The following is a 53,548-nucleotide window of genomic DNA, read 5'->3' as shown; positions in this document are numbered from 1 at the left end:
AGAAGGCCGCGGCCAGCGAGGCGCTGTCGAAGGCCGCCGACGCCGAGGCCCTGACCAAGGCCGAACACGATTCCCTGCTCGCCAAGGTCGCCGAGCGCGACGAAGCCCTCGTCAAGCTCGCCGACCGCGTCGAACCGCTCGCCAAGGCCGTGGAGGGTCTGACCGCCCGCCTCGCCAAGGTCGAGGCCGAGCCCGCCCCGGCGAAGACCGCCGGGACGTTCGCCAAGGCCGACATCACGCCCGTCTCGAAGGAGCAGGACGTGATCGGCAGCCCTGCCGCTTCCGCGGCACCCAGCCTGTCCACGGAAGACGTCAGGAAGGCCCTCGACGAGATGTCGGAGGAGGACCGCACCCTGGCCCTGCTGAAGGCAGCGCACGCTCGGCCGATTTCCGTCAGCCGCTGATCGCCCCGCTACCCTGACCCGCCTCCCCGGTCACCCGGGGCCGACCGCGCAGCCGCCTTTCGGGGCGGTTTTTTTGTGCCGACAAGGATCGCACGACCCATGACCGCCAACACCGACGATCTCATCAAGGCCGCCCTGCAGGCCCCGAGCGAGGACATCGCCCGCTCCATCCTGTCCGCCGCCGGCATGTCGAACGACGAGCTCGCCAAGAGCATCACCACGCAGACCGGCCTCGTCGCCTACGACCTCCAGGCCCCGGCGAAGAACCTCTACCCGGTCAACACGCCGATCCGGAACCGCCTGCCCCGCGTCGGCGGCGGCATCGGCGTCGCCACCAACTGGAAGGCGATCGATCGCATCATCGGCTCCGGCTACGACGCCCAGGGCTGGGTGCCGGAAGGCCAGCGCTCCGGTCAGATGAGCTACGCCACGTCGAACAAGGCCGCCTCCTACGTAACGATCGGCGAGGAAGACGGCGCCAGCTTCGAGGCGATCAACGCCGGTCGCGGCTTCGAGGACGTCAAGGCGCGCATGACCATGCGCATGCTACAGAAGATGATGCTGAAGGAGGAGAACGCGCTCCTCGGCGGCAACGCGACTCTGCAGCTCGGCACGCCGTCTGCTCCGGTCGCCTCGGCCTCCGGCAGCACCGGTGCGATCGCCGCCGCGACCTACTCGGTCATCGTCGTCGCCCTCTCGTTCGAGGGTTGCCGTGGCGCGTCGATCGCCAACGGCATTCCGACCACCAAGGTGATCAACGGCGCTGACGGCAAGACCTTCACGCTCTACGGCGGCTCCTCGAACAAGTCGGCCGCCGGCAGCGTCGCGGTGACGTCGGGCCAGAGCATCCTGGCGTCCGTCGCGCCGATCATGGGTGCCATGGGCTACGCTTGGTTCGTCGGTCCGTCCGGCTCCGAGGTGCTGCAGGCGATCACCTACATCAACTCGGTCTCGCTCTCGACGCTGCGCACCGGCACCCAGCCGGCGACCGCCATCACGGCCGACAACTCGGCGAACCCGAACCTCGCCTTCGACGGCCTCCTGACCACCGCCTTCAAGGCCGGTGCGAACGGTGCCGCCTATGTGAACCAGCTCGCCACCGGCACCGCCGGCATCGGCACCAAACTGACCTCTTCGGGCCGCGGCTCGTGCAACGAGGTCGACGCCATGCTCCAGGGCATGTGGGATGCCTACCAGGTCTCCCCGTCGGTTCTGTACGTGAACAGCCAGGAGACGACCGGCCTCACCAACGCCGTCCTGACCGGCAGCTCCGCTCCGCTCCTGCACTACATGCAGGATCCGCAGAGCGGCGGTGTGAAGGCCACGGCCGGCGGCACGATCGAGTACTACTTCAACCCGTACTCGACCGAGGGCGGCAGCAAGATTCCGGTGAAGATCCACCCGGCTCTGCCCCCGGGCACGATGATCGGCTGGGCCGAGAACCTGCCGATCCAGTACCAGGCGAACGAGGTTCCCAACGTCGCCGAGGTGAAGGTCCGCCAGGACTACTACGAGATCGATTGGCCGATCACGACCCGCCAGCGCCAGGTCGGTGTCTACGCCGAGGAAGTCCTCGCCGTGTACGCCCCCTTCGCCATGGGAATCGTGACGAACATCGCAAAGGGCTGATCGCGGCTTCGCCGCCCGATCACCTGTCTCCATCAACGAGCCGGGCGGCATCCGCCGCCCGGTCTCGCAACGCGAGAATCGCATGCCCCGCCGCAATCCAAACCGCTCCGCCGCAGCCACCCAGGCCGACGTCGAGCCCGTCGTCGTTCCCGAAGGCTTCGCTGCGGTCGAGCACGACGATCCAAACGCCTCCGTGACCGTCGACGGCGTGACCTATGCCGCAAACGACGAGGGCTGGACGTTCGCGCCCATCGGCGTGCTCGTCGCCATCGCCCCGCACGGCTTCCGGTTGGTCGATCTCGGCGAAACCGCACCCACCGACGAACCGCCCGCCGCCTAAACGGACGCCGCGATGGCCGATCCCACGCCCCCGGCCATCGAGCCCGGTCCCGCCGACCTCACGACGCTTGCGGTGGCCTACGGCTATCTCGGCATCCCAGCCGGCACCGACGATGTCGGGCTGCAGCTTGCGATCTCGGCCGTTTCGGAGCGCATCGCGACATGGTGCTCACGCTCCTTCGTCCTGACCGAGCATACCGAGACGTATGACGGGTCCGGCAACCCGCGGCTGCTGATGCGAAACTTCCCGATCACGGCGATCGCCTCGCTCGAGATCGAGGGCCGTCCGGTCTCGGCACGCTCCAACCCGCATGGACCCGGCTACGTTCATGACGGCCGCCGCACCCTCGACGTCTACGGCTACACCTTCCCCCGCGGGCGCCAGAACGTCAGCGTGACCTACACGGCGGGCTATGCGCGGATCCCGGCCGACCTCGTCATGGCCTGCCTCGACTGGCTGAAGACCGGGTATCTGGCGCAGGACCGGCCGGCCGATCTCGTGGCCCGGAAGGCGGGCGACCACGAAGAACGCTTTGCCGCGCTCGGTGGCGTCGTGCGGATGGGCGGCAAGTCGATCCCGATGCCGCCGAGCGTCTACGCGGTGCTCTCCCAGTACCAAGACACCCTGCCGGCGTGAGGGCATCATGAGCTGGTGCTACCCGCGCAAGATCACCATCACCCGCCCCGAGGGCGACGCCGTCGCTGCGCCGGGTTTGCAATCTGGCTACGGCGGTCTCGATCGGGACGGCGAAATCACCGTCTTCCAGGGCCTGCCGGCCTCGGTCCAGCATGCCACCTCCTCCGGTCGCCCGGCGGCGAACGTCCCGGCCGACGCCCAGAGCGCGACCGTGTGGGACATCTTCATACCGCGCCGTGCTGCCCCGCCGATGGGCGCGATCGTCAACCGCGACGTCGTCATCGACGATCTCGGCAACCGGTACCAGGTCATCGCCAGCTACCCCCATCCCATGGGCTTCACGCTGCGCACCGAACGCCTTGAGGCCTGAGCGATGCGGATCTCGATCAATCGCGGCGACCCCGGCTTTCGCCCCGGGATTCTCTCTGGCCAGCCGCGCGAGCGCTACGACGTGTTCCTCGACGGCGTCAGACTGGGCGCCGTCGTCACGGCCGATGAAGACGAAGGCCTCGTCCGGGTTCTGATCCAGGACGACGATGGTTGGCGACACCAGGCCGGCGAACTGGTCCACGAAGAGATGCGCGGCGAGGTCGCCATCGTCACCCTCGGCGCCCGGGTCCTGCCGAACGGCTGGGTCGTCTCCGTCGTCCACGAGACCGGCGGGCACGCCTACAGCATCGCCGCTTGGCCCGCAGCCGACTCCGTGATCCAGCGCTCGGCCGAGCGGCGCTGGTTTCACGAGGGCGGTGCCATCACGGTCTACGAAGCCGTCGAGGTCCGCACCGCACTCGCTGCCATCGAAGCTGCACCGCCACCGGACGCATCCTGACATGGCGGACCTCTCCGACGTCGTCGACGCCATCGCGGCGCTGCTCGGTTCGGCGCTCTATCCGGACGGCGCGGACCGCGCCTCCGCCATCGATGCCGACGTCTACATCGTGAAGGGCTGGCCGCTGCCGGCCGATCTCGACCGCGTCGTTGCCGGCGTGAAGACGGGCGAGGCGCGCGGCGTCTACGTCTCGGTGTTTCCGCCGCCGAATCTCGAACGGGTCACCACCCGCGCGCTGCCGCAATGGCTGCGCGTCTCGCCGCCGGCCCAGACGCTGAGCGTCGCGACGACCGAGACCACACTGACGATCGGCGGCACCGTTGCCGTGCCGCAGACCGTATCGGTCTCCGTGCGGGATCGCGGATTCGCCTATGCGGTCCAGGCGGCCGACACGCCGGCCACCATTGCGACGGCACTCGCCGCGTTCATCGTAGCCGCCGACATCCCGGCCACGGCCGCTGGCGCGGTGGTTACGATCCCCACGGCCTACCGGCTGACGGCACGTGTCGGTTCGGTCCAGCGGCTGGCGAAAGAGGTCGAGCGCTCCCAGCGCGCGATCATGACGACGATCTGGGCGCCGAGCCCGGATCTTCGGAAGGCCGCCGGCCGCATCGTGCGGTCCCGGCTCGCCGACACCTCGGATCTTGCCGGCTGTCATAATCGCTTCCTGCCGCTCTGCGACGGCTCGGCGGCCTGGATCAGTTACGACCACACTACCGACGTCGACAACGAGCAGAAGGCCGGGATCTACCGGCGCGACATCAGCCATTGGTTCGAGTTCGGCGAGTACCTGACCGTCGATGCGACGGAGGTCCTGATCGCCTCGGCCGGGCGACCGGCCATCATCCCCCCTGCCCTGCCCACCGACCCGACCACCTTCGTGCTCGGGTAGAGGATACCTTCATGGACTTCGATCTCGTCGTCATCTCGCCGGTCGCCGGCTACGAGGCCGGTCAGCGGATTTCGGATCCCAACAAGGTCGCGGCGATCATGGCCGACCGCGAGCAGGCTGCGCACGTCGTGAAGGTCGCGCCCGCGAAGGCCGCCGACGCCTCCGTCGAGCCGGCGCCCGACACAAAGACCGACAAGGCGGCGAAGGCCTCCTAAGCCCCGCTCCTCCTAACCCTCCCCTGTATCCAGGCCCTGCGCGAGCGGGGCTTTTTCTTTTGGAGAAGCGCCGTGGCGATTTTCTCGGCCGGACAGCTCAACACGACCGCGCTCGTGACGCCCGGATTGTACATTTCCATAGTCGAACCGCAGCTACTCCTGCTGAACGGCGTCCCGACGAACATCGGCGGGCTCATCGGTACCGCGATCTGGGGTCCGGTCGGCCGCGCGGTGCTGGTCTCGGATCCGTCCGGCTTCAAGCCGAACTTCGGGCCGGCCCAGAACCGCAAGTACGACATGGGCACCTTCGTGTCGGTCGGCTCCAAGCAGGGTGCCGCCGGCGCCTATGCCTGTGTCCGCGTCACCGACGGCACCGACCTCGCCGCCACCGCCACCGTGCAGACGAACTGCCTGACCCTGACGGCGCGCTACACCGGCACGGGCGGGAACCAGATCAGCTTCCTGGTCACCAGCGGCTCGGCCCCGGGCACGCTCCGCGCGATCGTCGCCCTGCCCTTCCTGGGTTCGGAGGCCTTCGACAACCTGCCCGCCACCGGTGCGGCCTTCTGGCCGGCCCTCGCCTCGGCCATCAACAACGGCCAGAGCATCTCGCGCGGCGCCTCGCAGATCGTCGTCGCAGCGGCCGGCGTCGGCACCACGGCCCCGACCCAGAACACCAAGGTCACGCTGGCCGGCGGCACCGACGGCGCCTCGGGTGTCACGGCACAGACCCTCGTCGGCACCGACACGACCCCGCGCTCCGGCATGTTCGCCCTGCGCAGCGTCGGCTGCTCGGTGGCGGCGCTCTGCGACTGCACCGACGACACCACGAATGCCACGCAGATCGCCTTCGGCCTGTCCGAGGGTGTGTTGATGATCGGTGTCGGCACGCCGGGCGAGTCGCTCACCACGGCGGTCTCGGCCCGCAACGACGGTGGCATCGACTCTTACGCCTTCGAGCGCCTCGTCGGCGACTGGATCCTGTTCTACGACGAGGCCAACGGGCTCAACCGCTACGTCTCGCCCCAGGCTTTCGAACTCGGAAAGCTCGTCAACCTCGCGCCCCAGTTCACCACGCTGAACAAGCCGATGCAGGGCATCATCGGAACGCAGCGGTCCGCGACCGGCGCGACCTATTCCGACGCCGAGCTCCAGTTGCTCGGCTCGAACGGCCTCTCGCTGATCTGCAACCCGATCCCGGCCGGCAAGGTGTTCGGCAACCGCTTCGGTCGCAACACCTCCTCGAACGTCGGCATCCACCAGGTCGCTTACACCCGGCTGACGAACTACATCGCCAAGACGCTCGACGCCGGCATGGGGAAATACGTCGGTGAACTGCAGAGCCGCCAGGCCGACGACTCGACCCGCGCCCGCGCTTCGGCGACGCTGAACGCCTTCCTCGGCTCGCTGCAGGGCGAGAAGATGATCGATGACTTCCAGGTCATCTGCGATCTTTCGAACAACCCCGTGAACCGCATCGCCGCCGGCTACCTGAAGGCCGCGGTGAAGGTCGTCTACCTCGCGGTGGTCGAATACTTCCTCATCGACATCGAGGGCGGTCAGACCGTGCAGATCACCCGCACGCAGAACCAGCCGACCGGCTTCAACTTCGCCGTCATCACGACGTCGCTCGCGGCCTGATCGGCGCCGGCGCCACGGCGGCGCCGGCCCTCCCCTGCCCGACGAGCCTTCCGCCTTCTTCCGATCGACCTCCGAGTCCGGAGCCCATAATCCATGTCCTCGTTCGGCACCTTCAACACCGGGCACGACGTCGCGTTCGAGATCGTCGATCCTGCCACCGGCGTTCCGCTTTCGATCCCGATCAAGACCGGTTGGGACAAGAAGCAGCGCACCGAGCAGGTGAAGTCCCGCCCGCTCAACGGGCCACCGATCTTCGAGGAGGATCCCGACGGCTGGGAAGGCTCCTGCGACATCGACCGGTCGAACTCCGTCGTCGACGACTGGATCGCCACCCGCGAGGCCGGCTTCTATTCGGGCCAGACGATCCGGCAGGCGACGATCCTGGAGACCATCCAGGAGGTCAACGGCGGCTTCACGCAGTGGCGCTACATCGGCTGCGCGTTCAAGCTGTCCGATGCCGGCAAGGCCGAGCGCGGCAAGACCGTCGTGCTCAAGCTCGACTGGTCGGCCTCGACCCGCATCAAGGTGCAGTGATCGGCTGATCGGACCCGTCGGCTTCGCGCTTCAGAGGCTCGATCGCGGCCAACTCGTCCCCAATGGCACGCTTTGCCATCTCGACCTCGAACTTGCGCTGCAGGTTGAGCCACAGATCGGCACTGGTGTTGAAGTAGCGGCCGAGCCGCAGCGCGCTGTCGGCCGTGATGCCCATCTCCTCGCGCGCGATTCGCTCGATCCGGGTCCGCGGGACCCCGCAGGCCTTGGCCACCTTGTAGGGACTGAGGCGCAGCGGGAGCAGAAACTCCTCGCGGAGCACCTCGCCGGGGTGCATCGGCGGCAGAACGGTGTCGGTTTCGTACTCGATGGTCACGGATCGCCCCGATGAGATCCCGGGCAGATGGTATCATCCACCGATGCCGAAAGTCTACGCGCCTGGAGACACGGCGCTCACCACTCAACCGCGAGGCGGTCGCCAACCGGCCGCCTTCGCTTCGTCCTCGGAACAGAACATCCGCTCGCCCGATGACTCTGTGATCACCGTCTTCTCGTAGCTGCGCGAGCCGGGCAGGTGGTAGATCCGATCGCCGCCTCGACTGATGTTGCCCTTGATATCGCAGGCCCCGGCCGTGTGAACGGGCGGGGGCACAGTTTGCCCCTCCGGCCCGATCCGTTCGCCCTTCCGCCAGTCCCACGGCGGCGTGAACGCACCCTGCCAGATCCCACGCCGAGCGGCCTTCGCGGCCTCCTCCTGCCCGACGTAGGCTGTCGAGTACTTCCGGTAGGCCATGCCGAGCCCCTGCTCGACGAGCCATCCGTTCAGGTCGAGCGCGTTCAGCGAGCAGATCGCGACAGTACGGCCGTAGCGGTCGGTGGTAACGGGTTCGCAGGAGACGTTGCCGGCGCCGATCTTGTCGGCCAGGGCGAGCGACGCCTTCTGCCCGCAGCGGTAGTCCTTCCCGCCGGCATCCTGGCAGAGTTGTGCGCTCTCGGGCGTGTCGACGCCCTGTAGCCGGAATCGCTGCCCCCGGATTTCGATCGTGTCGCCGTCGATCACCGACGCGCGACCGACGATCGGTTCGGCGCGGGCGCTACCGGCGCCGATGACCGCGGCGACGATGCCGATGACCGCCGCCGAAGTGCCCCGCCACATAGTGTCGTCCCCTGCTGTTGGTGCTCCAGTCTGAGCGGCTGTGACAGTGCCGGGGATGCCCATGGCACCCTTGGGCATTCAGCATGCCGGGCGTCGCTTGCGCGGGCGCCGGCGCCACCAACCATAGCGCTGCGATCGCCGCCAGCGCGCCGTACATCATTCGCCGCATCGAAATTCCTTGCCCGAGACAACCGGACCCTCGGACGGTTTCACGCGCGCGTCGACACCTTTCCTCCACCGAAGCAGGCTGAGACACAGTTATGGGCGTGAAGATCATCCAGGCCGGCGAGACCGCGGCACCCGAGACCGGCCCGGTGGCGCCGGCTGTGCAGACGCCGACTCCGTCTCAGACCATCGTGGCGGCGGCGCCGTCGAAAAAGGTTGCCGAGATCGAACTGTCGAGTGGCCGAACCTTCACGGTTCGCAAGCTCGGCCCACTGGATCGGATGCTCGCCTCGAAGGCAATCGGTTCCGAGCATGTCGTGAACGCGCTGTACGCGAACTATGCGATGATCGCCTGCTCGGTGACCGCCATCGATCGGCAGCCGGTCTCCATGCCGTCCTCGCAGAGCCAGATCGAGGCTCTCGTGTTCCGCATTGGCGAGGACTGGGACGAGCTCACCGACGAGATGGGCAAGGTCTTCAAGACGGCCGAGCCCGACACCTTCGATCCGGACGCGGTAAAAAACTGACCGAGGACCCCGAGCTGCAGGAGTGCATGGCGCTCGTCAGTGCCGGGGTCCCGTTCGATGTGGCGTTCAGCCTCGACAGCACGATGCGGCAAGCTCTCGTCATCACCCACGGCAAGAACCGGGGCGGCGAATTCGACTGGGGCTCATGGTCCTGGCGCAGGCAAGACGGATGATCGATGGCGCGCACGTTCTCGTCGATCGGTGCGTTCGTCGGCTTTATGCGCGGCCGCGTCGCTACCCTGCCGGCCGCTCAACGCCGCGGGCTCGAACAAGCTTCGGAGGTCGTTCTCGATGAGGCAAAGCGGCTGCCCGGGACCTACCAACCCGGGTGGCCAGCCTTGCAGAGCGAGACCGTGGCTCGAAAAGCCACGGGCGATAGCCCACTGCTCGAAACCGGCGCCATGCGCGATGCCTACGCGCGCACCGTTGTGAGCGACCACGAAGCCGCCGTGGGGTCCGACGATCCGAAGGCGACGTGGCAGGAGTTGGGAACCTCCCGCGGGATCCCGCCTCGCCCGGTCCTGAAGACAGCTGCTGTCCGCAAGGAGGGCGAGGTTCACCGCATCCTCGGCGAAGCCGTGTTCCGGCACCTGAGCGGAGCGACAAACCGCTGATGTGGAAAAGGGCCGGCGAAAGCCGGCCCTTTTCACCCCTACCGAACCACGCCTTGCCGAGGCATGCCGCGACCCGCCTTGCCCTACCGGGCTATCACAGCGTCTCCACTGTGAACCTTCCAAACCGCGGCCTCCAATCGCCGATGCCGACGATGGTGCCTGCGGTTCTAACCATTCCCGCGACGTCCGCCCGGTTCAATTGACCCGGCAGGAAGTCAACGAAGATTTCTGACGACCACTCCCGAAAGATCGGGCGGGTCCGCATCACACGGGCCTGTCCGACACGAACGCCGGCAACGAGGCGGAAGCGGTCGTCCGCCCACAGCTCCTCTGCCCCTCTGGGGCCGTGGTACTCGACCCGGTGGTTGCCGTCCGAAAGGATGCCGGCCTTGGCCTGCATGCCGCGCTTGTTCTTTTTGGCCGCCGCGATCAGGACCGCTTCGATCAATTCGCCGGGGATGCAAGGACCATCGTCGCCGACATAGAGGCCGCCCAGGAACTCGATACGGGCCATCTCCTCGAAGTCAGCGTCCGTCTTGCCGCGCTTTCCCGAGACCGCCTTCAGCGCCTTCGCAAACGAGTCCAGCGGGTTCGCCAAGCGACCGTTGTGCATGACCAGGGGCGACACGCCGGTGAGCCGAAATCTTAAACGCTCGTAGTCCTGGGACATCGTTCTTCTCCAGATTGCCGGGGGCCAGCCGAGCGACTGCGGTCACGTCATACTGACGGGTCGCGTACAGGCGGCGGCGGATGATGGTGGTGATCGCGTGGTGGCAGCCCTCGGGGCCGCCACAGAGCGTCGTCAGGTCGTCGACCGTCTCGCTGCCCAGCGGGGTGCCGTAGCGCCGGTGGTGAACCTCAAGATTGTCGGCGGTATCGCAGCCCCGGCAGCGGAATCCGTCGAGGGCTAGCCTCAGCCGGCGCAGCTCGGCCCATCGTGGGGATGCAAGGTATTCCTCGTAGGTCACGCCGTAGCGGCCACGGCCAAGATGCCGTCGACGAGGGCAACGAGGACGTCCTCATCGTACTCGCGGCTCTTCGGCGCTTCCCAGGCCTGCCGCGATTCGAACTGGCAGACACGGGCAAGAACAGCGATTCCATCCAGAGTCTTGGGTTGGATCGCGATGATTTGCTCGCCCAGCTTGCCGCAGGCGTCGTGGAGTTCGTCGTCCCTCTCTAGCGCCGCGTTGAACGGCTCAATTAGCTGCGAGTGGAGCGCTGCGTAGGCTTCAGCGTCGAGCCCCTTGAACCGCCCAGCCGACTTAGCGGCCTGGAGCGCCTGGGTATGGGCCTCGTCAGCCGCGAAGTAGGCCCGGACGTGGGCTTTGTGCGCCGCCACGGCGGCATCGAAGCGCCTGCCGAGGTCGAGCAGGGCCGCGTCAAGATGAGGCTGACCCGCACACAACGGCCCAGTCAGCGGTACCGCAATAAGGGCCGTGAGGATTGCTCTCCGATTTTGCATAGCTCCCTCCCTCAAGCCGCAATCGCGAAGTTCAGGGCGGCCGTTAAAGCGAGCTTTTGTTGATACCGCTCCATCGCGGCCTGAGGGCCAAGCGCGTAGCTTGAGGAAAGGCCTACCGCGTGAGCCGGAGAGGAAAGTGCCTCGATAGAGCGCCTCAGGGCATCGGCCCCGAAACCGACAAGACGAACAGTCTCACGGGCTTCCGCCCACGCGGCTTTTAGAGCCGACGCGAAACATGCGCGGCCGATCGAACGGAACGGGGTGCGGGGGTAATTGTAGCGCTTGCGGAATAACTCCCAGGCCCTGGCCATGATGTTTGCGCGCAGGGGGGTGGGGATCTTTGCATTCACGGGCATCGGCGCGATCCTCTTAGTGGTAAGGTCGCTTTCATTTGCAGCGGCCATGAGCTAAATTGGCTCATGGAGGCGCCCGTGTCAACCAATTTAGCTCACGCTAGACCAAATATGGGTCATTTAGCTTTTATGGTCACCGGGGCCCAGATTCGGATGGCACGCGGCTACCTTCGGTGGTCCGTAAGGGATTTAGCGGATACCTCTGGGGTGTCCCCCGCAACAATCAAACGGATGGAGGAGAGCGAGGGGGTTCCCAAGGCTATCACCGACAATCTGGCAAAGGTTGAGAAAGCGCTTGCGGAGGCTGGGCTCGAGTTCATCGCAGAGAACGGCGGGGGGCCGGGCGTCCGGCTGAAGGCGCCCGTCCTGGGAATACAGGGCTGAGGCATGCGGTGATGCGGCTAGATTTAGGTGAAATATCAAGACTGGCGAAGGAAACATCTCGGGATGTTTTGGGTAAGTTTGTCCCAATATCGACAGCAATAGCGGGCGCTCAAACATCCGATGGGTCCGATGCGCTCAAAATAACTATTGTGTACCCAGAGGCAAACGCCGACGACTTTGGAGGAACACAACTGCTCAATATCATCAGTAGGATGAAAAGCGAGTTACACAGGGCCGGTGAGGACCGTGTGCCACTAGTTAGCTTTGCCCGAATGGAAGATTGGATAGAGCTTCAGCGTGATCGAACCCGCACATTTGGTTGAGCAGGCCGAACGCCTGCTCGCTGTGCTGCCTGGGCAGGAACGACCGCGCTTGGCTGACAGATGTAGAGCAGTATCGGCTACCTATTATGCCGTGTTCCATGCCGGTCTGAAGGCGGCCGCCGACCAGTCCGTCGGAGAGGATAAAAGAGGCAGCAGCCTTTATAGCTTGGCTTACAGATCAATAGATCACGGCAAAATGAGGTCTCTTTGTGTTGAAATAAAAAAGCAGAATCCAAGCCAGAAATACAGCAGGTATTGGCCGGCAGGCGGATTTGATGCGCAAATAACCGGGTACGCCGACGCATTTATTGACCTATATGAACAGCGTATGCTAGCCGATTATGACCCATCACACGTCTTAACTGTGTCAGAAGTCGAGCACTTTATTCTTATTGCAAAGTCGGCGTTGACCGGGCTTGAGGCCGCTAGCGAAGATAGCAAAACGGCCTTTTTGACGCTTTTGTTGTTTCCGCCTCGATAATTCATTTCCGTCCATTGCCGCAGCCAGGGCATCGGGTGATCCGCTAAGACTTTAATGTTAGTCGTCTGACTAATAAATTAGCGGAAACTCAAAGTATCGGCGATGATACCCTGCTGATATTGTACCGTGCCACCGCTACCCTGCACCGACAATCGGCACATAGGCGAGCAGCCTAGAAGCCGCCTGCGTTGATCCCGCGGCACGCGCTCGACATCAAGGAAGACCGGACTGACATCGCCCGCTTGGATCGACAGCAGCGCTCCGCCGGCAAACGGCATGGCGAGACCTTCGACCTCGACCTTTTTTCCTTGTAGCGATGCCTTGTCGGTCTTCCAATCGATCAAGGTCATTTTCTCGTAGGCACCCACCTGCGCCACCGGCGCGGGCCCAAGACCATCGAAGCATTTCAGCCGCTCCAGGCTGTCCGCAACGGTACGGCATTGCGCCCAGCCCTGCTGGGTCTGCGCGGCCGCTGGGGGCGCCAGTATGATCGCCGCAAGAACGGCGAGCCATAACCCCTTCATGACTTCTCCCCGGGGTACGCCGTGAGCGACGTGTATCGCATCCAGACGAGCATGACGCTCGCGGGCAATCTCGTGCCCGAGATGACGCGCCTGCTCAAGACCCTGAGCGATGTCGACTCTAAAACCAAATCCGTTGAGAAATCGTTCGGTCGCTGGGTCTCGCCCCTGAACCGCGCTGCGTCCGCCGCCGGCCAACTGAACCGCGAACTGTCGAAGTCCTCCTCCGCCGGCCAAAAGATCGAGCGCGAGGTCGCGCGGATCTCGCGTGCCATGTCTGGCTTGAAGGGTGGCAACGGTCTGGACCGTGAAATGCAGCGCTGGGCCAGCGCCATCGGCAAGCCCATCGCCGAGATGCGCGTCATGCGCCGCGAGACCCAAGGCGTCGCTTCAGCGGCGCGGGGTGTCACGCAGTCGATCTCGGGTTGGACGAGCCGGATCAATTCGGCGGCCGGCGCCATGCGTCGCCTGCAGTCAGCCGCGAGCAATGTGAACTTGCCAACGCCCGTCCGGGGTGGCGGCGGGGCCGGGGGCGCTGGCACCGGTGCCGGGCGCGCCACGCGTGGCAGGGGGCATGGCCGGCGCAGTCACGGAACGCATGGTCTCGTCGGCCATGAAGGCTCGGCACTTGCAAGCGTCATTGGGGTCTCCGGCGGGGTCCATACGCTCTCTGAGGTCATCGAGACCGGCGTCGATATGCGCCACATTGAACTCGGCATGCGGCAGACCGGAGCTAGCCCAGCGCAGATCGATCATGCCAAGGAACTTTCATATAAGGGTTCGCAACAATTTCCTAATCTATCCCCTGTCGAGATCTTCGAGCACATCAACGATCTCCGCGGTATTCTTGGCGACATCGACAAAGCAATTCACGAAGCGCCAGAATTGCTACCAGAGTTCTCGGCACTGAAGGCCAAAGCCGGCAATCACGGCGCTAAGAACGCTGTAAACGAGATTTACACGGCCGTGAAATCGGCTGAAACAGCTAACGAGATTACCTCGGAGGGGGTCAAGAAGCACGCCAACTCGCTGATGAGGTTGGCCTTCTGGTACGGCGACAAGCTCAACCCATCGAACTACTTTACCGCACAGAAAAACGGCGGTCAGATGCTAAATCTGACCAGCGACCACTTTCGCTACGGCGCCTTCGCGGCGCTTTCGCAGGAAATTGGACAGCGCGCCGGTACCCAGTTCGCGACCTTCGCGGCAAAGGGTGTCGGTGGCTTGCGTATGCTGGGCTCGGGGCTCACTGAAGCCTACAAATATAATCTTCTTCAAGAACCAACTGTCACTTGGAACAAGAAACACACGTTAGTCCAGCCGGGTGCTCAATTTTCAGATGTGGGCTTGGACGGAAAAACTTATGACCGGGCCAAGGACCCGGATCTATGGCTTTACAACAACGTCATTCCGAAGCTCAAAGCGGGTGGCGTCAATACTGATGACAAGACCGATCTGCTTCGTACCCTCGGTAAAATTTTTACCGACAAGAACGCCTACGGATTTTTGTTCGAATTGGCGCAGCAAAAAAGTAAGATCGAAAAAGACTTCGCCGGGTACGATAAGACTTCCGGCGATACCACGGCCTATAGGCGCGACGACCCCTATGCGGCTCTGCAGGGCACCAAATCGCAGGGCGGCGCAGTGGCGACCGCACTCTCGGAGCCAGCAATCCCAAACCTTGTCGACAACCTTAACCGCTTGAACGCAGCGCTTGGAGGCGTGGCAAACACACTAGAGAAGCATCCAGTCGCAGCCGAGACGGCGATGGGCGCCACGGCCGCTGTTGTCGGTGGTGCGGCAGCTGCGGGTATTGCAGCACTAGCTATTGCCGCCGTCGGCACGCTCAGCCTTCCAGCGCTGGCTGTCGGTGCCGGTGCGGCTGTCACCATCGCCGCCGTCACGCTTCCGTGGGATAAGATCGCAGGCGAGCCAGCTCGCAAACTTGCCGACACTCTATCCGAGCAGCGCCGAAAAAGTACCACGCCATTCGAGTTCGGCGGTCCCGACGGATTCATGACGGGCGGTGGTGAAAACCCGCGGCGTCACATCGGCACCGAAGGGCTGGGCCTTTCGACGGAGAATATCGAAGCGGCCAAGCAGCGGCTCGCGTCTACGGCAGCTGGTGCGGTCTCCACGCTCAATGAGGCTGCGTCTGGCGCTCAGAAGGCGGGGCAAGCGGCGCAAGGCGCTGGCGGCCCGCTGAACGCGCTTGCGGGTTGGATCGGCGGGGTAGCGGCTGCTGCTCGTGCCGCGATCGGAAGCGCAAGCGCCAAACCGGCGGGCGGCGCCGATCTCGGAAGCGGCGCGTCCGGCGGCGGTGGCGGTGGCGGTGCGACACCCGGCAAATCGAGCTCCCTGATCTACAAGGGGCGTTCCGCCCCGATCCAGGTTGCCAGCTCGGTGCATCTCGACGGCCGCACGGTCGGTCGGTCCGTGACGCACCATCAGGTCGCCGAAGCGAACACGAGAAACGGGACCGGTTCGTTCGACGATTCGACGCTGAAAACGCCGGTAGGGTACGGCGGTCGCGTCCTAGCCTGACGGCGGCCGTCCCTCTCGTACACCGGGAGGGACAAACACACCCTCTGTCTTGCCCAGCCGCTGGACCGATCCTAGGCTCGAGATCTAGCTAAGGCACGGCCGGCCAAGGCGGGGTACCGCGGGGCGGGGTTTGTTGAGGCGAGGCAAGGGTGAAAGGGCTGGCTCGCGCCGGCCTTTTCCATTTTCTTCATGTCCATGACTTCGTTGCACCACACATCTAAGACGATGATGTTCGACCAAATACGAAGCCGAGCGTTAAGGTGATAAAACCACCTATAAGCGAAAGTACGTCTTTCTTTGATAGACTGCTGCTATCGGTGCCCCAAATCAAAACCCCCGCAAACATGAGGCAGAAAGCTATCAGCGCAAAGCCAGCGATATTTCCGGGTTTTTCGGTGGCGAGACCAAAGATCAAACCCATTAAACCGCGCTCAAGTTTTCGCGTATTGTGCTCGGCTTCCGTTTCAATTACACGGGTTGCCAAAGTTTTGTCAGGCGGAAGATCTAGACGGACAGCCATTAATGATGACCCAGTGTATAAAAAACCTGCCTAATGTGGGTACCTTGCTGCTGAACACGGATTGAGATCATTAACGGCCTACCATTATAATCGCCGATCATTGAACTAGTACTGACCATTTTATCAGTGTTAAAGTAGGCTCGAATATGATTTGTGCCAACCTTTTCATATGGCGGCCCATCTTTATCAATCATAAGCTCAAACACATTTCCTTCAATTGTAAACTTTACATCTCGACCGGAATCGACAAGCAGTACACCGCTCGCCAGAACCTTAAGTTCGCCCACTTCAATTGTAAGCTGCACGATTGAGGTATCCTAATCTAGTATATCATCCTACCCCAAATGGGTAATGTCTCAGTCTTTTCTAATCGCCGTCTAAGGTGCGTAGAAGAATATCATCGCGGTGCCCGGCGGTGAGAGATCGGTCGGTCATGGCTATTATCTAATTTTATCAAGATTTAATTTAGCACGCCTTGTGCCAGTTACATTTCCCGAACCTACCTTAATCGTACCGCCTTTAACTATCACTTCAGGTTTCTCACCCGGTGGTACATAATAGCCTTCTATCACCCCCCCATCTTTGATAATCACGACATTACTGTCCCAGGCCGCGGTAGCTTGAGCCACGCAATCGAAGTTGTTATTCCCGTCAGTTATAACACAGTTGTGCAATCCTATCTTAGTAAGCGTGTTGCCGGCAGATAAATAATTATTTATATCATCTACTGCTTTGCGCTCTTCGATATATTTACAAGCGAGGGAGATATATCTCGGAATCTCCCGCCCTTTGGCGTAGTATGACACCTGACGACGACCGATCCCGAGCTGCCCAGCTGCGGCATCTAGTGTGAGCCTGTTGCGCTTCAGAAATGCTGCAAAATCGACATTGGTCATCGTTTCGTTGGCAAGGCGCTCCAACGTCGTCCCAGCGACCGCCAGATCATCGTTATCACCCCACTCGATGGCCTCGCCGTACTCGGCCACGCGCACGGTTGCGAAAAGACGGCGGTCATCGCGCAACGGAATGAAGACCTTGTAGGTCAGGATCACTGGGGCGAGGTCGATGAGGATTTGCTGGCCGGCTCGATGACCATCGGCCCAGGTGATAAGGACGTCGTAAGGACCGTTGCCAACCTCTACGGCCCCGATCGACGGAATAGGATCCCCGGCGCGGATCATGTCACGATCGCTCATTGAGGTTCCTCCAAGCTTCTTCGAGGGCTTCGCGATTCACGGCGGCCCAAGTCACCGCCTCCGCGAACACCTTCCGGGGGCATTCTCCGACATCAAGCGATAGCGTCTCGAACAAGATCGTTGCCTTAAACCCGCGCCCGATCACATGGAAATGCGGCGGCGGATGATCGTCAGCGAAGACGCAAATCTTGAATTGGTCGAAGCGCTTTAACGTCGGCACATTCCCGCCTCCCATCCCTAAAATAGCGCACCACGTGCGCTATTACAATGTGCGCGCCGGTGGCCTGTTATGGCTGCGCCTCCGTCTAGTCGCCAAGAGTTCCTTGACGTATAAGGGACCCTACGAACGGCCCCGCGCAGATTTCTGCCGGGGCCGTTGCCGTTTCTGCGTCCACCCCTCGCCTCGGGAGGGGCCATGGCCAGTTCCACCGTTTCGATCGGCGGCATCACGCTGCGCGGCCATGAGGTCCCGTCGAAGATCCCGTTCGGCGGCAAGCAGCGGATCGCCAAGAACGTCCTCATCGGGGGCAAGCGCGTCCCCGACGCGATGGGCTTCGAGTTCTGCGACGCGAAGTGGGAGGGCCGGTTCCGCGGTGCAGACGCCAAGGCCCGGGCGCTCGCCATCAACGCGATGGCGAAGCGCGGCTCCCAGGTCCCGCTGTCGTGGGGCGGCCTCTACTTCACGGTCATCGTCGAGGAGTTCGAGGCCGACTATCAGCGCGAATTCGATCTTCCTTATCGGATTACCTGCTACGTCGTCGACGACGGCGGTTCGGCGGCTGAGGACATCGGATCGAGCATCGGCTCCCTGATCGGCGCCGACATCGCTTCGGCCCTTCCGTTGGCCGCCCTGGCCGGCGGCCTCGTCGGCGATGCGATGTCGGGCCTGTTCTCGGCAGTTAACGCAGTCGGCAGTCTGGCCGACATCCCGCTGTCGCGGGTCGGGCCGCTGCAAGACACGGCCTCGGTCGCTGTCGCCACGCTCGACACCGCGATCGCCGCCGGGGATGCCGCGATCACCGCAGCAGCGGCGCCGGACCCGAACGCGCTCCTGGCGCCGGGCTTCGCGGCCTCCGTCACGGGCGCACTCGCGGCGATCCAGGCTCAATCGAACCTGACCACGCTGCGCGGCGGCGTCGGTCGACTCTCCGCGAACCTCTCCTTGATCGGGTAGCCCGGTGCAGATCCAGGTCGGCCGCAACGCCCGTGTCGTCACGGTCTCCGGCGGCAACCTGTACGAGATCGCCGCCCGCGAACTCGGCGACCACACCCTCTGGGCCCGCATCGCGCGCCTCAACGGCCTGCGCGACCCCTTCCTCACCGGCGTCGTCACGCTGGTGCTGCCGGATCGGCCCCCGAAGGGCCAGACGACCAGTGGCGTGATCGGGGCCTGAACCGATGTCCGACCGGCGCCCGCGGGGCTACATCCTCGCCGGGGGCGTTCCCGTCGAGTGCATCTCGATCGAGGTGCATCTCGGCCGCGAGGCAAAGTCCGATACCTTCCACGCCACGCTGGCGATGTCCGGACTGCCACCGGGCCGAGACACCGCCTACTGGTGCGACACGCCCGAAATCGAGATCAAGGTCGTCGTCGGCATCGACGGTGCCGATTTCAGCGCACCGATCTTCGAAGGCACGGTCACCGCCGTCGCCCCGAAGTGGCTGGAGCGCCGGATCGACGTCAACGGCCACGACAAGACGAAAAAGCTCATCGACAAGAAGTCGAACGAGAGCTTCAAAAACAAGAAATCCGGCGACATCGCCTCCGAGATTGCAAAGCGGTCCGGGCTGAAGCTCGATGTCGACAGCGATACGCTGAAGGCCGGCCGGCAGTACGACATCGACCACGTCCACACCACGAACGGTTACACCGACTGGGACGTGATCAACTACCTCGCCGAAGCCGAGGGCCTAGTGCCCTTCGTCAAGGGCGACACCCTGCATCTGCGCTCCGACAGCGAAGACGATCTGCCGATCCTGCAGGTGGTCTACGAAGAGCCGACGCCGGAGAGCTTCGCGCGCGGCGACTTCATCACCCTGTCAGGCCAGCGCAACCTCGACCTCGCGCAGAAGGCGACGGTGAAGGTCAAGTCGCACGACCACCGCACCGGCAAGAGCATCGAGGCGAAGAAGACCCTCGCAGCGGCCACCGGCGTCGGCAAGGACGGCGACGGCATCACCTACGAATACCGGGCGCCGGGCCTGAAACAGAATCGCGCGGATCGAATCGCAGAAAAGCGTCTGAAGCGCGCCACCAAGCAGGAGCGCCAGATCAGCCTCAACGTGCCCGGTGATCCCGGCATCACCGCCCGGATGAAGCTCGACCTGTCCGGTACCGGGTGCTCGTTCGACCAGCGCTACGACATCGAGAGCGTCGAGCACCGGATCAACGATGACGAGGGCTACCGCTGCCCGATCACGGCGAAGGCGGCGTCCAAAGACCGGAAGATGTCCTGATGTCGGATCTCTCGAACCTGATCCGTCGTGAGTCGTCCTACGCGGACGCCTCGCGAGCCCCGATACGCATCGCCGAAGTGACCTCGTACAACGAGGACAGCCATTCGGTTGTTTTGAAGTATATGCCGGAAGGCAATTCGAGCGGCTGGGTACCGCTGGGATCTGCACATATCGGGAATGGTTTTGGTATCGCCATAGGGCCCAACATCGGCGACCAATTTGTCGTCGCCCACATCGAGGGCGATCACAACACCCCCGTCATCATTTCCCGAATCTATTCTGACAAGCAAAAGCCGCCGAAGGTGAAGGCCGGCGAGATGCTGCTGATGCACGGCACCAAGGGCTCGATGCTCTTCGATAAGGATGGCGGCATCACCGTCACCCACAAGGACGGCGGTTCCTTCAAGTTCGACAAGGACGGCCACGTCAGCGTCGACACCAAGGGCAAGAACATCACCGTCGATTCCGGCGCCGGCTCGCAGAGCTTCAAGGGCAAGGGGATCAATATCAAGGGGCCGGTGACCGTGGACGGCTCCGTGACCGCCTCCGAGACCATCGCCGGTGCCGGCGGCGTCACCTCCGGCGGCCGGGGCGTCCTGACCGCTTAAGCCGCTTCCCACGACCCGGTCGGACCTATGCCTGATCTCAGCCTGATGATCGGCTCCGACCTCTCCGTCGGGCCGACCGGCGACCTGCTGCTCGTCGACGGCACCCAGCGCGGCGTCCAGCGCGTCCTGCGCCGCCTGCTGACGGTGGCCGGGACGTACATCCAGAACCTCGGATACGGCGCCGGCGTTCAGCTTCGCGTCGGTGGCCTGATCGACGCCGATGAGCTGTCAGCACTGATCCGGTCGCAAATCTTTCGCGAGGCCTCCGTTGCCCGCGACCCCGACCCCGTCATCGTGGTGACGCCGATCCTGAACGGCGTCCACGTCCGGATCATCTACGCCGACGCCGCCACCGGCCGGCAGCAGACGCTGTCCTTCGAGGTACCGTGATGGCGGCGATTCCGATCCGCAACTTCGTCACGCTGGTGGAGAACTTCGCGGCGGGCGTACAGGGCCGCGCGACTGCGCTCGTCGACTTCTCGGTCGGCGCCGTCCTGCGCGCCGTGGCCGAGGCCACCGCGGACCTGACGCTCTGGCTCGAAAGCCTGATTGTCTACGTCCTGACCCTGACCCGCGCCGCGACCTCAAGCGGCGCCGATCTCGATTCCTGGGTCAACGATTTCGGCCTGACGCGTCTCGGCGCGGCGCCGTCGAGCGGCTCGGTCGTGTTTTCGCGGTTCACAGCGACCGTCGAAGCGTTGATCCCGGTCGGCGCCACCGTTCAGACCGAGGATGGCTCGCAGACCTTCACGGTCGTCGCCGACAGCACGGTGCCGTCCTTCAGTCTAGCCCGGAACGGCTACGTGGTGCCGATCGGCGTCGCGCAGGCCGCAGTACCGGTGAAGGCCGACATCCCGTCGGCGGCGAGCAACGTCCTCAAGAACACCATCACGGTGATCACGTCGGCCACGCCCGGCATCGACACCGTGATCAACCTCGTCGCCTTCGCGAACGGCTCCGACGCCGAGACCGACGAGGCGCTGCGGGTGCGCAAGACGCTGTTCTTCGCCTCCCTGGCCAAGGCCACAAACCCCGCCATCGCCTTCGCGGTGTCGAGCCTCGAACTCGGGATCCAGTATCAGATCGTCGAGAACGAGAGTCGCGACGGCAGCCCGAACCCCGGCTTCATCTACGTCGTCGTCGACGACGGCACCGGCGCACCGGGCGACGACCTCCTCGCCGACGTCACCACGGCGATCTACGCCGTGCGAGCGTCGGGCATCATCTACGCGGTGTTCCCGCCGACGGTGCGCAACGTCCGCATCGAGATGCATGTCGAGGCCGCGTTCGGGTACCTGCTCGCCGACGTCGAGGCCGCGGTCTCGAAAGCGATCAGCACGTTCGTGAACGGCCTCGGGCTCGGCGCCGGCCTGACCTACACCCGGCTGGTCCAGGTCGCCTACGACGCCTCCCCCGGCGTGAAGAACGTCACCGGCCTGACCGTCAACGGGGCCAAGGAGGACATCGCCCCCTCCCCCCAGGTCACGATCAAGGCGCCCACCATCGTCATCGGATAAGACCATGGCCGTTGGCGATGCGGACGACATGCTGGCGCGCCTGCGCACGCTCCTGCCGCCCTGGTTTCCGGACGAGGCCCCGATCCTCGACGGTCTGCTCGGCGGCATCGCGGCGCTCCTGGCCTTCGTCCATGGCCTGATCGCATACGCCAAGGCGCAGACGCGGATCGCCACGGCCACCGGCGGCTGGCTCGACCTCATCGCCTTCGACTTCTTCGGCCTGCGCTTCCTGCGCCGTGCGGCCGAGACCGACGACGCCTTTCGTCCCCGCATCCTGCGCGAACTGCTGCGGCCGCGCGCGACGCGCGAGGCGATCCGGCGGGCGCTCGTCGATCTGACGGGCCGCGAACCGGTCCTGCAGGAACTCTGGAATCCGGGCGACTGCGGTGGCTACGGCATCGGCGCCATCGCCTATGCGGGCAGCGGGACCGGCGAGCAGCCAGTCTCAGGCTACGGTGACAACCCGAGCGCCTATGGGATCGGCACCTTCGCCTACGTCGTCCCCGCACCGAGCCAGATGGTGTCGGGCGGTGCCGGCGCCTGGGGCTCGCTCGCCTACCCCTACCAGACCTTCATCACCGCCTTCCGCCCGGCAACGGCCGGCATCCCGGAGCTCTCCGGATACGGCAGCCCGGGCGGCGGCTACGGCGTCGGCGTGATCGCCTACGCGGATCTCAGCCAGTCCGAGGCGCAGGTCACGGACGCCGAGATCTACGCGACCATTGCCGCGACTGTCGCGGCCGGCACGATCGGCTGGACCGCGATCCAATCCTAGCGCGCCGCCGCTCGCCCGACCGCTGACGGTCGGCCCCAGCGCATCCCGAACATCCTCCGACCGAAAGTCCCGCGATGGATAGGCCCTTGGTCTACGCCGGTGCGCTTCCGCGCGACACCGACATCCTGACGCTCGCCAAGAATGCCATGGTATCCGACGGCCTGCTCGCGCAGGCCTTTCTCGGGACCGGCATCGTCGTCGACGGCTTCTCGCTGAGCCCGACTGCACCGGCCTCGCTGATCGCGACGCTGTCGCCGGGCGTCGTCTTCCAGACCGCGAATATCGACGCGACGACCTTCGGCTCGATTGCGGCCGACAGCCGTTCGATCGTGAAGATCGGCAAGGCGCTCGACGCCACTGCGCTCACCTTCGCGCCCCCGAGCACGGCGGGCTACTCGCAGGCCTTCCTCGTCGAGGTCCAGTACCAGGACGTCGATGACGGCGCGAAGGTGCTGCCGTACTACAACGCCGCCAACCCGGCGCAGCCCTTCGCCGGTCCGGGCAATGCCGGCACCGCGCAGAACACCGCCCGCCGCGGCGCCGCTGCCGTCCAGGTGAAGGCCGGTATCGCCGCGACCGCCGGCACCCAGCAGCCGCCCTCCCCCGATGCGGGCTGGGCACCGCTGTTCATCGTCACGCTGAACGCCGGTCAGACCACGATCACGGCCGGCAACATCGTCCAGCACGCGTCGGCGCCCTTCATCCCGACGAAGCTGCCGGGCCTGCCGACCGCCGTTCAGTCGGGCAAGTGGGTCTACGGTGTCGCCACGGGCACCAACGACCTCACCGCCTCGGTCAGCCCGGCCCCGGCCGCGCTGATCGACGGCCTCGCGGTGCGCCTGTTCTGCCCGAACACGAACACGGGCGCCGTGACGCTGGCGCTGAACGGGAATGCGGCCGCGGCCGTCGTCACCCGTGGTGGCGCGGCGCTCAAGGCCGGCGACATCTCGGGCGAGATCATCGAGGTCGTCTTCAAGAGCGGCGCCTGGCGCTTCCGGACCGCGGCGCGATCCGAGCTCGCGCAGACAGTCCCCTCGCTGCAGCTGGTCCACACCGGCGTCGTCGCGACTGGCGGGGCCGCCACGGCCACCAACCTCGTCGTCGACGTCGCCCCGAACATCACCGCCTACGAGCAGGGGGCGCTCTACACGATCACGACGGCCCTGGCTTCGGCGAACGGCGGCACAACGGCCAATCTCGACGGCCTCGGCACGCGCCCCGTGAAGCGGTTCGACGGCACGCCAATCCAGGTCGGCGACTGGCTGGATAACGCCGAAATCATCCTCGCCGACAACGGCTCCGAGCTTCGTCTGACCAATTCCGGCAACGGTCCGACCGTCACCTACATCAACACGCTCAAGATCCCGGGCGCCTCGCCGAAGCAGTACATCACACCTGGCTCCTACTCGCTCTCGATCCCAGCGAACCGCACGTTCCTGGTCCGGGAATGCCGCGGTCCAGGCGGAGGCGGCGGCGGCGCCAACGCTTCGACCTCAGCGGGTTCCGGCGGCGGCGGCGGTGGCAATGCTCAGAAGGTGGCCACAGCGGTCGTCGACACCGTTTTGACGATCGTCGTTGGCGCTGGAGGGGCAGGCGGTGCCGGTGGTGCGTCCCCGCAGAACGGAGCGGCCGGGGGCACCACCTCGATCACGGTCGCCAGCGGATCGGTTGTCGATGCCAACAGTACCACGTTCAACGCCGGGCAGACCCTCTGCGCAGCGACGAGCGGTGGTGGTGGGTACTTCTCGACGTCCGGCGCCAACAACTCGCAGTTCGGGGCAGGCGGCATCGCGTCGGGCGGCGACATCAACGACAACGGCGATGCCGGCGGCTACGGCCTCCCCGTCGGACCATCTTATCTCGGCGGCGTCGGCGGCGCGTCCCCGGGCGCCGGCGGATCCCCGAATTTCAACTACGGCGCGGCCGGCAACACGTCGACCGCCCCCGGCGTCGGCGGCAACGGTTCGTCGGGCAACTATCCCGGCGGCAACGGCTCGCCCGGCCGCGTCACCCTTACCGTCTGAGGATTGAAGCATGGCTCTGTTCGCGCTCGTGAATAGCGGGATCGTGCACGCCCTGTCCGAAGGCGAGGACGCATGGCCGCACGACCTGTTCGACGTCCGGGACGTCTCCCACGTGGCGGACATCGCCATCGGCTGGCTTGCGACCGATGACGGCTTTGCGGCCCCACCGCCGCCGCCCGTCGTTGTCGTCGTGCCGACCTCGGCCTCGAAGCTCGGACTGAAACGCGCCCTGGCCGAGACCGGGGAGCTGGCCGTGTTTCCGGAGCCGGAATGGCCAGCGGTAAAGGCAGCGCTCGCGTCCAATCCCGACCTCCAAGAGGACTGGGATCTGGCCACCGAGATCCGTCGCGTCGACCCGCTGACGCAAGCGATGATCGCGGCGCGCAGTTACAGCCCGGCGCAGGTCGATGCGCTGCTGATCCGGGCCAACGAACTCGTCGCCTGAGGCCGGTCCGTGACGAACATCCTGGCGATCCAGCCGCGTTACCAGCCCCTGCGCGTCGCGCTCAACGACGACTGGACGGACAGCTTTCCGCTATATCAAGCCGGCACCGCGGGCGTCGTTGTCGGCAGCGGCAACACCGGCAACGGGTCCGTCAGCGTCCAGAGCGTCGAACCCCGCACGCCCTTGGGCGGCCACGCCGTCGTGGTGACCTCGACCGACAATCTCGTCGGCATCACGGTCACCGATCCCAACGGCGCCGTCACGGCTCTGGGATACGCCGGCGCACCACTCTCCGCCGGCGGTCTCGTCCTGACGGTCACACCGGGCTCGACCCCGTTCAGGGTTGGCGACGCCTTCGCGGTGCAGCCGACGCCCGCGACGATCAACGACACCGGCATCAGCTATGTGCTGCAGGTCCGGCGCGCCGACACCATCCAACGGCTGATCTTCGAGGCGTTGTCCGACCCAACGGACAATTCCGATCCCCTCATCGTGAAGGGCAACGGAACTGGCGCTCCCGGTCTGATGGTCCCCTACACAACGATGGGATCAGGACGTCTGCTTCCGGGCGACTACGTCTACGAGCTCCTCGCGTTCGGCGATGACCGACGCAAGGTTGCTTATTACGGTCCGCTGACCTTCGTCGAGGCCGTCGTCTACCTGCTCTGACCGCCCCTCGGGCGGTCCATACGGCCAGCTTCTGCCCGACCGCAAGCCGCGCGTCCCGGCCCAATCGCCCCGGGCTTTTCCACGCGCGCCTCCCCCTGTCTTCGAGAGTTCCGGCATGCCGTACGTGTTGGGCGCGTCCTCCGCGGGCGTCGTGCCTCAGGTCGTGCTCGGCGGCGGCGCCCCGGGCCTACGCGGCCTCCCTGGGGGCGCCGGTGCCCCCGGTTTGCCCGGTGGCCAGGGCGAACGCGGTCTGCAGGGCGAGCGTGGCGAGCGCGGCAACCCCGGCCAGCAGGGCAACCCTGGCCCGAAGGGCGACCCTGGCCCGAAGGGCGACCAAGGCGCGGGAACGACGATCAAAGGATCGCGGGCTACCCCCTCGGACCTTCCGTCGTCCGGCAACACGCTTGGCGACGTCTACCTGATGACGTCGAACGGGACCGGCTATTCCAGCGGCGACGGCTACGTCTACACCGCCTCCGGCAACGACGCCGGCCCCGGCGGCAACTGGCACAACGTCGGCCAAATTCGAGGGCCTGCCGGCGCGGCTGGAGCACAGGGCGCGCAAGGACCGCAAGGCGCCACTGGCGCTGCGGGCCTGCAAGGGCCTCAAGGCAATCCGACGACGGTCAATGGCAAATCCGGATCGTCAATAAATCTCATCGCCAGCGACGTTGGAGCAGCCGATGCTGCGGCGACAGCCGCGTCTCTGGCCGCCAAGGCGCCTGTTCTCAATAATCTGGTCGCTAATGGTACGGCCGACGATGCCGCAAATCTTTCGTTCGCCGATGCGCTTCAAGGCTTCGGGGAATGGCTACTTAAGCCCGGCACGATCCGGATTTCGTCCAACATCACCCTCTCGGCTCACTATCGTTTCCCGCGTGGCGTGATGCTGAAGCCGGACAACGGCGTCACGGTCACCTTCACGGCGGGTCTGACTGCAGGTGCCTATCAGATCTTCGACCTGTCGGCCGGTGGCTCCATCGCTGGGCTCGCGGTCTGCGAAGTCGATTGGTTTCACGGCTTCAAGAACACGACGACCGACTGCATCGCGGCCACTCAGAAGGCGATCGACGCCCTCGTAAACAATGGCCTCGGGCTGATGGGCGCCGGCGAGTATCGTGCGGCTGGCGGTACGCTGGTGGCCACCCGCGGGCAGAGCCTCGTCGGCCGGGGCCGAGCGATCACCCGCGTGCGCTGGTCGACGGGAACCACCAACTTCATCCGCACCACCGGCGTTCCCGGCTCCCGCATCTCCGGGATCGACATGGGGCCGGTGTCGCTCTCGGTTCGCCCGACCGCTGGCGTTGCCCTCGACATGCAGGTGTCGGGCTACTTCAACGACATCAACATCTCGACCGCCTACCGAGGCATATCAGTCAAGAACAGTGCGGGCGTCCGTGGCTATGATTTCGGCGTGTCGGACGGCCGAGAGACCGCCGTCTACATCGAGAACTCAAACGACGTGTTCCTCTCGCAGTTCGTTACTGCCTCAATCTGCGACACCATCAACTTCTCAAGCGTCAACGGCACATTCCAGGCCGGCGAGGGGCTGACGATCTCCGGCTCGCCTTACACGGGCTTGAACATCATCCAGCTCACTGGATCGCAGTACCGAATGCTGATCCCGAACCAGCTGGCCGCTGGCACGACGGTGACGGGCAACACATCAGGCGCCGTCGGCACCATCAGCTCAATTGATTACGACTTCAGCCTTGGTTCTCTGCGACAGGTCGGGGCCTGCGAGGCCATCATCCTCAGCGACGGCGATTTCATCGGCGGGCTCTATGCCAAGACGATTGGCTCGCCGAGCCTCACCCGTGGTCAGTGCTCAGGCTACAACCGCTATGCGAACGTATTCTGGGATACGTCGCACGAGGGGATGCTGCTCTCGCAGATCGCACAGAGCATGTACATCGGATGCTGGTCTTGGAACCATGGCGGCAACGCCGTGCAGATGGACAGCACTGACGGCCTCAAGTTCATAGGCTGCGACATTGGCGCAAGCCGAAACATTGGCTTTGCAGTCAACAACAACAACAAAAACTTCAACATCGAAAGTTGCAATATTTCGATTAACGGCAGCGGCGGCGTTCGCGTGGGCGGTTCTGGCAATGCCGATTTTCACATCAGCCGCAACAAGTTCAACGTCGACTTCTCTCAGCCTGGGGCCAAGCAGGGATTTGGCGTTCGCTTAGACTCTGGATGCGGTGATTACTTCTGGGTGACTGAGAATAGCGCCAGAAACCTCGTCACCGGAGGTATTATCGACAACTCAGGCGCAACGAACAAATTCGTTGACCGCAATTTTGGTTAAGATAGGTGAAAATGTCAGACGATTTGGAGAAAAAAATAGCAGCATCTGGACGGTTCAAAAGACCTCGTGGCATCCATATCCAGTTGCTTGCTTCGGCCTTGGCGCAGGGCCGTGCCTTTACTGCCAATCCCGATCAGTCACCGCCCGCCCTGCTTGATACGATCAACTATTCGAAGACTGATCGCTCGACCACATCAGAGACAGTGGGGACGCCAAGGCGCGACCCATGACCAAGCAACGCAGTCCGCGCACACGGTCGGCCGTCACCAACGGCACGCGGTCCTTCCTCGAACCCGGCGCCGGCAACACCGAGGCGTAGCGGCGCTCGGATCGAGTGCATTCGCCCGCGCGCCCGCGCAGTCGTTCATGCGAGATCCACCATGTCCAGACCCGCACAGGCCGATCAGGCCCTCTGGCAGGGCGACGACGGTCGGTAGCTCCAAAAAGCGGAAAAGGCCGGCTCACGCCGACCTCTTCACCCCTACCACGCCACGCCAGACCCGACCCAGCCTCGCCGCGCCGTGCCTCGCCATGCCACGCCGAACGGTGCCGTGCCATGCCGCGCTAGTCACGACGGTATTCCCGGTCCCTTGCGGGAGCAAGTCGATCTGAAGGTCTTCCATGCCCGCTACATGCCTCGATACCGCGGATTGGCGGGTCATTGTCCCACTCGTCGTTCCCCTGAACCTGACGGGATCGCGGCTCACGGCCACGATGACAGGCAGCTTCGGCGGTCCCGAGGCCGTGGCGCTCGATAGTGCGAACGGTGCGATCACCTGGATCGCGGACACGAACGGGCTGACGGACAGTCTCATCCTATCGGTCCCGAAGGCGGCGCGCGGGGGTTGGCTCGCTTCGACCCCGACGACGCTCGTGTTCGACGTTCACCGGACGGTGACGGGGTCGACGATCGACGAATGGCTCGGGCGGTCATCGGTCCGGGTTCTTCCGGCCACCGACAGCGCCCTGGTTCGGCAGCAGGCGGCCTTCACGCAGATCCTCGTGGCCGGCCAGCCCGGTTCGGGCGTGGTGCTGCCGGCGCTGACCACCGGTCCGCAGGGTCCGACGGACACCGCCTACACCGATCAACGCGTCGCCGAACTGCAAGCTCAGATCGACGCCGTGACGGCGCTCAACGCCGACCTGCTCGCGCCGCCGAACCTCAACTTCCACCGGTTCACCATGACCGGCTTCGCCCCTCTCATCTGCCGGATCTGACCCATGACGGGGACTGTCTACAAAAACGCGCTCGGCGCGCCGGTGATCTATGCCGACGCGGATCTCGGGCTGGATCCGTCCGGCGTACCGATCCGCGCGCCGCGCTCGGTGCCCTCGACGGAAGCCGGAGCCTCGCTGTTCACGCAGGCCACGCCGGGGCACGTCACCCTCGACGCGCAGACTGCCGGGCTCGCGACCGCGGCGGGTCAGGCTTCGGCTCTGGCCGTGCTGCAGGCGCTCGCCACCGAAGCGGGGATTGAGGCGGCCCTCGCAACGCTGCTCGCCAAGAACGAGCAGGTCCGCGCGCTCCTCGCCGGCACGCTGGCCGTCACCGCGCCGGCCGGCCAGCGCATCCCGGTCGATGTCGGCGGGGCGACGATCCACGTCGACGGCAACATTACCGTCGCCAATCAGGTCGAGATCAGCAACGACACCGGCAACCCGGTGCCGGTCTCCGGCACGCTGACGATGCAGAACGCAGACCTCGCGTCGCTCGCCAGCAAGGTCCCGGCCCAAGGTCCGGCGCCGTCCTCGAACAGCCTGCCGGTGGATTTCGCGACGAACGGCGTGTTCGTGACGAGCTTCGGCAAGGCGTCCGATGCGGCCTGGGACGGTTCGGCCGCGTCGGCCACGGCCGTCGCCGTCCTGAAGTACCTCGCGGCCCAGGATGCCACCACAGCTACCAAGGCAGAAGCGATCCGAGCGCTGCTCGCCGCGCCGCTCAGCCTGCCTCAGGGCGCTTCGACGGCGGCCAAGCAGGACGTCGCGGCCGCGACCCTCACGAGCATCCTGACGGCGCTGGGCACGCTCGCGACGACAAGCCAGCTTCCCACATCCCTCGGCACGAAACCGGCGGCACAATCCCTCCCGGTGGTACTGTCCTCGGACGGCCCCTTCGCCACGAACTTCGGTCTGCAGGCCGACACGGCCGCGACGTCGGATGGGGGCGCCTTCTCCTTCGTCGCCCTGTTCAAGCGCTCGCTCGGGTACCTTGGGACGCTGGCGGGTACTGTATCGGGTGGCCTGCTGAGCGTCCTGACGCCGCCGCGCGAAGCCTCGAGCGCGCTCTCGCTCGTCGGCGACACCGTCTCCGTCGAGATGTCCGGCCGCAACACGATCATTTTGGCCCTTCCGACAGGGACATGGACCGGCTCGATCGTCATCGAAGGCTCGGCACTCGGTGACTATTCCGACGCCACCGCGATGTCCCTGCTGCCCTACGGCGGTGGTCCTGCCGTCTCCACCTTCACGGCACCCGGCATCTATGAGGGCACGGCCACCGGCCTCAAGGCCGTGCGGGTTCGCGCCACCACGGCGATCACCAACGGCCCCGTCACGGCCCTGATGCGGGCGGCGATCGGCAACAAGTCGATCCGGGTCGGGACGCCTGCCAACAACCCGCTGCCGGTCGTTGGCCCCTCCGCGAACCTCGCCGGGTCGACGATTGCGCTCCCTGCCAACACCTCGACGAAGATCGCGAGCGCGGGCGACCGCCTCTTCGAGATTACGAACAACGGGACCACCCTGTTCACCGCGAGCTTCGGGGCCGCTGCCGTCGTCGGTTCGGGGATGCCCTTCGCGGCGGCTCCGACCGCCGGCGACCAGGGCGGGAGCCGTGGCTGGGACACCGGCCTCGTCACGCTCGTCGACATCTTCGCGATCTCGGCGAGCGGATCGTCCGTCTTCGTCCTGAAGGGCTGATCGCCCTCAACGCCTGACCTGACCCTCAACGTCTGATCCGCCCGCGCCTCGTGCCGCTGGGCTCTCTCGCCATGCCCGGAGACCGACCGATGACGACCTTCGCTTTCGCGCGGGAGGGCTGAGCTATGGGTTCAAGCCTTCCGCCGTTCGGATCTCAAACACCTTTTGTCGCCGGCAACGGCAACACTGCTCGTAGCAGTGTCGTTCGTGCATCTGACTGGTTGAACGTCAAAGACCGAGGGGCCAAGGGCGACGGCGCGACCGACGACAGCGCGGCGCTGGTCTCGGCCGATGCCTATGCCGCAGCCAACGGCTACCGTTACCTCTATTTCCCGCCGGGCTTGTACTACGCGCCCGCGATCGGTCAGGGTGGCAAAGGCTTGTCGCGCACGATCCTCGTGGGCGAAGGCCGGCTGACCGGAGCCAGCTACAGGCAAGTCACGCCGCTAACGGGCGGAACGACACCGCCGCCTAGCACCGACCTGATCCCGAGCCAGCATCTCAAGCAGTTCGCAAAGGCTCTGGCTGCCGGCTCGGCCAAAGTCGTCATCATGGGCGACTCGACGAGCACCGACACCGCCGACGAGATCGCGACGACGGAGTACATGTGGCCGACGATCATCCGCAGGATCAAGGCGGACAACCCCGGCAAGAGCATCAGTTTCGTCAACCGGGCCGTGGCGTCGCAGACCTGGACTTCCGCTGCCGGTGCGGCGACGTCCAACTTCCCGTCCTGGTACACGCCAACCTCGGCGAACTGGCTTAGCCTCGTCCAGGCTCAAAGCCCCGATCTGCTGTTCCTCAACTTCGGAATGAACCCCGACGCCACGCCGATCAATCTCGACGCCTTCCACACCGTGCTCGACACGATCGCCGGGTGGACGAAAGTTCCGGACGTCGTGCTGATCACCAACAAGCAGACCGCCTATGACCCGGTTGGCTCTTTTGGTGGCTACCCGCTTGGTCAGGAGCCCCGCTACGTCGCGGCCGGCTTCCTGCGCACCTATGCCCGCGCCAAGGGGCTCGGCCTGATCGACTTCAACCGTTGGCAGCGCCTGATGCGCGACGGTGTCGACCCGGTCGACCAGCGCATGCAGCAATCCGTGGTTGGTGTTGCTGGACTGTCCTTGCCCGTTACGCTCGGCAAGACCGATGGCGATTATGATCTCAAGGCGACATTCCCCGGTCAGGGGTCGAGCCTATGGTCGAACCTGACCAACCTCACGGTTCAGATCGGTAACAGGTCCGACAACATCCTCGTCCTGGGCAAGGACAGCGGCAGCGGCAACCTCACGCTCCAGGTCTACGAAGGCACAGGGCGCAGCTACGCCGGCTTCATCGTCGGCGGTGTGCCTGCCTCTGGCGCGGGCGATCTTGCGCTGGAGGTGCAGGTCAAAGCGGGCGTTCTGACCGTGCTGTGGAACGGGGTTCAGGTCTACAGCGAACTGGTCCCCCTGTTCGGCGGGCCATTCACCCCGTCGATTGCTGGTGTCGGCTCGAACGTGGCTGGCGTCAGCACGACGGTGGCATCTGCGACCCTCGGCGTTTCGCGAACCTACACGCCGACGGTTACGGACTTCGAGACCTATACCAACACGACGGCCGGCGGTGGCAACACCCTCAACCACATGAACGCCCTCGGGATCGCGGCGATCGAGGTGCCCGTGTTGCAGGCGACGCGCTTCTCCGGATCGGAGGCGCTGGACCCGCTTCTCGGCTCGGTAAAAGTCGGAAAGGCGACCAACGGCCTTGGGGCGCTTAGCGTCTTGCCTGTCGCGAGCATGGCCAACTTCATGACGCTGAAAGGGGCCATTGCCGGCAACGCTATCACGTTCGCGCCGAGCGACAGCACGGACATCGACGTCACGGTCGAATATGTCGGCAAAGGCGCGTGGGGACCACGGTTCGGATCGTTCCGGCTCGGATCAGACGCGACCGCCGGCTTCATCCCGGCAGGCCAGTTCTTGCTCTGGAAGAATACATCCACCGGGACGGTGAAGTTTTACTATAACGATGGCGGGACGCTGAAATCGCTTACTCTCACGGCGGGCGGCTGACGATTGTGTCCAGAGGCGGCCTATCAATGATGCGCCCAGCGCTCCCCGCCCTCCTGCTGGCCACGCCGGCGTAAGGCCAAGCGGGTCGGGATCGTCGATTTGACGATCCCGACCCGCCGTCACCCCGCAAGGCGGGCAACCGAGCGAGACGACTGGCCAAGTCTAATCCCCCTCCCTCGGTCGCGGTAGGCGGCTGAAGGACTGGGCCCCTCCAATCGTCGCCACCGTCACCCGAGGCCGTGATGCCCGATCCCCGATCGTTTGGCTTGGGTGCCGCGGTGTCCGCGCCACCCTTCGGGCAGCCGGCGTCGCCGGTGCGGCCGGTTCCGGGTGCGACCTCTGGAAACGTGCCGGCGTGGGCGCGGCGGGCGCCTCCGCCGTCTCCCGCGCGCGGCTTGAGCGAAGCTGAGCGAGCCTTGTTTCAGGGGCCACCGGGCCGGGATGGACCGCAAGGCCCGCCCGGTCCGATCGGCGGCGGTCAGGTCGGCTACAGCCGAACGGTGCGCGAACCGGGGGACCTCCTCGCGCAGCGGACCCGCACGCCGATCGCCTTCACGCCCGATCCGGCCCTGAGTTCGCTGTATCTCAACCCCCCGTTTGCGGGCCTCACGCTGTGGGACGGCGCCCGTGTCAGGGGCCGCGCCTTCGCCGACCGCTTCAAGATCCAGGTGAACCTGCTGGTCCGCTCGATGCAGGCCAACGGCACGATCCTCCTCGACGTGGATGCCGGTGTCGTTCCCGGTTCGACGCCGCCTCTGGCGACCGACACGGCCGACCTGTTCAAGGACGCCGGCGACCCCGATCCCGAACGGGTCACGCTGGTGGTCGAGTTTCAGACGCTCGACAAGGTGATGGCGAACGGGGCGGCCCTGTTCCTGACCTCGACCGTGCCGATCCACATCCTGAAACGCTCGGTCCTGGTCTATCCCGAGAGCACGTTCGTGGGATCCTCGACATGATCGCGGTCGGTTACGACGCGGCGCTCGGGGGCGTCCGGATCAGCGGCGACACCAGCATCTTTCAGGCGCGAGAGCTGATCGCGAGCCTGCGCGTCGATGGCCAGATCAGTATTGCTCGCGCGACCACCGGAGAGGTGATCGTCTGCGCGCCCTACGGGCTGATCACTGGCCTCGACGAGCAGGCCTATGCCACGGCCGCAGACTGCCTCGGCTATCTCGCGGCCACGCTCGCCCGGCGCCCCGTTGGCTCGCCGGTCGAAGCCCTGATCGCCGACGGCGATCTCGGCGGCCACCGCCTCGTGCGAAGAACCGGGTCCGGGCGCGTCGCGCTCGCGTCCTGCGACGACCCGAGACAAGCCGACAGCGTCCTCGGCCTCACGCTCGGCGCCGCCCTCGCCGATGCCACCGTCGACGTCCTGACCTGCGGCCCCGTCGAGGAGCCGTCGTGGAATTACGCGCCTGGGCCGGCCTTTCTCGGGCCGGCCGGGACGCTCGTGCAAATCCCGCCGGAGGCCGGGTTCCGGTTCCCTGTCGGCACCTTCGTGACACCGAGCCGCCTGATCCTGGCGCTCGGCCCCGCCGTCATCCTCGCATCCTGATCCGGAGCTATTCATGGCCGCTGTCCAGCGTTTCCTTGTGCAGGGCGCTACGTCACTCGCCGAGGCCGTTCCCGTCACCACCGGCGGCGCAGCCAATGCCGGTAAGATCCCCGCCCTCGATCCGACGACCGGCACCTGGGATCCGACCATGATGCCGCCCGGCGTCGCGGCGGACATCAAGGACATGCCGGCCTCCGAGGCGCTGGCCGGTCCGTGCCTCGTGAACGTCTATGCCAACAGCGGCGCCGCGACGGCACGCAACGCCGACGGCTCGACGCAGGGCAAGCCGGCTGACGGCTACGTTCTCGGACCGGTTGCGGCCAACGGCACCGCCCGCGTCTATCTCGGCAGCGGCGTCGTGCCCGGCTTCACCGGCCTGACCGTCGGCGACGCATTCCTGTCGCCCTCGACGCCCGGCGCGGTCGCCACAGCCGGGGCCGCGACAGCCGGTCAGACCTGGCAGAAGGTCGGCAAGGTGCTCGACGCCAACACGCTCCAGTTCACCCGCGGCGAGCCTGTCTCCCGGAATTGAGGTCGACGGCCATGGCACAGCGCAAGCCGGTCGCCCTCTTGGCCACCGGCCTCGCCGAGATGCCGGCCGGTGACACGATCCCAATCCCCGCCTACGGCGCCTCGGGCGTCGTTGCGGCCTGCAAGCTCTGGATTGGCGAAGCGAGCACCACGTCCACCGGCGCCTGGTCGGTGGACCTGTCGCAGGCCGGGTTCACGGCGGTTCCCAAGATCCTCGCTTCGGCGCTGTCGGCCGACACGACGATTGCAAACTCGGCCGTCGCGATCACTACCGGCCGGACCCTCGTTGCGGCATCCGGTTTCGTGAACCTGCCCAACACCATCGCGATCGGCGGCATGCCCGAGAAACGTGCCGGCGCCGGCCTGACCGTCAGCGTTCTCGCGATCGGCCCCTGAGGCCCCTCCCCTCAACTGAAATCGGAGATCCCCGATGCTCCTGCAGCGCCTCGCGCTGCGGGCCGCGATCGTCTGCGCCCTGCTCAGCGTCGCGCCCGCTCACGCCGACATCGCCTCTTGGTACGGACCCGGCTTCCACGGCCGGAAGACTGCCAACGGCGAGCGGTTCGACCAGAACGCCCTCACCGCCGCGCACAAGACACTGCCGTTCGGCACCCGGATACGCGTGACGAACGAAGCCACCGGCCGCTCGGTGCTGGTGCGGATCAACGATCGCGGTCCCTTCGTGAAGGGACGCGCGATCGATCTCTCGGCCGGGGCGGCGCGGGCGATCGGCTGCGCCGGCGTCTGTCGCGTCGGCTTAGCGCACGGCGGCTGAGCCCCAGGAATCCAAAGATCGGCGCGGGATACGTCATCTGGCGCTCCCGCAGCCGTAAGCCCCCTGAAGGAGAACCAGCATGGACCTCAAAACCATCGAGACCGAGGCCGCCGCCGGCGCAGGTACCGCCGCCAAATCTGGCCTGCGCGCGCTTGTCGCCCAGGTCGCCGCCCACCCCCGCTTCGCGACCGTAACGGCCATCGTGGCGATCGTCGCCGCCGTGATCTTGGCGAAAGTGTTTTGAGCCACCCGCACCGGGGCCCGACCATTGGGCGCCGGTGCGACAGGAGTAAGCGTATGTCGCGCCTGGCCTACTATGCCGACTTCGTCACGATGCCGGTCCTAGCCCTGCTGCTCATCGTTCTCGGTGATGCCGGTCTCGTCGGCATTGTGTCCGGCCTCTTCACCTGGACGCTCGCCGAGTACGCGATCCACCGGGTGCTGTTCCACCGCGTGCCGGGCTTCCGGGCTGCGCACGACGCGCACCACGCCAAGCCGTGCGGCCGCACCGGCGTGACGTCCTGGCACTCGCTGGCGGTCTTCGCTGGGCTCGCCCTCGTCCTCCCGGCCGGGATTTTGGCCGGCTTCGCGCTCGGCTACCTCGGCTACATCACGGTCCACCACGCCGTGCATCACTGGACCATCGCGCCGGGGCATCCGCTCTACGCGCTGAAGCTGCGCCACGCCGCGCATCACTGCGGCGTCGAGGCGAATTTCGGCGTCGTCACGACGGCCTGGGACCGGGTGTTCGGGACTTACCGGGCCAACCGATCAAAATCCCGTCAAAAATAGACCACTTCGGTCAATCGCTAAGCTTCTGATCTGAAACGTTATTTTCAGCGCATTGGATCAGATCGCCCGCCCGCGATCAAAACTGGCCCACCCGACAATCGGAGACCACCATGGCGACGTCCACCGACGCGGGCGCTTTCGCGCGCCTCGATCGCGGCAAGTTTTTCGACGGCGTCCGTCCGCTGTTCGGCGCGCTGGCCCAGTCGCAGGTCGACGGCGTGAACCGGCTGCTCGATGCCTTCTTCCTCCACGCGCTGATCCTCGACCGGCGCCACCTCGCCTACATCCTGGCGACGAGCTTCCACGAGACCGGCCGGCGCATGCTGCCGGTGCGCGAGGGTTTCGCCGTCTCAGATGCCAGCGCGCGCGCCGCCGTCGCGCGGCTGCTCGCGTCGGGACGGATCAGCCGGAACTACGCGCTGCCGAACGCCGCCGGGCGCTCCTTTTACGGCCGCGGCGACGTGCAGCTCACGCACGAGGACAACTATCGCAAGATGGGTGCGCTCCTCGGGCTCGACCTCGCCGGCAATCCCGACCTGGCGCTCCTGCCCGACGTGTCCGCGCAGATCCTGATCGAGGGCGTGACGCGCGGCCTGTCGCTGAAGGGCGACTTCACCGGCAGAGCTCTCGAGGACTTCATCGCGGGCTCACGCTGCGACTACGTCGGCGCCCGCCGCACCGTGAACGGCACGGACAAGGCCGCGCTGATCGCGGGCTACGCCGTGACGATCGAGGCCGCGCTCGTCGCCGGCGGCATGCCGCTGACCGCCGCGCGTCTTCCTGGAGCTCTCGGAAAGCCCGTGACCGTGCCGGTGGTCGCGAAGGCCGATGTCGAGCCGCCGGCCTCCAACGACAACGCGCCCGGCTTCTGGTCGCGTCTCCACGCCGCCCTGTCGCGAAAGGACGTCTGACATGAACATGGTCCAGCGCATCAACGCGCGCCTCGTCGGCGTGCGGATTTACCTGCTCGCCCTTCTGTTCTCGCTGCCGGACATCCTCAACGCGGTGGTCGGCTTCGACTGGTCGCTGATTCTGCCGCCCGAGTACGGGGTGAAGATCGGCGCGGTGTTGACCCTTGCGCGCCTGGCGCTGCCGCCGGTGCTGAAGAGCATCCGCGATGCGGCGCGGCCGGCCGGACCCGGCGAAGGACCACGCTGATGGGCTTCTTCGCGTCGCTCGTGCTTGGCCTTCCCGGCGTCATCGGGAAGCTGTTCGACTACCTCGGCAAGCGGTCCGACAACAGCGTTCTGACGAACGGCCAGAACGTCACCGGTGATACGACGGTCGCCCAGGCGCAGCTCACGGCCTACGTCGAGGAGCGGAAGGTGATCGCGGCCGAGCGGGCGGCCCAGCACCTCTCGCCGTGGACCGCATGGATGATCCCCTTCGCCTTCGCGCTGTGCATGCTGCACTTCGGCGCGATCGTGCTCGACTCGACCTTCCTGTTCCATTGGCGTGTGGCCGCTCTGCCCGAGCCCTACGACAAGATGGAATGGGCGATCGTCATGGCCGTGATCGGTGTGACGGGTATCGCCGGCACCGTCCGCAAGATCTTCACGAGATAACCGGCGCGACCGCCGTCACAACTCCCGCGAAGGTTTCGCGAGAATTCCGCACCCGCTCGACCGAAACATCGGCGCGCACCCTCCGGTCATTGGCCGGGGGGTCTTTTTGCCCGTGGGGGCTCAATGACATGACCCAGCAGTCCTTCCAGCATCCTCAGCAGATGCAGCAGCAACAGATGCAGCCGACTTCCGACTCCCGCCTCTCGGCGCTGGAAACACGGGTCGAGGGCATTGTCGGCACCCTGCAGAGCGTCGCCTCGGCCGTCACTGGCTTGAGCGACAAGCTCGATCGCCGGGGCCAGACGCCCTGGGGTGTGATCTGGTCAGCTGTCGGCGTCGGTATAACGGTCCTTACCGTCGTCGGTGGGTTGGCCTTCTGGCCGCTCACCTCCGGCATGTCCGATCTGAAGACCGCCCTTCAGGTCATGCAGGATAGGGCCGATAAGCGGACCGAGCAGGTTGCGGCGACCCAGGTCACTCGTGCCGAGCACGAACTGCATTGGCGGGCCCAAGAGCGGGACTACGACTTTCAGCGGGATCGCATCGCTCGGGTCGAGGCGCGGGCCGAGAAGCGGAACGACCAGCTCGCCGCCGATCTGAAGCGCCTCGAGGACAACGTCGTCTCCCGCTCGGAGCTGACCGGCCGCTTCGAGGCCCAGGACCGGGTCGTCGGCATGCTTCGCGGTTCCGTCGATGAGCACATCCGGGCTTTCAACGATCGCCAGCAGCACCGGATCGACGCTCTCGACACAGGACGCGGCCAGCCTCCGGGCTGATTTCGCAATGCCCTCGCGTCGAGGCTGGGAGCCGGCCGCCGCCGTAAGTCCGATCTCCGCCGTCACGATGCGATAGCGCCCGCTGCCTTTCGAGGTGGCGGGCGCTTTTGGCGTTCCTGGACCTAGCGAACGTCCATTCGCTTCCGAGCACGATCGACGTCTCGTGCGAAGACCTCCGCAGCAGCCGCGGCCTTGCCCCGGCTCGTGTAGTCTTCCTCGGCGCGCGCCAATTGTTCGCCCCGGAAGACGAAGGCCCAGCGCCAGCAGCCCGGCGCGTTTTCCCAGAACTCGAACATCGGTGGGCCTCGAACGATCAGGGTGCTCAACGTTGGATGGATGAAGTTGGGTTCACGGCACGCAGAGGTTTGCCCGCAATCCCCGCTATCCACACGCCGGCCTCAAGCAGCCGACGCCTCGGGTCGTCTCAGACCGACACATGCTTGAGGCGGCACCGTTGATCCCGGGCTAACCGGCCGCCGGCCTTATGCTCTCCGGGCCATGTTGCGTATCGGCCCAACCCGCTGGTGAGATTCAAGCGCTCCCCCGCCAGCCCGTGATCAGATCGGGCGGCGGGGCCGAGCTATCTCAGCCGCCTTGAAGCTGCTCGGCGAAGTCGTCCGGCACCTGGCCGAACTGACCGAGGATCGTCGCGCTCTCCAACTCGCCGGTTTCATCGTCGGCCATGATCCGGATCGCGGCCGTTCCCGGTATCCGCCCGGCCATGGCCTCGGCGCGTTTCAGCGCCCCGCTTTCGGTCGGCGCCAGCTGCTGGTCGCCGGGCACCAGTCGCTTCCGCTTGATCACGAAGCTCTGCACGAGGTGGGTGGTCTTGATCGCCATCGTCGTCCCCGCTTTCCACAGGCTGCCCAAAGGCCGCCTTGACCATTGAACCGCCGGCTGCTTGTTCCCGTTGTGTTCCTGTCTGCGAGGGAGAACAAGGTGCATCTCGTCACGTACGACGAACTACCCGTGGACAGCCTCGGAACGATCGAGGTGCCCCTCATGGGGCCGGCCGTGTGCGCCGGGTTTCCGTCCCCGGCCGACGACTTCATGGAGGAGGCGCTTGGGTTGCCGCGCTGGCTGGTGCCGAATCCGCCGGCGACCTTCCTATGGCGCGTATCGGGCTCGTCGGTCATCCGCGCCGGCATCCACGATGGAGACATCGTCGTGGTCGATCGCAGCGTCACCCCGGCGCACGACGACATCGTGCTCGCGATCATAGACGGGACCGCTTCGCTGAAACGCTATCGCCTGAAAGGCAACCGGGCGCTTCTGTCCTTCGACAGCCCAGATCTGCCGGCGACACCGATCGAGGACATCGCCGAAGCCGAAATCTGGGGCGTCGTCACTACGTCGCTACGGCTGCACAGGCCGCTTGTCCGGGGGAGGCGCTGAGCGCCGCGTCAGCCCAGAGGCGGCAACAGATACAGAGCCGTGTCGGCCCAATCCAGTCGGAGCTCCCGTCCGGGCGCATCCGCCAGGACGAGGCGAAGTGCGGTCTCCTTGGTGATTTCAACGTAACGGAGGCGGCCGGCATAGGCCGGATCAATCAGTACGAAGACGGCTTCGGCACGGTTAATTGCCTGCTCCGCGTCATCGCGCATTGCTGAGATTCCTATTTTGAAAACAAAGCCAGAATAATGCAAGCAGCTACAAAGCAAGTGACCGATAGCCACCCACAGACCAAGACGCGGATGTAATTATTTTGAACAGCAGCCAGATTCCCCAGCTGTAGCTTGTCAATCTCCTCCAAGTTTCTGATTGTCTGCTCTATTCGATCAAGTGCAAGGTTCGGCAGCGCATTCTCTACTTCAAGAGTCGATCTCCATGCCTGGGCATCCGCTGTGTGCGCGTGCGCGAGATAGTTCCGGTATGTAAAGTAGGAGCATAGGGTAGCGAGCAGGAGCCCAAGGGCAAAAACAGCCATCGGAAGACCAAGGTATAACAACCTTTCAGTATGATTCAGTCCGGTCAGCCCAAGAACGCTTGCCGATACGGTTGGCACCGCCAGAAGACCGCCTGCATTGATGATCTGAAGGTTGGTGATTATGAGCTTACTAAACTCAACAGAGTGTTTTAGTGCGTCTGCGGACTTGTCATACCATATTTCGCTGATGTCGTTGCGTAACTTCACGTATGCCGCGAGATATTGATACGGTCGATGGTTTTCAATCCGGTCTTCGGGTTGAGGAGCCTCCCCGTCATTCATCGTGCTTTCCTCGCTGCCCCTTCTTCCACCCCACTGCGTTCTCTCCCAACGGCCCCCGCGGGCTGGTGCGCGCATGGGTCAGCGCCAGCGCCTCATCTTTCGTCGGCGGGATCGCGCCGGCCAGCATCATCTCGACCGCGACCGAGACCGGCCCGCTGATCGGCGACCTCCCGGATTCCCACTTGGTGACGGTGTCGGACCCGTTCTCCGGCCGGAGCCGGAGGATGTGCGCCATCTCGCCGTAGGTCAGCAGACGGCCGAGCCCCCAGAGCTTGCTGAGCGCATGGCGCGCGGCCGTCATTTCTTCCGGTGTCATGCGGCCTTCGCCTGATCGAGTTCTTCCGCCCGGAGGTGTCGCCCATCCGGCGTTACCAAACTGAGGATGTGCGGGACACGACGGACCTCGCTCTCAGCCTCGTCGCGCATGTACCGGCCGGCGCCTAAGGCGTCGCTCGTGTAGCCGCTCGAATTCGGCGCGTAGTAGCAGTCGTTCTTCCGCGACCAGATCCGGTAGATCGGGGCATTACCGAACAGGATCTGCTTCAGCACCTCGGCGCGGCGGTAGTCGTCGCGCCGCAAGGCCCTCGTCAACTCGCCCTCGAGGCGGGAGCGGCGCGCGCGCGCATTGCTCTTGCCGCGAAGGTCCGCGGGTGGCGCCACGAACAGATCCCAATGCTGGACGTGGTAGACGCCCCAGCGACCCGCCGCGACGAGCCAATTCTGACCCAGGCTATAGAAGGCGCGCCCGCGCAGGACGCGGCCTTTCCGGTCGCGGAACCACACGGTGGAGTCGTGCGAGAGCTGCCGGCGGTCCCCGGACGTCTGCTCGCGCGGCTCGTTGTAGAAGCGTGCGCGCCCGAGTTCCGGCACGTAGTGGCCGGATGAGCGGATCGATCGATCAATGTAAGTGTCGGCGCTCATCTCACCAAAACCGATCCCGCATGGGACGTGACGCGGCGGCGAGATCGTGAGCGCCGCGCGCTGGCGCAGCCATGTGAGGATGCGCCGGGTTTCCAGATCAATGCGGACCCGGTCGAGGTACGGGGCACGCTTCCGTTTGTCGAAGTCGTACCGGAGGCCGTTCGGATTGCTCGGCTCGGCGAGCCCCGACCAGAAAACCAATTCAATGCAACGCCCACTGATTTGGATCGCGACCCGCAAGTCGCCACGCCATCCGAGGCGATAGTTTGGCCGCAGGGACCGGTAGCGCGTCAGACCGTCGGCTCGGACGACCCAGCCGTGATCGTGCAGCAGGCGGATGAGCGGTCCGAAGATCTCTTTCTGGAACGAAGGATCGTTCGCATCGTCCTGCCAGATGCCGATGTGCGTGTCGTACAGGTTGATGTCGAGCTTGCGGTGCATATCGGCCATGGGTCAGGTCTCCTTCAGAGCCGGGCGTTGCCCGTGACGAAAACCTACCCGCCTGCCCTGCGCGGGGCCATGCTGGGCACCCCTGACGGCCGCGGAACGCCGAACTTATCCCTCCCCGCGTGCATCGTCGCCGGATCGCGGGCTCGCAGCAGCGCCTGCAGGACCGGTCCCAGGCTGAACAGCCCTCCCCGCTTTCGTTCGACCAGAGACCGCAAGTAGCCGCCTGGGCTTCGGATGTGCTCGGCCCGCTGCAGGATCGCCGCCACCGTTACGGCCGCCGTTTCCGGTCCCATTGCGTCGCGAGCCTCGCGCCAGGCGGTTGGGCTGATCCCGAGCATGCCGCGGACGAGCTCGGCAGCATCGATCAAGTCGCCCCACGTCCTGACGCCACCCCGAGCATAGTCGACGATGTCGGGGCAGGCCTCGATCACCATGGGCAACGGGTACGTCGACCCGGCCCTGCCCTCTCGGTCCTGTGGCGCCACCGGTTCTTCTGGGCTCCCGCCGTTTGTATGTTCGATTCTAACGGTCTCTGGTTTTGAATTATGATGGTGCCGTCGTGTTTCGCTGGCATTGCCATCGTGAATCGTGGATTCCGCAACGACATCCAGATGCTTGTGGGCTTCGGTCAGGAGCGAGCCGAGCGCGGCATCCATCGTCGCCAGGGCCTCGCCGGACGGGCGGCGCGGAAAGCCGTCGATCAGATCCTCAAGCTGCCGGGACAGGGCTCCCCACGGACCAGCAGCGCCGGCCTCGGCCGCCCATTCGATCAGCTTGCGGAGATCGCGCCGCTTCAGACTCACCCGCTCCTTGGCCAGGCGCTCGGCGCGTTCGGCCGCCGCGATCCGGTCGGCAATTGCCGCGAACTCGGCGGCACGCGCCACCAGCGGCGTCAGGTCGAAGCCGAAGGCTTCAGCGATCTCGCCGCCCTGTCCTTTCCGGGCGTAGCGTTTCCCGTTCGGGCTATCGCGGCGAATGAGGATGCCGGCCTCGACGAGCGCCCCGAGGTGGTACCGCAGGGTCGTCTCAGCGATGCCGTGGGCGCGCAGCCGGATCTGCGCATTGGACGGGAAGACGACGAGTTGTGCCCCCTCCCCGGCTTGGAGGTTGGTCTCCGGATGGAAGCTCACCAGGGCCGAGAGGATCGCGATGGCGCGATCGGCCAACCCCAGTTCGCAGCGGGCCGTCGAGACGTGGCGGACCACTGCCCATTTGTCGGCGGTGGTCTCGGGCGGGCATGCGGCTGCCTTCGCCTGCGCTTGGATCTGCGCAGCCGTCAGCGATCGCCGCCCAAAGGGCGTCGTGAAATGATCGATCATGGCGTGGCCGAAGCCGGGCAAAGATCGGGCGTTCGCCGAAACGGGTCGGCGTCAAATCGCTTGACGATGTGCCGGGAGGTATGATTCTCTACGTCTGCCAGGACTAATAGAGAGGGCCTTCCGGACGCGGTTCGGGGGGCCTTTTCTTATTCCGGGGGTCGGTCTCCTTTCGGTTCGCGTTGCGGAACGGGTTCGTCCTCGCCGGCCTCAAGGGCGGCCAGGATCTCGGGAAGCCGTTCGAACAGAGCGGGCCCAAGTCTGGGCGCCAGCGTCTCATCGATCGACAGAATGAAGCGGCCGCCGCTGCGCTCGACGCGCGCGACCTTGCGACCTCTGGGGTCCTTCCAGACTTGCGGCCTCTGTGCCTTCGCTGCCGGCTTCGCGGTCAGCGCCGCGAACACGGCGGCGAACCGGTCGTCGGTCGCCTTCTCTGCGAAACCGGGCTCAGCCACGGCGGCTTCGGCAAGACCAGCGCCCACCGCCCTCAACCGATCGCTGAAAGCCACCCAGCGCGGGCGCCCGATTTTCGGGGCCGGCCCGATCGCCGCGATGAGATGCTCGGGCACGTTGGCGACGATCGCGACGTACCGGCTGATCTCCGACTCGACGGTCCCCATCGCGGACCAGATCGTCTCGCGCTTGAACCCCTGGGCTTCCATGCGGGCGGCGAACAGTGCCCGCTCGATATAGCTGAGGTCACGCCGTTCGAGGTTTTCCTTGCCTTGCGCGACGACGAGTTCATCGTCCGTCAGGGGCTTGATGAGGGCCCGAACCGGCCGGCCGAGTTCGGCTGCGGCGCGCCAGCGACGGTGCCCATAGGCGATCTGGAACCGGCCGGTGCTCTGCGGATGTCGGCGCACCAGGATCGGGACCTGCTGTCCGCCATCACGCATGCTGTCGACGAGCGCCGCGAAAGACGGATCACCGGGATCGGCAACGCGGTCGACGACCATGGACGGGTCGAGCAGGGTCGGATCCAGTTCGACGACCGACGTGCCGTCCTCGGGCCGCCCTGGTCCGTCTGCCAGCGTCCGAAGCGTCGCTTCCATGCCGCGGATCGCGCCGCTTCGAGGCCGCGCCGACCAGTCCGGCGGCGCTTTCTTGGCAGCTGCCAAGTCGGGCTTGTCAGTGGGGGCAGGGGTGATCTTGGCAGCTGCCAAGTTCCCCGCCGGCGCGTCCGTCTGCGGCCCTGGGGCAGGCGCAGTCTTGCCGGCGAGCAGGGCGCTGAGGTTCGCCTTTCTGCTCATGCCCGGCCCCAACCGCGCTGCATCTTGGCTTCAATCTCGCTGTTGACCAGATCGACCGCCTCGAGGGCACGGTCATAGGTCGAGCGCGTCACCCCGGCGCGTCCCATTTCGTAGAGGGTCTGCTTCGAGAGCCCGGCATCGGACACAGCTGACGACTTCAACATCGGGCTCGTCAGGACGCGATCGCCGAACAGGTCGCGGAGCATGCCGACGACCTGCGTCTGCGGGCCGTCCTGGGGCTCGTAGCGCGTGATCAGGTAGCTGATCCAATCGTAGCTCAGTGTGGCGCCCTGCTCCGAGATGACGGACAGCAGGTCCTCGACCATCGCCAGGAACTGGCTCATCGAGGCGACGTCCAGCATCTGCGGGTGGACCGTGACCAGGAGTGCGGTCGCGGCGCTGAGCGCGGAGAGCGTCAGGTAGCCGAGCTGCGGCGGGCAATCGACGACCACGACGTCGTACTCGGCCTCGACCTCGTCCAGCACCCGCGCCATCCGCTCGAAGAACAGCGGTTCGCCCGGCTGCCGGCTGGTCAAAGCCCGCGGCGTGTCGAATTCGAAGTCCTGCAGTTCGAGGTTGGCCGGGACCAGATCCAGACCGGCGAAGTAGGTCCTGCGGATCACCTCGCTCAACGCCCGGCGGTCGTCGTCGTAGCGGATGGCGGCGTAGAGCGTCTGGTTCGGCGCGACGTCGATCTCGGGCTGCACGCCAAGCAGCGCGGACAGGCTGGCCTGCGGGTCGAGATCGATCGCCAGCACCCGGTAGCCGCGCAGCGCCAGCGACTGCGCGAGATGCGCCGCCGTGGTGGTCTTGCCGGACCCGCCCTTGAAGTTGACGACCGAGATGACCTGAAGGTGCTCGCCGTCCTCGCGGCGGGGATCGTACCGCCGGTCGGTCTTCGTCACCTTGTCTAGGTGCAGCCGGATCGCATGGATGTCATCGAGGCTGTAGGAGCGCCGACCCGTGTTCGAAACCTCCGGGTCCGGAACGGCCTCGTCGCCCTCCAGCTGGCTGAGCCGCTGAACCGTCACCCCGAGGATCTTGGCCGCCTCGCTTGCCGCGAACCGCCGAAGCGTCTTCGCGGCGTCCGGTGGAAACAGGCCGGAGCTGATCGACTGCAGCCGATTACGCAGAGTCGCAGCGTCGTGGCCGATGAGGGCGCCTGGCGCCTCGATCGCCCGTTCCGTGGGTGGTACTACGACCGCACGTTGGTTCATTGCCCCGAACACGTTTTCAGAAAATCGGCCAATCGGACCGAGAAACTTTAAGCGTTAAGCAAGAACGCCGATTCGGGGAAGGGTGTCGAGTCAAAAGCAAGAGCCGCTCGTCCGGCGTCCTCGCCGGTCAGAACATGATGTCCGGCAAGAGCACGCTCGACTCATGCTCGACGCCATCGATGCCGAGCACCTTGTACCAGTGATCTTCCCCGACCATCGGATGGGGGACCTTCGTCGCGTACGCGATGAGCGGTTGCGGTTGTCCCGGGAGAGGATCACGCTGCAGAACCGTGAAAAGACCAGTCGATGTCTCGAACACCATTCTGCCGAGACGGTCCGTGGCGACCATGTCGCCATACCCATCCAGATAGCCTTCGACGTGGGCATGGGATTGGTGATGCCGGACGATGATCCACCCGGTCTCGTACTCGGGCGAGGGATGCTCGATGGGATCCCACTCGGGATTGGCGACGGTGCCATCATCCTCGGTGGTCAGGGTGTAATTGATATCAGGATGAATGCCCGGAATGAGCTCTTCGAAATTGCTATCGTCCTTGCCGGGCGGATAGGTCCAGTTCACCCCACGCCGGCGGTACAATTGCGGGAACACGAGCCCGATCGCCGGGCACCGGACGCTACCGCGGCGGAATTGCTTCAGTTCGATGATCTTCGCCATTCGATGATCCTACAGCGCCACGGCGGAGCCAGTCTCGCCGAGGATGTTCAGCGCAGCCGCTCGGCCGGGCCATGCTCGGAATAGGAATCGGCCGGCAGCCTCGGCGGGCATGCGCACGACCTCCGTCACCGCGGGCTCCTGGGCGAACCAGGAGCCGGCTTCGTTGACTGGCCCCGCGCCGATCACCTCGCCGTCGGCGATCGCGAGCACACAATCCCGTCGCGAGGGCGCTAGCCCACCCTCCGGCACGGCTGACGCCTCCCGCGTCTCGCCTGTCCGTGCCGGGATCACGCCCTCGCCGCCGCACGCCTTGCAGACGTCGTGATTGGTCTCAGCGTGCCGGTCCTCGAACGTGTCGTACCCGGTGCCGGAGCAGCGAGGGCAGGGGACCGTAATGTTCATGGCCGTAACTCCGGCATGCCGTTGTACTCGACGCCGTCCAAGAGCCGGCCAGAGAGCTTCTTGCCGACGCGGTAGATGTTGGTCAGGTGCGCCTTGTCGTGGTTCGCGCGAATGGCCTCGCCGTATCGAGGACCGTCAGGGTAGGCGAGGTCCTCGGGCCGGTAGAGCGTACCGTCGTTCGCCATGACGGTCGGGTGGGCGCGCGGCCAATTCGGATGCGTGGTGGACCATTCGCCGTTCTGCTTATGGTGGTAGGGGACGCCAGCGGCAGTGCACTGTTCCTGGATCAATCGAAACCAATCCGGATGGGACGGTCTAGCTTTGTGCTGGCCCTGACCCGTTTCTCCACCCGTGATTACCCAATCGATACGTTCGATGTCGGATGCCTTCAGGGCATCGCGAATGACCGTGTGGCCGCGAATGGTGCCGTAGTCGATCCGGGTGAAGTCAATCGGCCCGAGCAGCGGCTCGGCCGAGACGAAGGTGAAGGCCGGGTAGAGTTCGCGTGCGGCGTCGAGCAGGTGGCGTACGTTCCGGTTCGCTACCTCCTGATTTTCACAAGTCGCGCCAAGCGCTGCGTTCTTCGGCAATCCGCCGGCAGCCCGCGCCATGGCGACCGCGTTCTGCGGTCGCTTCGAAAGCAGCAGGTGCATCAGGCTCGGCGTCTCGCGCATGACGGCGAACCACTCGCGCCGGATACCTGGGTCGGCCGCGTTGTCCCATGGGTCGCAGAGCGACGGGAACACGGTGATGATCCTGCCGGCAGCCTTCGCCTCCCGATCCCACTTTCCAAGGTTGCGCCAGTAGGTCTCGCTGGTCCGCTGCCGGACACCATGCGGGCCCCACTCGACGCGACCCATCCGGGTGTCCATCAGGTGCGCGGCATAGCAGCCGTCGCACGCCGGGCTGATCTTGGTGCAACCGATCCAAGGCGACCACGTCCGGTCGCACCACGAGATGCCTGTAGTCTCAGCCACGGCCGCCTCCCTTGATCCGAGCCCGGATCGCTTCGGCGCGCTTTGCCAGCGTGCGTCCCGTGACGCGGCCGGGCCGCGTGGTGCGCAACTCAGACGGCCGGCGCGCCAGCACCGCGCGGGCGGAGTTCGCGTAGACCTCGATTTCGGCTCGCGTGAACCCGGCGACCTCGAGGTGATGGTCGGTGCAGCCGCCCTCGGGGCCGAAACGGTGCTCCTGCATCAGGACCGCCATTTCGAGGATGCGGTCACGGGCGTCAGGCGCGTTGCGGGCAGCGGTGATCAGCGACGGGGCCGTCATCGAAGGTGCTCCGGGTGACAAGGCAGGGCAGGGCGCACTTCAGCCACGGAAGCCTCCGCTGCTGGCCCCGAAGTCGAGGGCGTTGACGCGATCGATCTCGGTCAGGAGGCTTTCGACGCGCGCGCGCCGGATCTCGCCAGCACGACGCCAGGCGCTGGCCCGATGGCGATGCCAGGTGACGCCGAAGCCGCCGAGCAAGAAGCCGTCGCTCCGACGGATCACCTCGGCGCTGACGATCTCCACCTCGATCTCGACGATGCCGGTTTCGAGAACGTCGGGCAGCGTGAGGAACACGCGGGTGAGGGCAGGGGTCTCGCTCATGCCGCGCTCCTCAAGGCCGGCCGCCATTCGATCAGCGGCGCGTCGTTCGGGATCCGGTGGTGACCGCGCGCCAGCGGATGCTTCGGTGCCCCACTGTCGGTCAGACCGAAGGCGAACAGGGGGTGTCGGCCGTCGAGACTGAGGGCGGCCAGTACGCGGTCGCGGTGGAGACCGGGCGTCAGCAGGTTGCCGAAGGCAACGATGCGAACGGCCGCCGTGGTCGACACATCGCGGATGCGCTGCAGGTTCTGCCCCCGCACGAACTTCAGCGCCGTGATGTCGAGGCCGTCGCGCCAGCGGACATGATCGGCCGGGTCGGTCGCGATGAAGTCGTCGGCGTTCATCATCGTGAACCCGCCGATGTCGGTCCGCCAGGACAGCAGCGCGATCAGCCGGCAGATCGTCGGGTCGTTATCGTCGGCGCCGGCGCGGCTCGGGTTCGCGCCGATCACAAGGGCGCGCGGGGCCTCGCCCCACCACCGGTCGAGCCGATGACGGTAGAAGCCGCAGTCGGAGAATTCCGCGGATCCTTGGATCACAGGACGGGCGGTCGTGTTGCCTTTTAAGTCAACCACGAGGGTCCCCCCCTCTGATGTGCGGGAGGAGCGGCGTCAGTTCGCGGGTCTCGTGGGCGATCCGCATGCTCTCGCGCACGGTTTCGCCGAAGGTGACCGAGGCCCCTGGGGGGACAGTGTTCGCTAAAAACTCATCTTCAAACACCACGATTCCGACTTCGACCGCCTCCAGCTTTGCTTTGATGACGAGCGCGAGAGCCCGCCACCGAGATCGGCAGGCTTGCTCCCAGGCGGCCTCGGCGGCCGTGGCACTGCGCGCCTGGCGCTTTGCCTCGGTGTGCGTGAACTCGCGGCTCTTGCGGTCCGGCATGGCCAGCCGGAATAGTATGCGCCGGCCCTTCATCGTGAAGGTGATCGCAGCCTGGTCGTCGCTCTCCATGTGCGCGAACTCAGTCGCCCCGTAGCGGCGCACCGTCGTGCGGATCTCCGAAATGCTGCGGTCCATCGGGACTGACGTGTCGGCGGCGTAGCAGCGCGTCATGCCGCCCTCGCTGCCGGAAGCGCATCGATGTTCGCGCGGACCACTTCGAACGAAACGCCCACGATCCATGGGTTCGCGTTCCAGGATTCGGCACCGTGGATGTCGAGCCAGATCGCGTTGAAGCCGTTGCGGTGGCTACCCCAGGTCGGCATGCCCACCGCGCCCTCGGCTTGGGCGTCCGCCTCGCTGATGTCCTGAAGCCGCTCGACCTTCACGTCGGTGACGAGAAGCGTGAGGCGCGAGGCCCAGCGCGGCATGTGGATTGAAGGGACCGGATTACCGATCCCGGCTTTGCCTCGCCCGCGATAGTAGAAGAGCGCGAGCCAGGCGTCGGCCGCGTCACGGTTCGCTGCGATGTTGACGAAGGTGTCGTCAGCCCGAAACCGGACACCGTCTTGGCCTTCCGGCAATTCTTCAGCCCGGCAGTTCTCGCGGACCCAGAGCCGGTCGCCCGGCTTGTAGGCCACCCGGAAGTCCCGCCCCATCCGGTCGTCGCGCGTCCACCAGCACCATAGGGTCGACATGCCCCGCGGGTTCGCGACGGACTTGCGCTCGCTGCAATAGGCGTCGAGGTACGGTGCCGGGCGATTGGCAACGTGGCTCGGGTGGACGCCCATCCCCGGCGCCTCGGGCACGCCACCCTTCAGCAGCCGCCGCGTCTGCGACTTCCGCCCTTCGAGCAAAGCGCGCACCATCGGTGCGGAGAAGATCATGGGTCGGTCGGTCATCAGGCGGCGAGCTCCAATTGGTCGGCCTGGGCCGGGTGCCGATTGCGAGCGGAGCGACGGTACGTGTCGAAGTCGCCGGACTTCCACCCGCGTCGGTTCACCCAGCGGGCCACGTCGCTCAGCAGGCGCGGTGTCCAGTCGTGCCGGACGTGCGGACGCTTCTCGAGCGCGTTGAGCTTCATGAACGGCTGGGCGTACGGCTCCCCGCCCCATGCGATCACGCGCCGGATCCGCTCCATGCACACGGCAAACGGCTCATGGCCGATCATCGTGTAGACTTGCTTCCGACGCGACGAGACATCTCTCAGCAGACGGAAAGCCCGCTCGACATCGGCACCCTCGGTCGCCTCATCGAAGCCGAACCGCCATGGGCCGCGCAGGATCGGCTGCCAGCGCCGGTAGACCTCGTCGTCGAAGGTGCGCGGCTCGAAACCGCTGTTCGCATCGAGGAGAGGCACGCCCGTTGCGCGGTACCGGGACACGATGTGCTCCTGGTACTCGCGTGACAGGTCGGAGAGATTGTTGTCGCAGAGCACCGGCCGCACCGGAAAATCCGGGAGTTCGGTGTAGGTGCGCCCCTCCATCTTTGGGACGATGCAGAACCAGCAGCCGACCGAGCAACCCCGGCTGGCGACCGTCGCCATCGGGTTGTGACGGATCACGGCATCAGGGGCGCTTCCGCCGATCTCGGCGACGTCGGCGAGGTAGTGCTTGCGCGTGAAGATCCCCGGTCCGCCCGCGCGAACCCTGTAGCCTTGCGCCTTCCAGAAGATCGCCCGCTGGTAGGCGTCATCGAGCTTCCATGTGAAGGCGACCGACAGGAAGACGGTGTCGCCATCGATCCATTCCGCGAGCCCACCGGCCCAAGATCCGCGCGTGAAGTCGGACATCGCCTTACTCAGCCGCGATCAGAATGACGGGCGCATCGTCGCGCCGGACTGGGGCCGCGTCGGCCATGATGGCGCTGACGCAGGCCTTCATCTTCGCGACCGAGACAGCGTTTCCGATCTGCTTGATCTGCTCCGTCTTCGTCCCGGTGAACTCGTAGCGGGCCTCGCCCTCGTTGAAGCCCATGGCAGCCGCCAGTTCGTGCGGCTCCAGCATCCGGAAGAGGATGTCGTAGCGGTCGGTGCCCCGGACGAGGTTCACGCGGCCAGTGGCGCAGAGTGTCGGCGCAGGCTCCTCGATGTCGTGGGTGCGCGGCGCCTGACCATCGCGCTCGCCGAAATGCGCGGCGATGAAGGCGAGCTCGCCCCGGTTCGCGCCGGTGACCGTCGGCAAAGGGTCGATCGCGGCGTCGCGTACACGGTAGCTGCTGTCGTGATGTGTGATGGGCATGACGACAGCGAATTCGCCGCCCTTGGCCGTAGTCATCGTCGGCACCGGCTCGGCGACGTCTCTCGCGAGCGCGCCACCGTTCGACTGGGTCACCGGCACGACCATGCCGAACCGGCCCTTTGAAGTAACTGTCGGCAGCGGAACTTCTGCCTCGGTGCAGGTCTCGCCCGAGCCGGAGCCGTAATAGGGCGAGATCAGGACGTGCGAGTGCTTGGCGACCTGGGTCGGCGTCGGTTCGTCGATCGATCGCGGCGCGCCCTCGGCGTGGCGCGAGAAAACGAAGGGTTCGACGACACCGAAGTTGCCCCCGCCGGCGTGCACGGTGCCAATCGGCTCGTCGACGCTCTTCGTGCGACGGCTGTGCGGGTCCGCCTCGGACGCATCGACGCCGTGGGCGGCCGAGACGACGAACGGCTCGACCGGCATGGGCCGTGCGCACCCCGGGTCTTCGGACTCAGCACCCCCGGTGGTGATCGTTGGAAGGGGGGACTCGGTAGCGCGCGGCGCGCCGGTGCTTCCCGGGGCCATCACGAACGGCTCTGCGAGGTAGATATGCGCGGCATGAGCCGTCTGCGTCGGGAGCGGTAGGCCAACGCCATCCGCCAGCGACTGCCCCTTCATATTCACGATGACGGGCTCGGCGACACCTATCCGCGCCTGCGTCATGACCGTTGGTGCCGGCTCATCCACGCCCTGCACGTCACGCCGGAAGTTCTGCTTGATCAGCATCGGCTGCGCGAGGCCGATATGCGTCCCGCCAGCGGTGATCGCCGGCAGCGGCCCATCCATGCCCTGCGCCGCCATGTGATTGCGCAGGATTACCAAGAACGGCTCCGGCCAGCGGAACTTCACGGCGCCAGCGTAGATGCGTGCGAGCGTCTTCGGGGCTAGGGCCTTCTTCCGATCGAAGATCGATCGGCCGGTGATCGACCAGTCGATGATCTCGCGGGCCGGGCGCCACGGCTTCGCGCCTGAGAACAGGTCGATGGTGCCGTCACGGCGGCGGTGCGTCGCGACCGGCCAGACCAGTCGCTTGCGGTCCGAGCGCGCCATCAGGATGAAGCGCGATCGCGTCGTGGCGTCGCCGAAGTCGGCCGCGTTGAGCTTGCGCCACTCTGGCTGGAAGCCAAGCCGCTTGATTGTGTCGATCCAGGCGCGGAAGTATTCGCCCTTGCGCGAGGCGACGGGCTTGCCGGTGCGGTGGTCGATCGGGCCCCAGCCGACGAACTCCCACACGTTCTCGATGATGAGGCGCTTCACCCGCAGCTCGGTGAGCCAGGTGA

General features: G+C 65.6%; 72 protein-coding genes (2 of these 72 cut by a window edge). 43 read left to right on the top strand and 29 right to left on the bottom strand.

Annotated elements, in window-relative coordinates; genetic code table 11:
- The 10 genes from MHA02_RS15240 to MHA02_RS15195 form a co-directional block, all read left to right on the top strand.
- Positions 1-404: the 3' end of a hypothetical protein gene (locus tag MHA02_RS15240; RefSeq protein ID WP_147080119.1), read on the top strand. 1,054 nt of this gene lie to the left of the window's left edge; 404 of the gene's 1,458 nt are visible here — the last part of the coding sequence; its start codon lies beyond the left edge, outside the window; its stop codon occupies positions 402-404.
- Positions 405-503: 99 nt separating this feature from the next.
- A complete protein-coding gene (locus tag MHA02_RS15235; protein WP_147080117.1) occupies positions 504-2,033 on the top strand; it encodes a hypothetical protein in 1,530 nt (509 codons plus the stop codon).
- An 82-nt stretch (positions 2,034-2,115) separates the two neighbouring features.
- Positions 2,116-2,373 (top strand): hypothetical protein, encoded by a 258-nt coding sequence (locus tag MHA02_RS15230; RefSeq protein ID WP_147080115.1) that lies wholly within the window; start codon positions 2,116-2,118, stop codon positions 2,371-2,373.
- A 12-nt stretch (positions 2,374-2,385) separates the two neighbouring features.
- Positions 2,386-3,009 carry a head-tail connector protein gene (locus tag MHA02_RS15225; RefSeq protein ID WP_147080113.1) on the top strand — a complete coding sequence of 208 codons (624 nt, stop codon included), beginning with the start codon at positions 2,386-2,388 and terminating at the stop codon, positions 3,007-3,009.
- A gap of 7 nt (positions 3,010-3,016) precedes the next feature.
- Positions 3,017-3,379, top strand: a complete 363-nt coding sequence (locus MHA02_RS15220) for a hypothetical protein (RefSeq protein WP_147080111.1) — start codon at positions 3,017-3,019, stop codon at positions 3,377-3,379.
- A 3-nt stretch (positions 3,380-3,382) separates the two neighbouring features.
- Positions 3,383-3,838 (top strand): hypothetical protein, encoded by a 456-nt coding sequence (locus MHA02_RS15215; RefSeq protein ID WP_147080109.1) that lies wholly within the window; start codon positions 3,383-3,385, stop codon positions 3,836-3,838.
- Between the two features lies 1 nt (position 3,839).
- Complete coding sequence (locus tag MHA02_RS15210) at positions 3,840-4,730, top strand: hypothetical protein (RefSeq protein ID WP_147080108.1); 891 nt, start codon at positions 3,840-3,842, stop codon at positions 4,728-4,730.
- Positions 4,731-4,741: 11 nt separating this feature from the next.
- On the top strand, positions 4,742-4,945 hold the full coding sequence (locus MHA02_RS15205; protein ID WP_147080105.1) for a hypothetical protein: 204 nt from the start codon (positions 4,742-4,744) through the stop codon (positions 4,943-4,945).
- A gap of 72 nt (positions 4,946-5,017) precedes the next feature.
- The gene (locus tag MHA02_RS15200) at positions 5,018-6,586 is read left to right on the top strand and encodes a phage tail sheath C-terminal domain-containing protein (protein ID WP_147080104.1); all 1,569 of its coding nucleotides are present in this window, start codon (positions 5,018-5,020) and stop codon (positions 6,584-6,586) included.
- Between the two features lie 93 nt (positions 6,587-6,679).
- Positions 6,680-7,120 (top strand): hypothetical protein, encoded by a 441-nt coding sequence (locus MHA02_RS15195; RefSeq protein ID WP_147080102.1) that lies wholly within the window; start codon positions 6,680-6,682, stop codon positions 7,118-7,120.
- Here MHA02_RS15195 and MHA02_RS15190 read toward each other — a convergent pair.
- Together MHA02_RS15190 and MHA02_RS15185 are read right to left on the bottom strand one after the other, a co-directional pair.
- A complete protein-coding gene (locus MHA02_RS15190; protein WP_373318396.1) occupies positions 7,107-7,454 on the bottom strand; it encodes a HigA family addiction module antitoxin in 348 nt (115 codons plus the stop codon). The two genes, MHA02_RS15195 and MHA02_RS15190, sit on opposite strands and share 14 nt — an antisense overlap.
- Positions 7,455-7,538: 84 nt before the next feature.
- Positions 7,539-8,297: a thermonuclease family protein gene (locus MHA02_RS15185; protein WP_244612425.1), complete on the bottom strand. Its 759-nt coding sequence runs from the start codon at positions 8,295-8,297 to the stop codon at positions 7,539-7,541.
- Between the two features lie 203 nt (positions 8,298-8,500).
- Here MHA02_RS15185 and MHA02_RS15180 point away from each other — a divergent pair, with 203 nt between their 5' ends.
- The 3 genes from MHA02_RS15180 to MHA02_RS15175 are packed head-to-tail and all read left to right on the top strand — an operon-like array spanning position 8,501 to position 9,540.
- A complete protein-coding gene (locus MHA02_RS15180) occupies positions 8,501-8,926 on the top strand; it encodes a hypothetical protein (RefSeq protein WP_210245075.1) in 426 nt (141 codons plus the stop codon).
- Positions 8,927-8,952: 26 nt separating this feature from the next.
- Positions 8,953-9,099, top strand: coding sequence for a hypothetical protein (locus tag MHA02_RS22240; RefSeq protein WP_170249291.1), 147 nt, complete (start codon positions 8,953-8,955; stop codon positions 9,097-9,099).
- A 3-nt stretch (positions 9,100-9,102) separates the two neighbouring features.
- On the top strand, positions 9,103-9,540 hold the full coding sequence (locus MHA02_RS15175; protein WP_147080096.1) for a hypothetical protein: 438 nt from the start codon (positions 9,103-9,105) through the stop codon (positions 9,538-9,540).
- 94 nt (positions 9,541-9,634) lie between these two features.
- On the opposite strand, the gene MHA02_RS15170 is transcribed toward MHA02_RS15175, so the two are convergent.
- On the bottom strand, positions 9,635-10,210 hold the full coding sequence (locus MHA02_RS15170; RefSeq protein WP_147080094.1) for a hypothetical protein: 576 nt from the start codon (positions 10,208-10,210) through the stop codon (positions 9,635-9,637).
- Between the two features lie 97 nt (positions 10,211-10,307).
- Here MHA02_RS15170 and MHA02_RS22235 point away from each other — a divergent pair, with 97 nt between their 5' ends.
- Complete coding sequence (locus tag MHA02_RS22235) at positions 10,308-10,451, top strand: hypothetical protein (protein WP_210245074.1); 144 nt, start codon at positions 10,308-10,310, stop codon at positions 10,449-10,451.
- A gap of 53 nt (positions 10,452-10,504) precedes the next feature.
- On the opposite strand, the gene MHA02_RS15165 is transcribed toward MHA02_RS22235, so the two are convergent.
- Complete coding sequence (locus MHA02_RS15165) at positions 10,505-11,002, bottom strand: hypothetical protein (RefSeq protein ID WP_170249287.1); 498 nt, start codon at positions 11,000-11,002, stop codon at positions 10,505-10,507.
- A gap of 11 nt (positions 11,003-11,013) precedes the next feature.
- Complete coding sequence (locus MHA02_RS15160) at positions 11,014-11,406, bottom strand: hypothetical protein (RefSeq protein ID WP_147080090.1); 393 nt, start codon at positions 11,404-11,406, stop codon at positions 11,014-11,016.
- 180 nt (positions 11,407-11,586) lie between these two features.
- Here MHA02_RS15160 and MHA02_RS22900 point away from each other — a divergent pair, with 180 nt between their 5' ends.
- Together MHA02_RS22900 and MHA02_RS15150 are read left to right on the top strand one after the other, a co-directional pair.
- Entirely contained in the window at positions 11,587-11,739 is a 153-nt protein-coding gene (locus MHA02_RS22900; RefSeq protein WP_308620018.1) for a hypothetical protein, read from the top strand.
- A gap of 297 nt (positions 11,740-12,036) precedes the next feature.
- Positions 12,037-12,543 carry a hypothetical protein gene (locus MHA02_RS15150; protein ID WP_147080086.1) on the top strand — a complete coding sequence of 169 codons (507 nt, stop codon included), beginning with the start codon at positions 12,037-12,039 and terminating at the stop codon, positions 12,541-12,543.
- Between the two features lie 77 nt (positions 12,544-12,620).
- On the opposite strand, the gene MHA02_RS15145 is transcribed toward MHA02_RS15150, so the two are convergent.
- Entirely contained in the window at positions 12,621-13,067 is a 447-nt protein-coding gene (locus tag MHA02_RS15145; protein ID WP_147080084.1) for a hypothetical protein, read from the bottom strand.
- Positions 13,068-13,088: 21 nt separating this feature from the next.
- Here MHA02_RS15145 and MHA02_RS15140 point away from each other — a divergent pair, with 21 nt between their 5' ends.
- Positions 13,089-15,608, top strand: a complete 2,520-nt coding sequence (locus MHA02_RS15140; RefSeq protein ID WP_147080082.1) for a hypothetical protein — start codon at positions 13,089-13,091, stop codon at positions 15,606-15,608.
- Positions 15,609-15,825: 217 nt separating this feature from the next.
- Here MHA02_RS15140 and MHA02_RS15135 read toward each other — a convergent pair whose 3' ends face one another.
- The 4 genes from MHA02_RS15135 to MHA02_RS22995 form a co-directional block, all read right to left on the bottom strand.
- Positions 15,826-16,128, bottom strand: a complete 303-nt coding sequence (locus MHA02_RS15135) for a hypothetical protein (RefSeq protein ID WP_147080080.1) — start codon at positions 16,126-16,128, stop codon at positions 15,826-15,828.
- Complete coding sequence (locus tag MHA02_RS15130) at positions 16,128-16,433, bottom strand: hypothetical protein (protein ID WP_147080078.1); 306 nt, start codon at positions 16,431-16,433, stop codon at positions 16,128-16,130. The genes MHA02_RS15135 and MHA02_RS15130 overlap by 1 nt, the downstream gene beginning before the upstream one ends.
- A 135-nt stretch (positions 16,434-16,568) precedes the next feature.
- Positions 16,569-17,324 (bottom strand): hypothetical protein, encoded by a 756-nt coding sequence (locus MHA02_RS22380; RefSeq protein WP_174804677.1) that lies wholly within the window; start codon positions 17,322-17,324, stop codon positions 16,569-16,571.
- Positions 17,311-17,559, bottom strand: coding sequence for a DUF4160 domain-containing protein (locus MHA02_RS22995; protein ID WP_147080076.1), 249 nt, complete (start codon positions 17,557-17,559; stop codon positions 17,311-17,313). The genes MHA02_RS22380 and MHA02_RS22995 overlap by 14 nt, the downstream gene beginning before the upstream one ends.
- A gap of 180 nt (positions 17,560-17,739) precedes the next feature.
- Between MHA02_RS22995 and MHA02_RS15115 the strand changes: the two genes are divergently transcribed.
- The 25 genes from MHA02_RS15115 to MHA02_RS15000 all read left to right on the top strand — a co-directional run bounded on the left by MHA02_RS15115 (position 17,740) and on the right by MHA02_RS15000 (position 39,106).
- The gene (locus MHA02_RS15115; protein WP_147080074.1) at positions 17,740-18,498 is read left to right on the top strand and encodes a hypothetical protein; all 759 of its coding nucleotides are present in this window, start codon (positions 17,740-17,742) and stop codon (positions 18,496-18,498) included.
- 4 nt (positions 18,499-18,502) lie between these two features.
- Entirely contained in the window at positions 18,503-18,718 is a 216-nt protein-coding gene (locus tag MHA02_RS15110; protein ID WP_210245073.1) for a hypothetical protein, read from the top strand.
- A 4-nt stretch (positions 18,719-18,722) separates the two neighbouring features.
- The gene (locus tag MHA02_RS15105; protein WP_147080072.1) at positions 18,723-19,781 is read left to right on the top strand and encodes a phage late control D family protein; all 1,059 of its coding nucleotides are present in this window, start codon (positions 18,723-18,725) and stop codon (positions 19,779-19,781) included.
- Positions 19,781-20,389, top strand: coding sequence for a phage baseplate assembly protein V (locus tag MHA02_RS15100; RefSeq protein WP_147080070.1), 609 nt, complete (start codon positions 19,781-19,783; stop codon positions 20,387-20,389). The genes MHA02_RS15105 and MHA02_RS15100 overlap by 1 nt, the downstream gene beginning before the upstream one ends.
- 27 nt (positions 20,390-20,416) lie before the next feature.
- Positions 20,417-20,779: a phage tail protein gene (locus MHA02_RS15095; protein ID WP_147080068.1), complete on the top strand. Its 363-nt coding sequence runs from the start codon at positions 20,417-20,419 to the stop codon at positions 20,777-20,779.
- Positions 20,779-21,906 carry a baseplate J/gp47 family protein gene (locus MHA02_RS15090; RefSeq protein ID WP_147080066.1) on the top strand — a complete coding sequence of 376 codons (1,128 nt, stop codon included), beginning with the start codon at positions 20,779-20,781 and terminating at the stop codon, positions 21,904-21,906. The genes MHA02_RS15095 and MHA02_RS15090 overlap by 1 nt, the downstream gene beginning before the upstream one ends.
- A gap of 4 nt (positions 21,907-21,910) precedes the next feature.
- Positions 21,911-22,681 carry a UCP028438 family phage-derived protein gene (locus MHA02_RS15085; protein WP_147080064.1) on the top strand — a complete coding sequence of 257 codons (771 nt, stop codon included), beginning with the start codon at positions 21,911-21,913 and terminating at the stop codon, positions 22,679-22,681.
- A gap of 74 nt (positions 22,682-22,755) precedes the next feature.
- Positions 22,756-24,705, top strand: coding sequence for a glycine-rich domain-containing protein (locus MHA02_RS15080; protein ID WP_147080062.1), 1,950 nt, complete (start codon positions 22,756-22,758; stop codon positions 24,703-24,705).
- Between the two features lie 10 nt (positions 24,706-24,715).
- A complete protein-coding gene (locus MHA02_RS15075; RefSeq protein ID WP_147080060.1) occupies positions 24,716-25,150 on the top strand; it encodes a hypothetical protein in 435 nt (144 codons plus the stop codon).
- A 9-nt stretch (positions 25,151-25,159) separates the two neighbouring features.
- The gene (locus MHA02_RS15070) at positions 25,160-25,819 is read left to right on the top strand and encodes a hypothetical protein (RefSeq protein ID WP_147080057.1); all 660 of its coding nucleotides are present in this window, start codon (positions 25,160-25,162) and stop codon (positions 25,817-25,819) included.
- 115 nt (positions 25,820-25,934) lie between these two features.
- Positions 25,935-28,133, top strand: coding sequence for a collagen-like protein (locus MHA02_RS15065; RefSeq protein ID WP_147080055.1), 2,199 nt, complete (start codon positions 25,935-25,937; stop codon positions 28,131-28,133).
- A 714-nt stretch (positions 28,134-28,847) separates the two neighbouring features.
- Positions 28,848-29,351 carry a hypothetical protein gene (locus MHA02_RS15060; protein WP_170249283.1) on the top strand — a complete coding sequence of 168 codons (504 nt, stop codon included), beginning with the start codon at positions 28,848-28,850 and terminating at the stop codon, positions 29,349-29,351.
- Between the two features lie 3 nt (positions 29,352-29,354).
- A complete protein-coding gene (locus MHA02_RS15055) occupies positions 29,355-31,052 on the top strand; it encodes a hypothetical protein (RefSeq protein ID WP_147080051.1) in 1,698 nt (565 codons plus the stop codon).
- Positions 31,053-31,177: 125 nt separating this feature from the next.
- Positions 31,178-33,109, top strand: a complete 1,932-nt coding sequence (locus MHA02_RS15050) for an SGNH/GDSL hydrolase family protein (protein ID WP_147080049.1) — start codon at positions 31,178-31,180, stop codon at positions 33,107-33,109.
- A 416-nt stretch (positions 33,110-33,525) separates the two neighbouring features.
- A complete protein-coding gene (locus MHA02_RS15045; RefSeq protein ID WP_147080047.1) occupies positions 33,526-34,068 on the top strand; it encodes a hypothetical protein in 543 nt (180 codons plus the stop codon).
- The gene (locus MHA02_RS15040; protein WP_147080045.1) at positions 34,065-34,667 is read left to right on the top strand and encodes a hypothetical protein; all 603 of its coding nucleotides are present in this window, start codon (positions 34,065-34,067) and stop codon (positions 34,665-34,667) included. The genes MHA02_RS15045 and MHA02_RS15040 overlap by 4 nt, the downstream gene beginning before the upstream one ends.
- Before the next feature lie 13 nt (positions 34,668-34,680).
- The gene (locus MHA02_RS15035; protein ID WP_147080043.1) at positions 34,681-35,199 is read left to right on the top strand and encodes a hypothetical protein; all 519 of its coding nucleotides are present in this window, start codon (positions 34,681-34,683) and stop codon (positions 35,197-35,199) included.
- Positions 35,200-35,210: 11 nt separating this feature from the next.
- The gene (locus MHA02_RS15030; protein ID WP_147080041.1) at positions 35,211-35,594 is read left to right on the top strand and encodes a hypothetical protein; all 384 of its coding nucleotides are present in this window, start codon (positions 35,211-35,213) and stop codon (positions 35,592-35,594) included.
- Positions 35,595-35,628: 34 nt separating this feature from the next.
- Positions 35,629-35,973: a septal ring lytic transglycosylase RlpA family protein gene (locus MHA02_RS15025; protein ID WP_147080039.1), complete on the top strand. Its 345-nt coding sequence runs from the start codon at positions 35,629-35,631 to the stop codon at positions 35,971-35,973.
- A 79-nt stretch (positions 35,974-36,052) separates the two neighbouring features.
- Positions 36,053-36,217, top strand: a complete 165-nt coding sequence (locus MHA02_RS22230) for a hypothetical protein (RefSeq protein ID WP_170249279.1) — start codon at positions 36,053-36,055, stop codon at positions 36,215-36,217.
- 53 nt (positions 36,218-36,270) lie between these two features.
- Entirely contained in the window at positions 36,271-36,765 is a 495-nt protein-coding gene (locus MHA02_RS15020; protein ID WP_147080037.1) for a sterol desaturase family protein, read from the top strand.
- 110 nt (positions 36,766-36,875) lie between these two features.
- Entirely contained in the window at positions 36,876-37,676 is an 801-nt protein-coding gene (locus MHA02_RS15015) for a glycoside hydrolase family 19 protein (RefSeq protein ID WP_147080035.1), read from the top strand.
- Between the two features lies 1 nt (position 37,677).
- A complete protein-coding gene (locus MHA02_RS15010) occupies positions 37,678-37,923 on the top strand; it encodes a hypothetical protein (protein WP_147080033.1) in 246 nt (81 codons plus the stop codon).
- Positions 37,923-38,330 carry a hypothetical protein gene (locus tag MHA02_RS15005; protein ID WP_147080031.1) on the top strand — a complete coding sequence of 136 codons (408 nt, stop codon included), beginning with the start codon at positions 37,923-37,925 and terminating at the stop codon, positions 38,328-38,330. Before MHA02_RS15010 ends, MHA02_RS15005 begins: the two co-directional genes overlap by 1 nt.
- Positions 38,258-39,106, top strand: a complete 849-nt coding sequence (locus MHA02_RS15000; protein ID WP_238180449.1) for a hypothetical protein — start codon at positions 38,258-38,260, stop codon at positions 39,104-39,106. Before MHA02_RS15005 ends, MHA02_RS15000 begins: the two co-directional genes overlap by 73 nt.
- A 122-nt stretch (positions 39,107-39,228) precedes the next feature.
- Here MHA02_RS15000 and MHA02_RS22225 read toward each other — a convergent pair whose 3' ends face one another.
- A complete protein-coding gene (locus tag MHA02_RS22225; protein ID WP_170249277.1) occupies positions 39,229-39,402 on the bottom strand; it encodes a hypothetical protein in 174 nt (57 codons plus the stop codon).
- Positions 39,403-39,691: 289 nt separating this feature from the next.
- On the bottom strand, positions 39,692-39,946 hold the full coding sequence (locus MHA02_RS14995; RefSeq protein WP_147080027.1) for a hypothetical protein: 255 nt from the start codon (positions 39,944-39,946) through the stop codon (positions 39,692-39,694).
- Positions 39,947-40,045: 99 nt separating this feature from the next.
- Here MHA02_RS14995 and MHA02_RS14990 point away from each other — a divergent pair, with 99 nt between their 5' ends.
- Positions 40,046-40,501 (top strand): LexA family protein, encoded by a 456-nt coding sequence (locus MHA02_RS14990; RefSeq protein ID WP_373318397.1) that lies wholly within the window; start codon positions 40,046-40,048, stop codon positions 40,499-40,501.
- Between the two features lie 8 nt (positions 40,502-40,509).
- On the opposite strand, the gene MHA02_RS14985 is transcribed toward MHA02_RS14990, so the two are convergent.
- From MHA02_RS14985 to MHA02_RS14905, 17 genes are all read right to left on the bottom strand, one after another.
- Positions 40,510-40,710, bottom strand: a complete 201-nt coding sequence (locus MHA02_RS14985) for a hypothetical protein (protein ID WP_147080025.1) — start codon at positions 40,708-40,710, stop codon at positions 40,510-40,512.
- An 11-nt stretch (positions 40,711-40,721) separates the two neighbouring features.
- The gene (locus tag MHA02_RS14980) at positions 40,722-41,315 is read right to left on the bottom strand and encodes a hypothetical protein (protein WP_147080023.1); all 594 of its coding nucleotides are present in this window, start codon (positions 41,313-41,315) and stop codon (positions 40,722-40,724) included.
- A complete protein-coding gene (locus MHA02_RS14975) occupies positions 41,308-41,631 on the bottom strand; it encodes a hypothetical protein (RefSeq protein WP_147080021.1) in 324 nt (107 codons plus the stop codon). Before MHA02_RS14975 ends, MHA02_RS14980 begins: the two co-directional genes overlap by 8 nt.
- On the bottom strand, positions 41,628-42,677 hold the full coding sequence (locus tag MHA02_RS14970; protein WP_147080019.1) for a hypothetical protein: 1,050 nt from the start codon (positions 42,675-42,677) through the stop codon (positions 41,628-41,630). The genes MHA02_RS14975 and MHA02_RS14970 overlap by 4 nt, the downstream gene beginning before the upstream one ends.
- 53 nt (positions 42,678-42,730) lie before the next feature.
- Positions 42,731-44,005, bottom strand: a complete 1,275-nt coding sequence (gene repC, locus MHA02_RS14965) for a plasmid replication protein RepC (RefSeq protein WP_147080017.1) — start codon at positions 44,003-44,005, stop codon at positions 42,731-42,733.
- A gap of 146 nt (positions 44,006-44,151) precedes the next feature.
- A complete protein-coding gene (gene repB, locus MHA02_RS14960) occupies positions 44,152-45,252 on the bottom strand; it encodes a plasmid partitioning protein RepB (RefSeq protein WP_147080015.1) in 1,101 nt (366 codons plus the stop codon).
- Entirely contained in the window at positions 45,249-46,469 is a 1,221-nt protein-coding gene (gene repA, locus MHA02_RS14955; protein ID WP_147080013.1) for a plasmid partitioning protein RepA, read from the bottom strand. The genes repB and repA overlap by 4 nt, the downstream gene beginning before the upstream one ends.
- A gap of 127 nt (positions 46,470-46,596) precedes the next feature.
- Complete coding sequence (locus MHA02_RS14950; RefSeq protein ID WP_147080011.1) at positions 46,597-47,145, bottom strand: hypothetical protein; 549 nt, start codon at positions 47,143-47,145, stop codon at positions 46,597-46,599.
- Positions 47,146-47,154: 9 nt separating this feature from the next.
- Entirely contained in the window at positions 47,155-47,547 is a 393-nt protein-coding gene (locus tag MHA02_RS14945; RefSeq protein ID WP_147080009.1) for a hypothetical protein, read from the bottom strand.
- Positions 47,544-48,524, bottom strand: a complete 981-nt coding sequence (locus MHA02_RS14940) for a DUF5131 family protein (protein WP_147080007.1) — start codon at positions 48,522-48,524, stop codon at positions 47,544-47,546. Before MHA02_RS14940 ends, MHA02_RS14945 begins: the two co-directional genes overlap by 4 nt.
- Positions 48,517-48,822 (bottom strand): hypothetical protein, encoded by a 306-nt coding sequence (locus MHA02_RS14935; RefSeq protein ID WP_147080005.1) that lies wholly within the window; start codon positions 48,820-48,822, stop codon positions 48,517-48,519. The genes MHA02_RS14940 and MHA02_RS14935 overlap by 8 nt, the downstream gene beginning before the upstream one ends.
- A 39-nt stretch (positions 48,823-48,861) precedes the next feature.
- Positions 48,862-49,143, bottom strand: a complete 282-nt coding sequence (locus MHA02_RS14930; protein WP_147080003.1) for a hypothetical protein — start codon at positions 49,141-49,143, stop codon at positions 48,862-48,864.
- Positions 49,140-49,682 carry a DUF1643 domain-containing protein gene (locus tag MHA02_RS14925; RefSeq protein WP_147080001.1) on the bottom strand — a complete coding sequence of 181 codons (543 nt, stop codon included), beginning with the start codon at positions 49,680-49,682 and terminating at the stop codon, positions 49,140-49,142. Before MHA02_RS14925 ends, MHA02_RS14930 begins: the two co-directional genes overlap by 4 nt.
- Before the next feature lie 28 nt (positions 49,683-49,710).
- Positions 49,711-50,199: a hypothetical protein gene (locus MHA02_RS14920; protein ID WP_170249275.1), complete on the bottom strand. Its 489-nt coding sequence runs from the start codon at positions 50,197-50,199 to the stop codon at positions 49,711-49,713.
- Positions 50,196-50,927 carry a hypothetical protein gene (locus MHA02_RS14915; protein ID WP_147079998.1) on the bottom strand — a complete coding sequence of 244 codons (732 nt, stop codon included), beginning with the start codon at positions 50,925-50,927 and terminating at the stop codon, positions 50,196-50,198. The genes MHA02_RS14920 and MHA02_RS14915 overlap by 4 nt, the downstream gene beginning before the upstream one ends.
- Complete coding sequence (locus MHA02_RS14910; RefSeq protein ID WP_147079996.1) at positions 50,927-51,817, bottom strand: hypothetical protein; 891 nt, start codon at positions 51,815-51,817, stop codon at positions 50,927-50,929. Before MHA02_RS14910 ends, MHA02_RS14915 begins: the two co-directional genes overlap by 1 nt.
- A 4-nt stretch (positions 51,818-51,821) precedes the next feature.
- Positions 51,822-53,548 carry the 3' portion of a DNA cytosine methyltransferase gene (locus MHA02_RS14905; RefSeq protein WP_238180453.1) on the bottom strand. It continues 376 nt past the right edge of the window, so only the last 1,727 of its 2,103 coding nucleotides appear in the window; its start codon lies off the right edge, out of view; the stop codon is at positions 51,822-51,824.

This window comes from Methylobacterium haplocladii (genome assembly GCF_007992175.1).
Taxonomy (GTDB): domain Bacteria; phylum Pseudomonadota; class Alphaproteobacteria; order Rhizobiales; family Beijerinckiaceae; genus Methylobacterium; species Methylobacterium haplocladii.
This window is presented reverse-complemented; position numbering and strand designations above follow the sequence as displayed.

Bases quoted from the DNA above. Each gene is read 5' to 3' on its own strand.
- MHA02_RS15235 (WP_147080117.1), top strand. From the start codon at position 504: ATGACCGCCAACACCGACGATCTCATCAAGGCCGCCCTGCAGGCCCCG.
- MHA02_RS15230 (WP_147080115.1), top strand. From the start codon at position 2,116: ATGCCCCGCCGCAATCCAAACCGCTCCGCCGCAGCCACCCAGGCCGAC.
- MHA02_RS15225 (WP_147080113.1), top strand. From the start codon at position 2,386: ATGGCCGATCCCACGCCCCCGGCCATCGAGCCCGGTCCCGCCGACCTC.
- MHA02_RS15220 (WP_147080111.1), top strand. From the start codon at position 3,017: ATGAGCTGGTGCTACCCGCGCAAGATCACCATCACCCGCCCCGAGGGC.
- MHA02_RS15215 (WP_147080109.1), top strand. From the start codon at position 3,383: ATGCGGATCTCGATCAATCGCGGCGACCCCGGCTTTCGCCCCGGGATT.
- MHA02_RS15210 (WP_147080108.1), top strand. From the start codon at position 3,840: ATGGCGGACCTCTCCGACGTCGTCGACGCCATCGCGGCGCTGCTCGGT.
- MHA02_RS15205 (WP_147080105.1), top strand. From the start codon at position 4,742: ATGGACTTCGATCTCGTCGTCATCTCGCCGGTCGCCGGCTACGAGGCC.
- MHA02_RS15195 (WP_147080102.1), top strand. From the start codon at position 6,680: ATGTCCTCGTTCGGCACCTTCAACACCGGGCACGACGTCGCGTTCGAG.
- MHA02_RS15185 (WP_244612425.1), bottom strand. From the start codon at position 8,297: ATGGGCATCCCCGGCACTGTCACAGCCGCTCAGACTGGAGCACCAACA.
- MHA02_RS22240 (WP_170249291.1), top strand. From the start codon at position 8,953: ATGGCGCTCGTCAGTGCCGGGGTCCCGTTCGATGTGGCGTTCAGCCTC.
- MHA02_RS15175 (WP_147080096.1), top strand. From the start codon at position 9,103: ATGGCGCGCACGTTCTCGTCGATCGGTGCGTTCGTCGGCTTTATGCGC.
- MHA02_RS15170 (WP_147080094.1), bottom strand. From the start codon at position 10,210: ATGTCCCAGGACTACGAGCGTTTAAGATTTCGGCTCACCGGCGTGTCG.
- MHA02_RS15165 (WP_170249287.1), bottom strand. From the start codon at position 11,002: ATGCAAAATCGGAGAGCAATCCTCACGGCCCTTATTGCGGTACCGCTG.
- MHA02_RS15160 (WP_147080090.1), bottom strand. From the start codon at position 11,406: ATGGCCGCTGCAAATGAAAGCGACCTTACCACTAAGAGGATCGCGCCG.
- MHA02_RS22900 (WP_308620018.1), top strand. From the start codon at position 11,587: ATGGAGGAGAGCGAGGGGGTTCCCAAGGCTATCACCGACAATCTGGCA.
- MHA02_RS15145 (WP_147080084.1), bottom strand. From the start codon at position 13,067: ATGAAGGGGTTATGGCTCGCCGTTCTTGCGGCGATCATACTGGCGCCC.
- MHA02_RS15135 (WP_147080080.1), bottom strand. From the start codon at position 16,128: ATGGCTGTCCGTCTAGATCTTCCGCCTGACAAAACTTTGGCAACCCGT.
- MHA02_RS22380 (WP_174804677.1), bottom strand. From the start codon at position 17,324: ATGAGCGATCGTGACATGATCCGCGCCGGGGATCCTATTCCGTCGATC.
- MHA02_RS22995 (WP_147080076.1), bottom strand. From the start codon at position 17,559: ATGGGAGGCGGGAATGTGCCGACGTTAAAGCGCTTCGACCAATTCAAG.
- MHA02_RS15115 (WP_147080074.1), top strand. From the start codon at position 17,740: ATGGCCAGTTCCACCGTTTCGATCGGCGGCATCACGCTGCGCGGCCAT.
- MHA02_RS15105 (WP_147080072.1), top strand. From the start codon at position 18,723: ATGTCCGACCGGCGCCCGCGGGGCTACATCCTCGCCGGGGGCGTTCCC.
- MHA02_RS15100 (WP_147080070.1), top strand. From the start codon at position 19,781: ATGTCGGATCTCTCGAACCTGATCCGTCGTGAGTCGTCCTACGCGGAC.
- MHA02_RS15095 (WP_147080068.1), top strand. From the start codon at position 20,417: ATGCCTGATCTCAGCCTGATGATCGGCTCCGACCTCTCCGTCGGGCCG.
- MHA02_RS15090 (WP_147080066.1), top strand. From the start codon at position 20,779: ATGGCGGCGATTCCGATCCGCAACTTCGTCACGCTGGTGGAGAACTTC.
- MHA02_RS15085 (WP_147080064.1), top strand. From the start codon at position 21,911: ATGGCCGTTGGCGATGCGGACGACATGCTGGCGCGCCTGCGCACGCTC.
- MHA02_RS15080 (WP_147080062.1), top strand. From the start codon at position 22,756: ATGGATAGGCCCTTGGTCTACGCCGGTGCGCTTCCGCGCGACACCGAC.
- MHA02_RS15075 (WP_147080060.1), top strand. From the start codon at position 24,716: ATGGCTCTGTTCGCGCTCGTGAATAGCGGGATCGTGCACGCCCTGTCC.
- MHA02_RS15065 (WP_147080055.1), top strand. From the start codon at position 25,935: ATGCCGTACGTGTTGGGCGCGTCCTCCGCGGGCGTCGTGCCTCAGGTC.
- MHA02_RS15060 (WP_170249283.1), top strand. From the start codon at position 28,848: ATGACAGGCAGCTTCGGCGGTCCCGAGGCCGTGGCGCTCGATAGTGCG.
- MHA02_RS15055 (WP_147080051.1), top strand. From the start codon at position 29,355: ATGACGGGGACTGTCTACAAAAACGCGCTCGGCGCGCCGGTGATCTAT.
- MHA02_RS15050 (WP_147080049.1), top strand. From the start codon at position 31,178: ATGGGTTCAAGCCTTCCGCCGTTCGGATCTCAAACACCTTTTGTCGCC.
- MHA02_RS15040 (WP_147080045.1), top strand. From the start codon at position 34,065: ATGATCGCGGTCGGTTACGACGCGGCGCTCGGGGGCGTCCGGATCAGC.
- MHA02_RS15035 (WP_147080043.1), top strand. From the start codon at position 34,681: ATGGCCGCTGTCCAGCGTTTCCTTGTGCAGGGCGCTACGTCACTCGCC.
- MHA02_RS15030 (WP_147080041.1), top strand. From the start codon at position 35,211: ATGGCACAGCGCAAGCCGGTCGCCCTCTTGGCCACCGGCCTCGCCGAG.
- MHA02_RS15025 (WP_147080039.1), top strand. From the start codon at position 35,629: ATGCTCCTGCAGCGCCTCGCGCTGCGGGCCGCGATCGTCTGCGCCCTG.
- MHA02_RS22230 (WP_170249279.1), top strand. From the start codon at position 36,053: ATGGACCTCAAAACCATCGAGACCGAGGCCGCCGCCGGCGCAGGTACC.
- MHA02_RS15020 (WP_147080037.1), top strand. From the start codon at position 36,271: ATGTCGCGCCTGGCCTACTATGCCGACTTCGTCACGATGCCGGTCCTA.
- MHA02_RS15015 (WP_147080035.1), top strand. From the start codon at position 36,876: ATGGCGACGTCCACCGACGCGGGCGCTTTCGCGCGCCTCGATCGCGGC.
- MHA02_RS15010 (WP_147080033.1), top strand. From the start codon at position 37,678: ATGAACATGGTCCAGCGCATCAACGCGCGCCTCGTCGGCGTGCGGATT.
- MHA02_RS15005 (WP_147080031.1), top strand. From the start codon at position 37,923: ATGGGCTTCTTCGCGTCGCTCGTGCTTGGCCTTCCCGGCGTCATCGGG.
- MHA02_RS15000 (WP_238180449.1), top strand. From the start codon at position 38,258: ATGGGCGATCGTCATGGCCGTGATCGGTGTGACGGGTATCGCCGGCAC.
- MHA02_RS22225 (WP_170249277.1), bottom strand. From the start codon at position 39,402: ATGTTCGAGTTCTGGGAAAACGCGCCGGGCTGCTGGCGCTGGGCCTTC.
- MHA02_RS14995 (WP_147080027.1), bottom strand. From the start codon at position 39,946: ATGGCGATCAAGACCACCCACCTCGTGCAGAGCTTCGTGATCAAGCGG.
- MHA02_RS14985 (WP_147080025.1), bottom strand. From the start codon at position 40,710: ATGCGCGATGACGCGGAGCAGGCAATTAACCGTGCCGAAGCCGTCTTC.
- MHA02_RS14980 (WP_147080023.1), bottom strand. From the start codon at position 41,315: ATGAATGACGGGGAGGCTCCTCAACCCGAAGACCGGATTGAAAACCAT.
- MHA02_RS14975 (WP_147080021.1), bottom strand. From the start codon at position 41,631: ATGACACCGGAAGAAATGACGGCCGCGCGCCATGCGCTCAGCAAGCTC.
- MHA02_RS14970 (WP_147080019.1), bottom strand. From the start codon at position 42,677: ATGCACCGCAAGCTCGACATCAACCTGTACGACACGCACATCGGCATC.
- repC (WP_147080017.1), bottom strand. From the start codon at position 44,005: ATGATCGATCATTTCACGACGCCCTTTGGGCGGCGATCGCTGACGGCT.
- repB (WP_147080015.1), bottom strand. From the start codon at position 45,252: ATGAGCAGAAAGGCGAACCTCAGCGCCCTGCTCGCCGGCAAGACTGCG.
- repA (WP_147080013.1), bottom strand. From the start codon at position 46,469: ATGAACCAACGTGCGGTCGTAGTACCACCCACGGAACGGGCGATCGAG.
- MHA02_RS14950 (WP_147080011.1), bottom strand. From the start codon at position 47,145: ATGGCGAAGATCATCGAACTGAAGCAATTCCGCCGCGGTAGCGTCCGG.
- MHA02_RS14945 (WP_147080009.1), bottom strand. From the start codon at position 47,547: ATGAACATTACGGTCCCCTGCCCTCGCTGCTCCGGCACCGGGTACGAC.
- MHA02_RS14935 (WP_147080005.1), bottom strand. From the start codon at position 48,822: ATGACGGCCCCGTCGCTGATCACCGCTGCCCGCAACGCGCCTGACGCC.
- MHA02_RS14930 (WP_147080003.1), bottom strand. From the start codon at position 49,143: ATGAGCGAGACCCCTGCCCTCACCCGCGTGTTCCTCACGCTGCCCGAC.
- MHA02_RS14920 (WP_170249275.1), bottom strand. From the start codon at position 50,199: ATGACGCGCTGCTACGCCGCCGACACGTCAGTCCCGATGGACCGCAGC.
- MHA02_RS14915 (WP_147079998.1), bottom strand. From the start codon at position 50,927: ATGACCGACCGACCCATGATCTTCTCCGCACCGATGGTGCGCGCTTTG.
- MHA02_RS14910 (WP_147079996.1), bottom strand. From the start codon at position 51,817: ATGTCCGACTTCACGCGCGGATCTTGGGCCGGTGGGCTCGCGGAATGG.